62 protein-coding genes and 1 pseudogene (1 of these 63 cut by a window edge) are annotated in these 56,119 nt (G+C 46.3%); 44 read left to right on the top strand and 19 right to left on the bottom strand.

The window, feature by feature from the left end:
* From ACNQ0T_RS20625 to ACNQ0T_RS20515, 23 genes are all read left to right on the top strand, one after another.
* Window positions 1-286: the end of a hypothetical protein gene (locus ACNQ0T_RS20625; protein WP_000041927.1), read on the top strand. It extends 587 nt beyond the left edge of the window; only the last 286 of its 873 coding nucleotides appear in the window; its start codon lies off the left edge, out of view; its stop codon occupies window positions 284-286.
* A gap of 57 nt (window positions 287-343) precedes the next feature.
* Complete coding sequence (locus ACNQ0T_RS20620; protein ID WP_000120822.1) at window positions 344-721, top strand: hypothetical protein; 378 nt, start codon at window positions 344-346, stop codon at window positions 719-721.
* Window positions 722-781: 60 nt separating this feature from the next.
* Window positions 782-1,759 carry a hypothetical protein gene (locus ACNQ0T_RS20615; RefSeq protein WP_000810361.1) on the top strand — a complete coding sequence of 326 codons (978 nt, stop codon included), beginning with the start codon at window positions 782-784 and terminating at the stop codon, window positions 1,757-1,759.
* 57 nt (window positions 1,760-1,816) lie between these two features.
* Entirely contained in the window at window positions 1,817-2,875 is a 1,059-nt protein-coding gene (locus ACNQ0T_RS20610; protein ID WP_000063335.1) for an ATP-binding protein, read from the top strand.
* Between the two features lie 131 nt (window positions 2,876-3,006).
* Window positions 3,007-3,180, top strand: coding sequence for a hypothetical protein (locus ACNQ0T_RS20605; protein WP_001176645.1), 174 nt, complete (start codon window positions 3,007-3,009; stop codon window positions 3,178-3,180).
* A gap of 63 nt (window positions 3,181-3,243) precedes the next feature.
* The gene (locus ACNQ0T_RS20600) at window positions 3,244-4,371 is read left to right on the top strand and encodes a DUF3150 domain-containing protein (protein WP_256633809.1); all 1,128 of its coding nucleotides are present in this window, start codon (window positions 3,244-3,246) and stop codon (window positions 4,369-4,371) included.
* 76 nt (window positions 4,372-4,447) lie between these two features.
* Window positions 4,448-6,454, top strand: coding sequence for a VWA domain-containing protein (locus ACNQ0T_RS20595; RefSeq protein WP_000762700.1), 2,007 nt, complete (start codon window positions 4,448-4,450; stop codon window positions 6,452-6,454).
* A 72-nt stretch (window positions 6,455-6,526) separates the two neighbouring features.
* The gene (locus tag ACNQ0T_RS20590) at window positions 6,527-6,748 is read left to right on the top strand and encodes a hypothetical protein (RefSeq protein WP_000192120.1); all 222 of its coding nucleotides are present in this window, start codon (window positions 6,527-6,529) and stop codon (window positions 6,746-6,748) included.
* Between the two features lie 113 nt (window positions 6,749-6,861).
* Entirely contained in the window at window positions 6,862-8,094 is a 1,233-nt protein-coding gene (locus tag ACNQ0T_RS20585) for a DUF7146 domain-containing protein (protein WP_000220379.1), read from the top strand.
* A 269-nt stretch (window positions 8,095-8,363) separates the two neighbouring features.
* Window positions 8,364-8,885 (top strand): hypothetical protein, encoded by a 522-nt coding sequence (locus ACNQ0T_RS20580; RefSeq protein ID WP_001011130.1) that lies wholly within the window; start codon window positions 8,364-8,366, stop codon window positions 8,883-8,885.
* 78 nt (window positions 8,886-8,963) lie between these two features.
* On the top strand, window positions 8,964-9,842 hold the full coding sequence (locus tag ACNQ0T_RS20575; RefSeq protein ID WP_000762003.1) for a hypothetical protein: 879 nt from the start codon (window positions 8,964-8,966) through the stop codon (window positions 9,840-9,842).
* A 69-nt stretch (window positions 9,843-9,911) separates the two neighbouring features.
* Window positions 9,912-10,847 carry a hypothetical protein gene (locus ACNQ0T_RS20570; RefSeq protein ID WP_000691119.1) on the top strand — a complete coding sequence of 312 codons (936 nt, stop codon included), beginning with the start codon at window positions 9,912-9,914 and terminating at the stop codon, window positions 10,845-10,847.
* Between the two features lie 68 nt (window positions 10,848-10,915).
* Window positions 10,916-11,836: a hypothetical protein gene (locus ACNQ0T_RS20565; protein ID WP_000991697.1), complete on the top strand. Its 921-nt coding sequence runs from the start codon at window positions 10,916-10,918 to the stop codon at window positions 11,834-11,836.
* A 66-nt stretch (window positions 11,837-11,902) separates the two neighbouring features.
* Window positions 11,903-12,841 carry a hypothetical protein gene (locus ACNQ0T_RS20560; RefSeq protein ID WP_000472041.1) on the top strand — a complete coding sequence of 313 codons (939 nt, stop codon included), beginning with the start codon at window positions 11,903-11,905 and terminating at the stop codon, window positions 12,839-12,841.
* Between the two features lie 171 nt (window positions 12,842-13,012).
* Window positions 13,013-13,969 (top strand): hypothetical protein, encoded by a 957-nt coding sequence (locus tag ACNQ0T_RS20555; RefSeq protein ID WP_000149830.1) that lies wholly within the window; start codon window positions 13,013-13,015, stop codon window positions 13,967-13,969.
* A 263-nt stretch (window positions 13,970-14,232) separates the two neighbouring features.
* Window positions 14,233-14,508 (top strand): hypothetical protein, encoded by a 276-nt coding sequence (locus tag ACNQ0T_RS20550; RefSeq protein WP_001004200.1) that lies wholly within the window; start codon window positions 14,233-14,235, stop codon window positions 14,506-14,508.
* A gap of 44 nt (window positions 14,509-14,552) precedes the next feature.
* Entirely contained in the window at window positions 14,553-15,143 is a 591-nt protein-coding gene (locus ACNQ0T_RS20545) for a hypothetical protein (protein ID WP_000578891.1), read from the top strand.
* A gap of 7 nt (window positions 15,144-15,150) precedes the next feature.
* Window positions 15,151-15,408, top strand: coding sequence for a hypothetical protein (locus ACNQ0T_RS20540; protein WP_001371933.1), 258 nt, complete (start codon window positions 15,151-15,153; stop codon window positions 15,406-15,408).
* A 73-nt stretch (window positions 15,409-15,481) separates the two neighbouring features.
* Entirely contained in the window at window positions 15,482-16,018 is a 537-nt protein-coding gene (locus tag ACNQ0T_RS20535) for a hypothetical protein (RefSeq protein ID WP_000107167.1), read from the top strand.
* 16 nt (window positions 16,019-16,034) lie between these two features.
* Window positions 16,035-16,481 (top strand): hypothetical protein, encoded by a 447-nt coding sequence (locus tag ACNQ0T_RS20530; protein WP_000549069.1) that lies wholly within the window; start codon window positions 16,035-16,037, stop codon window positions 16,479-16,481.
* A 90-nt stretch (window positions 16,482-16,571) separates the two neighbouring features.
* Entirely contained in the window at window positions 16,572-17,534 is a 963-nt protein-coding gene (locus ACNQ0T_RS20525) for a DNA replication terminus site-binding protein (RefSeq protein WP_000119428.1), read from the top strand.
* A 9-nt stretch (window positions 17,535-17,543) separates the two neighbouring features.
* On the top strand, window positions 17,544-18,449 hold the full coding sequence (locus ACNQ0T_RS20520) for a hypothetical protein (protein ID WP_001198595.1): 906 nt from the start codon (window positions 17,544-17,546) through the stop codon (window positions 18,447-18,449).
* Entirely contained in the window at window positions 18,385-18,729 is a 345-nt protein-coding gene (locus ACNQ0T_RS20515; protein ID WP_001805195.1) for a hypothetical protein, read from the top strand. Before ACNQ0T_RS20520 ends, ACNQ0T_RS20515 begins: the two co-directional genes overlap by 65 nt.
* A gap of 21 nt (window positions 18,730-18,750) precedes the next feature.
* Here ACNQ0T_RS20515 and ACNQ0T_RS20510 read toward each other — a convergent pair whose 3' ends face one another.
* On the bottom strand, window positions 18,751-19,926 hold the full coding sequence (locus tag ACNQ0T_RS20510; RefSeq protein ID WP_000795949.1) for a tyrosine-type recombinase/integrase: 1,176 nt from the start codon (window positions 19,924-19,926) through the stop codon (window positions 18,751-18,753).
* Between the two features lie 169 nt (window positions 19,927-20,095).
* Here ACNQ0T_RS20510 and ACNQ0T_RS20505 point away from each other — a divergent pair, with 169 nt between their 5' ends.
* On the top strand, window positions 20,096-20,308 hold the full coding sequence (locus ACNQ0T_RS20505) for an Hha/YmoA family nucleoid-associated regulatory protein (RefSeq protein ID WP_001285422.1): 213 nt from the start codon (window positions 20,096-20,098) through the stop codon (window positions 20,306-20,308).
* A gap of 360 nt (window positions 20,309-20,668) precedes the next feature.
* Complete coding sequence (locus ACNQ0T_RS20500; protein ID WP_001232447.1) at window positions 20,669-21,751, top strand: hypothetical protein; 1,083 nt, start codon at window positions 20,669-20,671, stop codon at window positions 21,749-21,751.
* Between the two features lie 165 nt (window positions 21,752-21,916).
* Here ACNQ0T_RS20500 and ACNQ0T_RS20495 read toward each other — a convergent pair whose 3' ends face one another.
* From ACNQ0T_RS20495 to ACNQ0T_RS20435, 13 genes are all read right to left on the bottom strand, one after another.
* Window positions 21,917-23,416: a helix-hairpin-helix domain-containing protein gene (locus ACNQ0T_RS20495; RefSeq protein WP_001284318.1), complete on the bottom strand. Its 1,500-nt coding sequence runs from the start codon at window positions 23,414-23,416 to the stop codon at window positions 21,917-21,919.
* Window positions 23,417-23,441: 25 nt separating this feature from the next.
* A complete protein-coding gene (locus tag ACNQ0T_RS20490; RefSeq protein ID WP_000081060.1) occupies window positions 23,442-25,079 on the bottom strand; it encodes a PP2C family serine/threonine-protein phosphatase in 1,638 nt (545 codons plus the stop codon).
* Window positions 25,079-26,119: a TerY-C metal binding domain-containing protein gene (locus ACNQ0T_RS20485; protein WP_001253656.1), complete on the bottom strand. Its 1,041-nt coding sequence runs from the start codon at window positions 26,117-26,119 to the stop codon at window positions 25,079-25,081. The genes ACNQ0T_RS20490 and ACNQ0T_RS20485 overlap by 1 nt, the downstream gene beginning before the upstream one ends.
* A gap of 84 nt (window positions 26,120-26,203) precedes the next feature.
* Window positions 26,204-26,842 (bottom strand): vWA domain-containing protein, encoded by a 639-nt coding sequence (locus ACNQ0T_RS20480; protein WP_001253658.1) that lies wholly within the window; start codon window positions 26,840-26,842, stop codon window positions 26,204-26,206.
* Entirely contained in the window at window positions 26,842-27,483 is a 642-nt protein-coding gene (locus tag ACNQ0T_RS20475) for a TerD family protein (RefSeq protein ID WP_000116681.1), read from the bottom strand. Before ACNQ0T_RS20475 ends, ACNQ0T_RS20480 begins: the two co-directional genes overlap by 1 nt.
* Window positions 27,484-27,505: 22 nt before the next feature.
* Complete coding sequence (locus ACNQ0T_RS20470; RefSeq protein WP_001253657.1) at window positions 27,506-28,144, bottom strand: vWA domain-containing protein; 639 nt, start codon at window positions 28,142-28,144, stop codon at window positions 27,506-27,508.
* A 462-nt stretch (window positions 28,145-28,606) separates the two neighbouring features.
* On the bottom strand, window positions 28,607-29,074 hold the full coding sequence (terW, locus tag ACNQ0T_RS20465; RefSeq protein WP_001176767.1) for a tellurium resistance protein TerW: 468 nt from the start codon (window positions 29,072-29,074) through the stop codon (window positions 28,607-28,609).
* A gap of 17 nt (window positions 29,075-29,091) precedes the next feature.
* A complete protein-coding gene (locus ACNQ0T_RS20460) occupies window positions 29,092-30,300 on the bottom strand; it encodes a DUF4236 domain-containing protein (protein WP_011152964.1) in 1,209 nt (402 codons plus the stop codon).
* A gap of 10 nt (window positions 30,301-30,310) precedes the next feature.
* A complete protein-coding gene (locus ACNQ0T_RS20455) occupies window positions 30,311-31,267 on the bottom strand; it encodes an HpcH/HpaI aldolase/citrate lyase family protein (RefSeq protein WP_011152965.1) in 957 nt (318 codons plus the stop codon).
* The gene (locus ACNQ0T_RS20450) at window positions 31,267-32,346 is read right to left on the bottom strand and encodes a cysteine protease StiP family protein (RefSeq protein ID WP_001585166.1); all 1,080 of its coding nucleotides are present in this window, start codon (window positions 32,344-32,346) and stop codon (window positions 31,267-31,269) included. Before ACNQ0T_RS20450 ends, ACNQ0T_RS20455 begins: the two co-directional genes overlap by 1 nt.
* 1 nt (window position 32,347) lies before the next feature.
* The gene (locus tag ACNQ0T_RS20445) at window positions 32,348-33,121 is read right to left on the bottom strand and encodes a hypothetical protein (RefSeq protein ID WP_001040058.1); all 774 of its coding nucleotides are present in this window, start codon (window positions 33,119-33,121) and stop codon (window positions 32,348-32,350) included.
* Complete coding sequence (locus ACNQ0T_RS20440) at window positions 33,114-34,256, bottom strand: phosphoribosyltransferase domain-containing protein (protein ID WP_001280115.1); 1,143 nt, start codon at window positions 34,254-34,256, stop codon at window positions 33,114-33,116. The genes ACNQ0T_RS20445 and ACNQ0T_RS20440 overlap by 8 nt, the downstream gene beginning before the upstream one ends.
* A gap of 9 nt (window positions 34,257-34,265) precedes the next feature.
* Window positions 34,266-35,324 (bottom strand): ATP-grasp domain-containing protein, encoded by a 1,059-nt coding sequence (locus tag ACNQ0T_RS20435; protein ID WP_012695441.1) that lies wholly within the window; start codon window positions 35,322-35,324, stop codon window positions 34,266-34,268.
* Between the two features lie 320 nt (window positions 35,325-35,644).
* Here ACNQ0T_RS20435 and ACNQ0T_RS20430 point away from each other — a divergent pair, with 320 nt between their 5' ends.
* From ACNQ0T_RS20430 to ACNQ0T_RS20395, 8 genes are all read left to right on the top strand, one after another.
* Entirely contained in the window at window positions 35,645-36,226 is a 582-nt protein-coding gene (locus ACNQ0T_RS20430; protein WP_000254137.1) for a tellurium resistance-associated protein TerZ, read from the top strand.
* Window positions 36,226-37,383 carry a TerD family protein gene (locus ACNQ0T_RS20425; protein WP_001054786.1) on the top strand — a complete coding sequence of 386 codons (1,158 nt, stop codon included), beginning with the start codon at window positions 36,226-36,228 and terminating at the stop codon, window positions 37,381-37,383. Before ACNQ0T_RS20430 ends, ACNQ0T_RS20425 begins: the two co-directional genes overlap by 1 nt.
* Window positions 37,384-37,405: 22 nt before the next feature.
* Window positions 37,406-37,861: a tellurite resistance TerB family protein gene (locus ACNQ0T_RS20420; RefSeq protein WP_000007449.1), complete on the top strand. Its 456-nt coding sequence runs from the start codon at window positions 37,406-37,408 to the stop codon at window positions 37,859-37,861.
* Between the two features lie 22 nt (window positions 37,862-37,883).
* Window positions 37,884-38,924 (top strand): tellurium resistance membrane protein TerC, encoded by a 1,041-nt coding sequence (gene terC / locus ACNQ0T_RS20415; protein ID WP_000255079.1) that lies wholly within the window; start codon window positions 37,884-37,886, stop codon window positions 38,922-38,924.
* 48 nt (window positions 38,925-38,972) lie between these two features.
* On the top strand, window positions 38,973-39,551 hold the full coding sequence (terD, locus tag ACNQ0T_RS20410) for a tellurium resistance membrane protein TerD (RefSeq protein ID WP_000116680.1): 579 nt from the start codon (window positions 38,973-38,975) through the stop codon (window positions 39,549-39,551).
* A 68-nt stretch (window positions 39,552-39,619) separates the two neighbouring features.
* The gene (locus tag ACNQ0T_RS20405; protein ID WP_000301247.1) at window positions 39,620-40,195 is read left to right on the top strand and encodes a TerD family protein; all 576 of its coding nucleotides are present in this window, start codon (window positions 39,620-39,622) and stop codon (window positions 40,193-40,195) included.
* Window positions 40,196-40,623: 428 nt separating this feature from the next.
* Window positions 40,624-41,865 (top strand): vWA domain-containing protein, encoded by a 1,242-nt coding sequence (locus tag ACNQ0T_RS20400; protein ID WP_001053340.1) that lies wholly within the window; start codon window positions 40,624-40,626, stop codon window positions 41,863-41,865.
* Window positions 41,866-41,955: 90 nt separating this feature from the next.
* Window positions 41,956-42,411: a hypothetical protein gene (locus ACNQ0T_RS20395; RefSeq protein ID WP_000374058.1), complete on the top strand. Its 456-nt coding sequence runs from the start codon at window positions 41,956-41,958 to the stop codon at window positions 42,409-42,411.
* 240 nt (window positions 42,412-42,651) lie between these two features.
* Here the strand turns inward: ACNQ0T_RS20395 and ACNQ0T_RS20390 are convergent, their stop codons facing one another.
* A complete protein-coding gene (locus tag ACNQ0T_RS20390) occupies window positions 42,652-42,843 on the bottom strand; it encodes a DUF7706 family protein (protein ID WP_000398479.1) in 192 nt (63 codons plus the stop codon).
* A 91-nt stretch (window positions 42,844-42,934) separates the two neighbouring features.
* Complete coding sequence (locus ACNQ0T_RS20385; RefSeq protein ID WP_001151572.1) at window positions 42,935-43,276, bottom strand: hypothetical protein; 342 nt, start codon at window positions 43,274-43,276, stop codon at window positions 42,935-42,937.
* Window positions 43,277-43,901: 625 nt separating this feature from the next.
* Between ACNQ0T_RS20385 and ACNQ0T_RS20380 the strand changes: the two are divergent.
* Window positions 43,902-44,122, top strand: a pseudogene (locus ACNQ0T_RS20380) (type I restriction-modification system subunit M N-terminal domain-containing protein); the annotation flags it as partial.
* A 140-nt stretch (window positions 44,123-44,262) separates the two neighbouring features.
* On the top strand, window positions 44,263-44,517 hold the full coding sequence (locus ACNQ0T_RS20375) for a hypothetical protein (protein WP_000880375.1): 255 nt from the start codon (window positions 44,263-44,265) through the stop codon (window positions 44,515-44,517).
* Between the two features lie 2 nt (window positions 44,518-44,519).
* Here the strand turns inward: ACNQ0T_RS20375 and ACNQ0T_RS20370 are convergent, their stop codons facing one another.
* On the bottom strand, window positions 44,520-46,559 hold the full coding sequence (locus ACNQ0T_RS20370) for an ATP-dependent helicase (protein ID WP_000166877.1): 2,040 nt from the start codon (window positions 46,557-46,559) through the stop codon (window positions 44,520-44,522).
* Window positions 46,556-47,542: a hypothetical protein gene (locus ACNQ0T_RS20365; protein WP_000211823.1), complete on the bottom strand. Its 987-nt coding sequence runs from the start codon at window positions 47,540-47,542 to the stop codon at window positions 46,556-46,558. The genes ACNQ0T_RS20370 and ACNQ0T_RS20365 overlap by 4 nt, the downstream gene beginning before the upstream one ends.
* 920 nt (window positions 47,543-48,462) lie before the next feature.
* Between ACNQ0T_RS20365 and ACNQ0T_RS20360 the strand changes: the two genes are divergently transcribed.
* The 9 genes from ACNQ0T_RS20360 (at window position 48,463) to ACNQ0T_RS20320 (ending at window position 55,602) form a co-directional block, all read left to right on the top strand.
* A complete protein-coding gene (locus tag ACNQ0T_RS20360) occupies window positions 48,463-48,855 on the top strand; it encodes a hypothetical protein (RefSeq protein WP_000341066.1) in 393 nt (130 codons plus the stop codon).
* Window positions 48,856-49,513: 658 nt separating this feature from the next.
* Window positions 49,514-50,170: a trypsin-like serine protease gene (locus tag ACNQ0T_RS20355; RefSeq protein ID WP_000462754.1), complete on the top strand. Its 657-nt coding sequence runs from the start codon at window positions 49,514-49,516 to the stop codon at window positions 50,168-50,170.
* A gap of 202 nt (window positions 50,171-50,372) precedes the next feature.
* Entirely contained in the window at window positions 50,373-50,870 is a 498-nt protein-coding gene (locus ACNQ0T_RS20350; protein WP_000340139.1) for a membrane protein, read from the top strand.
* 4 nt (window positions 50,871-50,874) lie between these two features.
* Window positions 50,875-52,263, top strand: coding sequence for a hypothetical protein (locus tag ACNQ0T_RS20345; RefSeq protein ID WP_012695445.1), 1,389 nt, complete (start codon window positions 50,875-50,877; stop codon window positions 52,261-52,263).
* 400 nt (window positions 52,264-52,663) lie between these two features.
* On the top strand, window positions 52,664-52,957 hold the full coding sequence (locus ACNQ0T_RS20340; RefSeq protein WP_012477377.1) for a helix-turn-helix transcriptional regulator: 294 nt from the start codon (window positions 52,664-52,666) through the stop codon (window positions 52,955-52,957).
* A 4-nt stretch (window positions 52,958-52,961) separates the two neighbouring features.
* The gene (locus ACNQ0T_RS20335; RefSeq protein ID WP_000088044.1) at window positions 52,962-54,287 is read left to right on the top strand and encodes a type II toxin-antitoxin system HipA family toxin; all 1,326 of its coding nucleotides are present in this window, start codon (window positions 52,962-52,964) and stop codon (window positions 54,285-54,287) included.
* Window positions 54,288-54,347: 60 nt separating this feature from the next.
* Window positions 54,348-54,554: a hypothetical protein gene (locus ACNQ0T_RS20330; protein ID WP_000134171.1), complete on the top strand. Its 207-nt coding sequence runs from the start codon at window positions 54,348-54,350 to the stop codon at window positions 54,552-54,554.
* 100 nt (window positions 54,555-54,654) lie between these two features.
* Window positions 54,655-55,065 (top strand): hypothetical protein, encoded by a 411-nt coding sequence (locus ACNQ0T_RS20325; RefSeq protein WP_000985909.1) that lies wholly within the window; start codon window positions 54,655-54,657, stop codon window positions 55,063-55,065.
* A gap of 12 nt (window positions 55,066-55,077) precedes the next feature.
* The gene (locus ACNQ0T_RS20320) at window positions 55,078-55,602 is read left to right on the top strand and encodes a hypothetical protein (RefSeq protein WP_001805097.1); all 525 of its coding nucleotides are present in this window, start codon (window positions 55,078-55,080) and stop codon (window positions 55,600-55,602) included.
* 181 nt (window positions 55,603-55,783) lie between these two features.
* On the opposite strand, the gene ACNQ0T_RS20315 is transcribed toward ACNQ0T_RS20320, so the two are convergent.
* A partial coding sequence (locus ACNQ0T_RS20315; protein ID WP_000314580.1) for a transposase occupies window positions 55,784-56,119 on the bottom strand: 336 nt, incomplete at its 5' end.

The following is a 56,119-nucleotide window of genomic DNA, read 5'->3' as shown; positions in this document are numbered from 1 at the left end:
GGGTTTCCCAGAAGATCTCATGACGCACACCTTTAGTGAGTTAAGCGTTTTTGAAACTAAAGGATGGGACCATGCAATAAAATCGAAAATTGAGACTCTCGCTAAGCGTGAAACTCAATATTTAGATGATGCGGCTAAAGCAGAGAATCGACGTCTTGTAACAGAGAAGTTGGAGAACTCTTTAGCGATTGCACCAACTAAACCAACAAGAAATTGGTTACATATTGCCGGAATTGCCTGTTTGGTAGTCTGCACGTTCATGTATGTAACTAATAAATTTATTTAATCCTGTTAAGGGGGAACCCTAACGGGGCTTCTCTTTGAACAAATCGAGGAGCGGAAAATGTCATATCTTGAATATATCAATGAAGTAAAAGTGTCCGGGATAGTTATCAGTGCTGTGGAGAAAAAAATGACTGACCAGAGTATAGGTTTGTTAATAAAGCTCAAAAATAGGATGAAGACAGAAGTTGATGGTGAAATCACTGAGAGAGAATTTTCAGTTCAAATCAAGGTGTCGCCTGAAATGTATTCAACCTGTTTCACTGGTATAAATCAGGGTGATGAGTTGATGGTCTCCGGTTATATTGTTGTCGATACTATTATGATTGAAGGGAGAGAACATCCTCTTGACTACATGAGAGTGGTAGCAACAAGTAAGTTGGCTCACATACCTAAACCTCTAAAAGGTTTTGGACAAAGTAGCTTTAATCAGATCTGACATTAAACCCACCCTAAAGGGGAGAAATCCCTTCATGGGATTTCTCCTTTTGGAGTCCCCATGAAACAAAAATTTAGGGCTACTGCAATAAGTAGTAATCAACTTAGTTTTTTTTCTATATTCGATATAGATGAAGATGAAATAACGCAAATAGTTGATTCACCCAAAGAGCATTTAAATGATGCATACACGTCCGGATTAAACTTTAAATCAGATGAAAGTAACATTTCTGAGATAAATTATGATTCTGAAAGGCGTGAAAATCACCTTTATGAAAAATCCAAATTACTTAAAAATCAGATTTTGCATACAATTAATTTTGCAGCAGAAACAGATTATCTATATTCGGTTGAAGAATATAACCCAGATTTGGGTGGTCTGGTAATAGAATGGACCCCTGAGGATGTGTATGTTGTTTTTCTATCCGCTATGGAAGAGTCTTTGGAAATCATTAAAGAACTAGTGTTGAGGAGAAAGTTATTCTTCAAAGATGACAATGGTAATATCACAGTGAATCCACTTTTAGAAGCTGAAACACGGTGGTATATGTCAAAATCATTTGAATACACTTGTTTATCTCATGGACTTGATGCATGTGAATTTAGAGCGGAATTAAAATCATGGCTCTATTATCATTCGCATCGTTCGATTAGTGAAAACACGAAATTAGCTGAATGCAGGAATGATGATGAAATCATTTTGCATGATTGCAATGACGATATGGGCTGGGACATCTTCTTTGATCAGGATTATTTAATGTCAGAAAAAAAACTGGCTGTTAAATGGACTGACAGGGAAATTATGGATGTTTACATAAAAGCTTTTAAATCCACATTAGAGTTGTTTGACGAGCTTGTTTCATGTGATCTGTTAACTAAACGAAACGCTTTTGGCAAGTTAGAAATAAATCCAATATTCGAAAATCATTTTGAATGGATCATGTCTGAAGCTTTTGAAATAGTGGGAAATCATCTTGGTTATAATGTGCCTCAAATCAGGAAACTGATGGCAACTATTTGCCAAATGAATCTCAAATAAAATGCCACTGGCAAACATCTGCCAGAGGGCGGTGTTTGCATTTTACCGGAGTTAAAAATGTCTAATGCCGCTATGAAGTTAAATGAAACATCTTCTGATGCTTATGAAAAATTAGAAGCTCTTCTTTCCCCGGATGTTATAAAGTTAAAACATTATGTGGATAAAGGTGAGTATCTTTTAGTTCTAGCAAAGGACCTTTTTGGTATTCCAGAAATGGATCCAAAGATGGCTGTGCCTGTTTTCAAAACTAAAACCTCGTATCGAGCTCCGCTGAACAAAGACTACATACCAAATCCCCGAATACTTGAACAAGTGGTTAAACTGCTTATCAGTCCGGATATAGATTTAAGTGTGTGTCTTAAAGGTGAGTCCGGTTCTGGCAAGACTGAAATGGTAATGTACATTAGCCACATGATGAATTGGCCGCTGACAATTAAGCAGATCAACAGCAATATTCGAGTTGATGAGCTTGAAGGTGAGCGCAGTCTTAATGGTGGTAATACAGGTTTTGTACACAGCGATTTGGTAACGGGATTTCGTAATGGTCACCTCATTCTTCTGGATGAAGTGGACAAAATCGATCCTGATACGGCAGCAAAACTTCACATGCCCATTGAACGTAAGCCCTGGTCACTCAGTGCTAATGGTGGTGAGGTTATAACTGCTAATGGCTACACGCGATTTATTGGTACTGCAAACACAAACATGAGTGGAGGCGCTCGCCGGTTCGTTTCTTCTCAACGTCAAGATGCAGCTTTTATAAAGCGGTTCTTGATAGTTGAAATGGAGAAGCCCGACAAAGTTGCTTTAACCAATGTGCTTACTAAACGATATAGCTCTTTGCCTTTTCAGGTCATTGAGAAGTTCGTAAGAGTAGCGATTGCAGTAAATGACTCTGGTACAGAAGACAGTGTGATGGATATTCGTCAATTAGTAGCTTGGGTTGGCACGTCGATGACGTTAAAAACCTTTAGTCTTCTTGACACTTTCAAAATAGCTTTTGCTTCTGCTTTACCTTTACATGTGGTCGATCTTGTTCTTCAAGCTATAGATCTTTCTCTTGGCGAAGACAAGGATAAATCGCTGGAGTATTTCACAGCAAAAAAGTCGAGTTAGATGGGATTTGTTATGAAACCTCTGATATTTGTATCTCAGAGTTATCCCATCTTGAATTTAGTGCGTTTTTAAGTACGGATGGTGCTGCTACCATTGCTATAGCAAAAAACGGAACTAATTTTACTGGACTTATGCAACTGAATAACGACTATTCTTTATTGTTTTATCATGATGGTAAAATAAATATGGAAGGTCTAATTAAAGAAATGGAATTAAAAGGTTATATGTATCAGGGAGCAATGGGCAATGATGATGTTGCCGCTGAGTTTCCCGGTATTCTTTTAATTGCACCAGAGAAGCTTTAATATCAACCCTATCGGGAAATCTTTCCCGTTGGGGAGGGTTTCCCCTTTTTTTTGGAGAAACCCATGACTTTAAATACTTCAATGCTTAACAAAGTATCTGCAAAACAAATCTCTGAGAATTTTGCAAAATCATATCCAGATTTACTGGAAGGTGCAGTTATAACAAAAATTGAAATAAGTGGCTGTCAAGGATCGCGTCGAACCGATAAAATCGATTTGTCTTATGATGGAGATGATATTACGGATCAAAAAAGCGTATCTAAAAGCGAAGTACGTTGGATTGACATAAAAGCCCTTAGCTTCAAAAGTACGATTACCAGCAGAATATCAACCCTTTGCTCACGCTTGTGCATCCGCTATAGCAATATGTGGATTTTACCAGTTTCCAGTATGGAAGAGTTTCTGGAAGGGGCCCAAGAGATTGAACGAGAGTTTCAGGCAGGTATTCAAAACGTTGTAGACAATTATGAGATGCATATTGAGGCTGAAAAAAATAGAAGCCCAAGAATGTCTTCTTTGATTGATCAGTTGAAATTAACTAAAGATGATTTCATAAAATCCTTTAGATTTAATATTGCTCACTTTATTCCTTTTACGCCTATTAGCGTTGAAGGTGATGAAACCCAGGACTACTATCAGGAACAATTGATAACAGATCTGGCAGAAGAAGCAATGAGGGTTTATGAAAAAATTAGTAAAAATAATAATTTGCGCTCAAGTACTATTGACCGACTGAAGCAAATGCAAAATAAGATCATTAGCTTCATGTTTATACATAAAGAGGCGGCAGTACTTGCAGAAGCTATAAAACACATAATGAATAATTTACCTAAAGGTGCCATTTCTGAACCTCGCGACGTTGCGGTGTTACAGCAGTGGTTTTATTTCATGAGTGATGCTTCAATGTTAAAGCGTATTATTTCAGGAGAGCAAAAGGTTACTGACTGGTTGGAATCTATTACCAGATCATTTAATCAAAGCTCACAAACAGCACCGAACGCGCTACAGAACACAGGTATTGAAGCTATTTTAGATTCAACAAATGTGTTTCAGGTTGAACCTGTCGTAGAGAACGATATAAAAAACAGCACGTTTTCAAACACTGATTCTGTAGCTGAACCTGAGAAATCAGTTTCGCAACAGGAAGACAATGCTGAAAATGGTTTTGATATCGAGCTCAAAGGCTGGTAACTGTTTGCTTTATTAAAAACCCCAGATGGGTACTTCACCATCTGGGTGAGTACCCCTTTTTATAAAGAGGTATTCTATGAAATTAGATCTTAAATCATCGCCGCGCCATATTAAGCGTTTACAGAATATAGCAAAAGTCATTAGCGGCTTAGGCGATGTAAGAGTTGTAATAGACGACAATACCAAAGGACCGTATTTTGATCCTGTCAATAAAGTTTGTGTTTTACCAAACGGCGATTATAGCGATGATGACTTTGTCAGTCTGATTGAAGGTTTTACCTGTCATGAAGCTGGTCATGGTCGCTATACCGTCAGTGAGGTTTACAGTGACGCCTTTAATAGTGTTCTCATGTCATCTGAAGGGTTTACACGCTTCGATGACGGAATGAATGCAGAGTTTGAGAGCCTCGCTGAGAAACGTAAAGCTTATAGCAGGGCAAAACGTCTTACCGGGCTTATAAATCTGTTCGATGATGTACAGATGGAAGAGAAGGTTGGTAACGATTATCCGGATGCAAAGCGGCGGCTTGCAGCCACTTACGCACTGATGGTTAAAGCCGGAAGGATGACTCCTGATATATCTTCTCGTCCGGAAAATCCTGTCCTATTTATTGAGTGGTATCTGCTTAACTCATTGCGAGTAAAAGTCCTTCAGCAGGTAGGTCACAAAGAAACCCTCGATCCGTTTTTTGACTATGCCCAAAAGATACTTTCTCCAGTAATTTCTGATGTTGAGGAAATTTTTCATGATGCTCTTGGTTGTGAAAATACTCAGGGCTGTGAATCCCTTGCTCGTAAGACCCTGGCTCTTTTAGAGAGACTGCGGGATGAGGCAAAGGAACAACAGCAGCAGACAGAGCAGGAGGAGCAGGAGGCATATGATGAATCCGAGACCGATACCGATACCGAATCAGAAGATAAATCGCTTACGTCGACTGATAGTCGTGAGGATGATTCTGAGGACGATAGTGAAGGTCAGGCAGATACTTCCGATAACGCTGATCTTGCTCAAGAGGGATGTTCTGAGCCTTCAGAACTTGCTGAAGATAACGAGGGAAATAATGAACCCACCGGTGGCAATCCCACGGGTGATAACATTATTGAAGACGATACTGATGCGATTAACCCTTCCGAGAGTGAATCAGATGAAGCCAGTTCGACTAACGTTGAAGATGAAAGTAACTTTTCATCGGCTCAATGGGAGATACTGGCAGATTTGTTGGATGCCTTTCTTAGCAGTGATGAGGATAGCGAAGATTATCACGATGCTTTGGCTAAAGAGATTGAAGGTATTGCATCAAAAGTATCCGATGACGTGAAAGCCGAATTCGGTGCTTCTGAATGGGATATCCCTGATCTCCTTATCGATTTGAATGTTTACAATGAGGCTTTGTCTCTGAGTCATTCAATCGGTAGCGACTTGTCTGTTTTACAGCAGGTTAAAATGCGTGGCCGAAACAAAACTCATGAGCGTGGAATTACCTTCGATGGAAATCGATTAATTCTGTCACAAATGGGAGTTCGTGATGTCTTCAGAGCTCAAAGCGAATCTAAAAATAGAGGGCATGTTGGCCTCGTATTAGTTCGTGATATTTCAGCGTCAATGGCTAATGATGAAAGATATATTCATGCCATTAAGTCAGATCTTGCTTTATCGATGGCCGCTGAAAGTTTGTCAAAAATGCATGTCTCCAATATAGTTTTTCCCTTCAAGGAAAGTGAATTTGAGATTATCAAAACGTTTGATCAAAGCGTTGAGGAATCTCTATCGAAATTCACTCTTGGATGTAAGGGTTATTATACCCCTACGGGATCTGCTTTAATGGCAGCTGTTGATCTGTTACTTGACAGCCAATTCGATAGGAAAATAATTTTTCTTATAACTGATGGTTATCCGAATAAATCGGAATTTACTATCGTCGAAGTTATGGAAAAGGCTAAATGTAATGGAATAGAAATCGTTGGTGTTGGTATTAAGACTGATGAAATAATTGGTTTTGAAACGGACACTTTCGTAACAGTTGATGATACTTCTTTATTGTCTATTGAAGTCAGTAAGCTAGTTCATCAAATACTTTCTTAATAAACTCTACCCAATCGGGGCAAAAAGGCCCCGGTGGGTCTTTTTGCTCCATGAAGGAATAAGGAGCAAAATATGACTCAGATAAAAACTTACCGTGTAGAACATGAAAAAGTCGGTGCGATGCATAAAGTCCGTATTTTCGGACGTGTTGGTGAAGTTATAAGCAATGATAGCCCTCAGGAAAGAATCTTCCGCGAAGTCACTATAGCGGAGGGTAATAGCCAGCAGGCTGCGTTACTTGTAGATAACTACATACAGCGTCTTGAGAATAATGGCTTCACGACTGAAGCATAAATGTTGAGGGCCCCCGGGCCCTCTTTCTTAAATTCTGCGTTGTGGGTTTCTCCCTGTCTTCTGCACCGCAGAAGGCATTGAGAAACTCACAATGCCAGATAAGAGAGATCATCATGACTTATGCATCCCCGGCTCTTCGTCGTAAACCACAGGAAGTATCTGAACACTTTATTAAACTCGTTCATGCTCGAATTGCTGAAGTGTCTGGCTGGAAGTATATATTCGAAAGAATACCTGCTTTCAAAGACGCTTGTGCAAAAGCCCCGAGCCAGGTTCCTTGCCCGTTTACTGGCGCAGGGAAATCGAAGTTTCGTTTCCGACAAAAAGACCTTTATACCGGATGTGCGATCCATAATGACTTTCCGGTAAATGAGTTTTGCGACGGAATTGATGTTCTGGCGAAATATTATGAATTAAGTAAAACGCAGACTTGCAAAAAGATTCTCTCAGATTTTTTCGGGATGGATCTGCATGCTCCGTTAACTGACGCCGACATTGAAAATGAACGACGCTATAAATCAGCAGTTCGTGCCACAGAAACTCTTGACCGAGAGGAAGTGGCAAAGCGAATGCGAAAACTTGATGTGATGTATCACTATACCGGTGAAATAAAGCCTAATACTCCTGTTGCTTTGTACCTCCGTAATCGTGGGATCTCCCGCTTACTGAGTCACTTACCAAAGGATTTAGGCTTTAATAACCGGATCTACTATTGGGATAAAGATAAGCAGAAATCGATTATCTATCCGGGAATGATTGCAATCTATCGTGACACCCGAGGTCGGCCTCTGACTATCCATAGAACATACGTAGACAAAAACGGTGATAAGGCACCTGTAGAAAATCCAAAGCTGATGATGAAGCCTCCTGCCGATATGACAGGTGGCTCAATTCAGTTGTTTGACCCTCACTATGATTCAGGTAGTTCGACCTGGACACTGGGAGTGGCTGAAGGGATCGAGAATGCGCTTTCTGTTGTAGAAGCGACTTCAACACCATGCTGGGCAGCCAGCTCCGCATGGTGCCTTGAAAACGTTACTGTTCCTGATTTTTTACTGCCTCCGCCGGATGTAAAATATATAAACTTTTATATCTGGGCGGATAAGGATATTGCTAACTCACAAGGCACTCGTGCCGGTATCGAAGCTGCTCAGCGACTTCAAAGCCGCATGGTTGAGTTTTTGGCTAAACGATATCCCGCATCAAAGCTGACAATTGAAGTCTTCGAACCAGCACAAGATATTCCTGATGGGAAAAAGGGTATCGACTGGAACGATGTTCTCCAGTTAACAGGGCAGGATGGATTCCCGATTCACTGGGCTCCTGAATGTCTTAATCAGCTGTAACAACGATAACTCCCCCGCATTTTGCGGGGGGGGTTATCTTATCAATATTATTTTTTAAATTGTATTGATAAGATAACCGCTTTCCTTCGTGATAATTACCTGCCTTTAAGGTCTTTTCACGGCTGAGATGCTTGCTCAGTTAAATAAATGTGCGGTACTACTGGCTATGGTCGGTTGTATGACATGGTTATTCCATAAACTATTAAAACCCATAACGGGAGTATTACCGTTATGGTGATGCTCGTCGTTTTACATCGGAGAGCATTTTAATGAATTTTCAAACTAACGAAGTTTTTAATAAATTTGCTGCTGTTATAAAATCGCGCATCGTCAATGAACCATCGTCATGCTATTTGCTGCATGATAATGAGATAGATATAACGATTTTGAAACATGGCATATTAGAAAATGACAGAAACCTGTTGTACGTAGTTCGTCCTTCAGGAACGTGTTTGTTGCGTTGTGACAAATATTTCTATCCGAAATATTATCTTCGTTGCCGTGGAGATTATAAGTCATTCATATATGTCCATCTTGATCTACATAGTGGTGAAGCTAAAGAAATCACATGGGAGCAAGCAGACGATATGCTGTCTAGTCCAGGAAAACCCCCATTAAAAGGAAATCTTGGACGATTTGAGTATATAAAAGTTGTGGTTGAGGACCTTCGTATTCGAGGTTACGCTGATTATCTTCCTGCGTATAATCTTGATGACCTTCGCCGTTTTGCCTTACAGGACGACCGCCCATCCCTTGTCAGATACATTGACAATGTAATGGCAACGGTCTGATTGGTTGCTAATTGATTTACATATTTTCCCTGATGGCCAACCTGCATCAGGGAGGCCTCAATAACGACTGGAGGCTGTATGAAGTTAGCTACGGACCTGGTAAAAGCTATTTTGATTAGAAATGGTGTTGAACCAGTAAATATAAGCGAATCATCTAAATTATCTTTGAAACAACCACTGACAGAACTTAAATTCAGTTTATATTTGCGAACTGAGCATTTATCTCACTTCCTACCCGGTTATGTTTATTCTATAAAAGAATGTCCACTGTCATATGACATCGGGATCGAAATTCAGAAAATCTTCGAAAGTTTACATTTGTTAAACGAAGAATTTGAATCCCTCGGTTTTGTTTCTGTATGGATAGAAATGCATCAAAGCATTTTTGAACAAAGTCGGTTTAAGAAAAGTAACTTTACTTTTCGGGAGGAAGAGGTCGAGCTTGCTAAAGGGCTTGTTTGTTCTCACAATTCACAAATAAGTAATGCGGCTTATTTCTGGCTTCAGCACTTTGAGGAGTTTATGATTTATGTTCGTAATAAGCTTATCGACCTCTTTCGAGAGGCCTATGACCTGATCCTTGGAATGCAGCAAGTATTTTTCATTCGGGAAAAGGAAGAGCTGTTGAAAACTATAAGTTATGGGGATGACCTGTATGAGGTGAAATTAATGGCGGCTGAGCTTTACTCTATCGAACAGAACTTAAAGTGTTCTGAATCGATAAGTACAAAATCTCAAGCTTCGGCATATATTAACCGCATCCGTGAGTTTGTGCGTTCGGGGTGGAGGCAGGGCTATATAGTCTGCCATCATAAGCGAAGTAATCAAATCTCATCATTGTCATTACCGATGTACTTGAAAGATACGTCAGGCCGAAGTGCTCGAAAGCGAGTAAAACGTCTTATATCTTCTACAGTTTGTGGTAGAAATAAAGATTTAGGTCTTACAGATTTTTAATTAAATTATACCCATGTGGGGATCACACCCCATATGGGAGTGATCCCTTTTTTATTGAGAGAGGATCACATGAAAATTATCGAAAAAATCATTAATGCCTTTTTGGTTGTTCAACATAAAAAAATACAGGTTAAAAACATTACATTTTTAGACAATGGGCAGGGCATGTTCTCTGGTATGTCTTTTGATGCTGATGTTTCACTGGAGTTTATGTATGAATCAGCAAAAGCATATAGTTCTTGTTTCTGTGATATTCCCTTTCCAGGTTTTGAAGATGCAAATCTGGAGGAAATTACGAAATTTCAATTAGATGCTTTGAAGCAAAGAAAGAATCATTCTTTCATTGTTAACCATTTGAGGTTTCCTATAGTTTTAAGGGAAGGGTGCAAAATCGAAAGAGGAGAAGTCTATTCAATTTCGAATTGCACTTATAATAAAGAAAGATTGCAGTATCTTTTTTCTCAGGATATTTACGGTAAGTTGTATAATTCCTTAGAGAAAGAATTAAGCTCGTTTTTCTCATTTATCAATGTTGAGGTGCACGAGTTGTTAAAAGATGCTGTATGCTTTGCATTAAAAATCCTGAATAAGATATCTTTGGATACACCTGAAAGACTTATTAAAGCTTTTAATTATCGTGACTGGTATTGTAGTTACGATGTTGAGCTTTTTAGGAAAGGCTTACCTGGTCATATTCTGGAAGAGCTCATTGCTCCAGATATCTTACTTTCAGACCTTAACGGTTGTAGAAAAATACTTAGAAATGCAAAACGATTTCTAAATGGACATACAAAAACCAATTGTGTTTATATTAAATATGAATGGTGGTTGGGGCCTGTGGATACCTCACACTCAGCTAAGTTGATGTCTGACAAAGAAATTAACAACCGAAGTGACTTGAAGAATTTTTCAAAGGTCTTTTTCAAAGAGTGTTTAAGTTCTGGTAAGTCGGAATATGAAAACCATCTTAGTGAAAAAGAACATGCGCTTCGCTACAATTATTAATTAAAATTATTTTCTCCCATAGGGATTTCTCCCTTTGGGAGAAATCCCTCTATTAAGAGGGTATTTAAATGAATGCGATACAAAAGTTAGTTGAATCTATTCTTGTTAAAATGGGTTTTGTTGGCGCTGTAGTGGAAAATATATATTTGGATTCAAAACCATTTCGGCATATTCGATTTGTGGCTGATATTCCAGTAATATCTTTTCTACCTCATTTGGTGAAATATCTTAAGGGCGCAGACCATCTTTACTGTGGTAACGATGATTTGCATCCTCTTTTCATTTATTTTTCCGAAGCGGCTACATTAAAAGCAGGCCCTGTAAATCTCGCGAACTTTCGTTTTGAAGTTTCTATAGCTTCAACTCATTTACGACTGGTCTCAGAGCAGCCTGATTTGCTTATCAAAGGATTTAACCGGGATAATCTAGAATACGTTTATTACCGCTCAGATTTGGCCTCTAAGGATCTTATACTAGGCCTTGTTGAACACGGTTCTCCTTTCATAAAACATCTACATGGACTTATACAAAAGCGAATTTTAAACGAGTTCTCTCTGATTTTTTCTGTTCTTGAAAAGATTTTAGAAAGCGCGAAGCCACAAATTCTTGCTTGCTTCCATAGTGTTGATTATGAAATGAACGTAAAAATAATAGCCGAAGCTATACCTGAAACTGTATCTAATCAGATAGTCACATCTGATTATATAGTTAATTCTATATCAGATGCGGACAAGTTTATAAATCATGTTCGTCGCTATTTAGCAGGCAGGGTAATGAAGAGGCGGATATACGCTGAATTAGATGTTTGTGAAGAAACATCAAATATTTCACTAGTGAACTTAGGATGCTTTACGTCTCCTCTGCTCGTTACGGAATATCAAATGTTTAAGCCACACTCTTCAGGGTTATATCGAAAAGCTATAAACAACTCCTTAAAACAGTTCAAACCAGAAATGCATGTACCTTCTGAAGAACTCTTTTATAATTAATCTAACCCATCCGGGAACTTGCTTCCCGGTGGGAAGCACTTCCTTTTTAGTCATGAGGTAGTGTAAATGTTTAAAGAATCTGACCACGTGGAATTTGTTAGTGCCTTTCTTTATCAAAATTTAGGCCTTAATGTTCCCGCTGACGATATAACCGTTCAATTATCTGATACTTCGTTCGACAAAGTAACCTTTGATTACGATGTAGATATCGATAATTTAAATTGTATGTTGGATCTCTACATATCTGAACTAATAAAGCACAACGCATCTTACTCCGATTCTATTCTTTTGAAACAAAAAATAATTTATTTTCTTGGAGTATTTAAGAATTTCGGATTTTTTACGTTTGATATTCGCGGATATAGTAATACTTTAAGCCCAGTTAAAGTTATTGATATTGTTTCAATGATTATTAATGACTGTGAAGAGTTATCTAAAGCTAATTCTTCTACTGATGCTATAAGAAATCTTTATCTCGATAAAATGAAGGTGGATGGGAAAGTGTTAGTTGCGAAATTTGCACTTAAACAGTTTTTTCATTCCGACTTTGGTGACTTTATCTCATTTGTCGAGAAAAGAATTACAGATTGTCTTAATGAAACTTTAAGGATTATCAAAGCTGTTGAACATGGCTTTGTACGTGTTGGGCAGCATAAGATTAATCGCCGTATTAATGATGACTTAAAGTTATGCATTGATTTCAATACTGATGATTATCCGGCAAATATGCCAGATATATATATTAAGTTTAACGATACATTTGATGGGAACGGGGCGTTATATTGTGACAATGATGCCCTCATATCCCTCTATACCGATGTTGCTTCAATTATCAATGTGCCGGTGATGATGGAAGTAAGATTGATCAATAAAAGAGGGCGTGTTGTCTGTGATTCTTCGCATTCAACTTACGTATCTCTCGAAAGTAATGACCGATACAGAGTAACTGATCGCACATTACTAATAACTGAAGCTTTTGACGATTTTCGTAACGCGTCTCAATGATCCTTTTGCTTCAGTCCAAAAAAGTAACTTTGGTTGGCTGAAGACACTTGTCTATGACAATGTAAAATCTGTCGCTGGCATCTTCTTTTAGCTTAACCAAACTTTTATCTAACCCAGTGGGGAAGTCGCTTCCCTTCTGGGGCACTTCCTCTCAAATTTGAGGTAGTGTATATGACACATTCATCTGATGATAAAAACTATGTCCGAGCAGTTCTGAGCTATCTTGGCATAGATTTTGATGAGGCGGATATAGTATTAAGTGTTTGCCATTGTCAAAGTGACGAGCTTTCTTTTACCTGTAATATCAAAGCTATTGAACTCAAGAATGCTGTTGATTTATATGTCGATAGTATCTCTGAGAATGAAATAGAAGCTTTAAACAGAGAATCTTTAAAATCTCGACTCTGTTACTTTCTTGAGGTGTTTGACGCAGTCTCTGGTCAGTACCTTGAGATTTCAGGAAAACACTTTGCAACTAGCCGTTTTGAATATGATGATGTTTGTAGTGAAGTTCTTAGCATGTCTAATGATGTTTCTCAGTCGAAAGGTTATGACCGGGATGAATATAACAGACTGATGCAGGTTGATGGTCAGGTTATGATTGCCCGTTTTGCTTTGCAACAGTTCTGGGATACTCATTTTATTGGACTAATAACATTTGTATCTGAGTCTATAACATCGAGCCTCTATAAAGCTTATGAAACTTTTAGTGATATAAGTTTGGCTTGCTATAAACTGAGTGAATATTCTTATTCACGCTCTATCAACAGTGAATTGACCCTTAATATTTCACTTAAAGAAAATGACTTCTGTGAGGACCTATCTGATTGCTATATGGAAGATGAGGCTTTACCTTCTGGTAGGGTAATTTCTCGACGCAACAATGACTCCATAATAAGTATTTATGAGAGCTATGCTGCGGCTTCTTATATTCCGATGATTGCATCTTTGGAAGTCGTTGATGAATACGGCGAAGTGGTTACTGACCTCTGCCATACCGTTTATGTTTCAGAGTTAACCGGTGGGCGGATTAAAATCCACGACCGTAATGACTTAGTATCTGAAGTTTTCGATAACCTAAGAAATTTAAATCTTGCAGTTGGAGATTCAGTTTCACAAGCTGCTTGATTCTTTCCCTGATTTTGATTTTTTCTCACATACTCTTATGGCACGGTTTCCGTGCCTTTTTTTTGCCTCGCTTACAAGCGTCTACTCCTCTTCTACCTATCCCACCTTACATCACCACTTAAAATCTATCTTTCTAATTCCATTATCCTTTTCGTAGCCTCTAATGCTCTGGTATGAACATACTCTTTAAACTCAAAAAAGTGCTATTAACGAAAAAAAATCCCTAAAGAGATTTGTATACTGTTCTCAACCAAGGAGAGCTCATGAATGAACTAAAATCCAAAAACGAGAACAGTACCAAAAGCAACTTTCCCCCGGTTGATAATCAGTTTTGCTTTTACCATGTTGATTTCAGCATAGAACGACTACTTTCAACGGCCGAGGATCTCCAGTTTGAGTACATCTTCCAGAAACCTGGAAGTGAAGTAAGAAAGGATTTGGTTGAGCGATTCGAACGTGGAGAGCGCTTTGTTACAGCTTCACACTGTGACAATTTCTGTGAAATCCTTGGTTGTCAAGGCCATCAGGAAAATGCATAAACCCATAAACCTACATTTCCACTTTTAAGGATGTTCACTAAAGAATGATTGGAGAAAGTATTTTTGACTGGGTAATTTACGGAATATCCATTTTGATATTTGCCTCAGCACTAATTGAAGGAAAGACAACTCGCTACCCAGCACTTTTTTTCTATGGGAGTTTAATTTTAATGTTAATCCTGATAGTTGCTGGAGGCCTTAACTGGTGGTTCTACAGGTCAAAATATGGCGCAGTAATCGTTATCTTCACAGTGGTCTCTTTACTGATGACTCGATTCCGCCTGGTCATATATAAATTAAGATTAAGAAAGTTAGTTTCAGAAATCAGATTTCGTATAAAAACGGGTTTTCGTATAATTCTTGTTTTGTCGGATAATGAGGATGAGCGTAATGTTCTGCTGTCTATGCTTAGCAACGTATTGCCAGAGCAAACGCTTATTCACACGCGTGATGCTCTCGGACCTCATTCAGAGCCTATCCTAAAAGCTCTTGAGCTACATCATCAACAGGGAACAGGTTACATACTCGTCTGTGAACAACAAATCTCAGCGCGTACGTGGTTGAGTATCGTAGAAAATGGGAAACCTGATACATCTATAGCTGTTAATTTTCATTCGATCCCAGAAATGGAGTGATTTTTCAATGAGTAGAACCGTTTCACAAAGTGTCACAGAAGATTGTCTTTTTGATACCCGCACACAAGTCAGATTACAACTAAGTCGAAGCGTTCATAAAACGCTGGCATCTGCTAAAGAAATTTTACAGGGAAGGGGGGTTGATTCGGTCTCTATTGAAGATCTTGTGCGAGCCTGTCTTGAAGAGAACCAGCCAATTGATCTAGCCTCACTTTACCTTGAAAATCTCTTAAAACAGAAAGGTACCAGCATTTGCGATTTTTAGTGTTTTCAAACCTATTAGATAAAATGCCGGTTGTGTTTATATAACATCAATAATTTCATGCAACAGGTAAAACATGAGTACTCAAAAGCAACTTTCCAGAACTACCGGCACTGAACGTATGTTTAAGGAAGAGCTGGCGTTATCCTTAATTTGTTGGGTTTTCACCAGTCCTTTTACCAACTGGACCGATAAAGTCTTCAGTGGTATTGAAGTTCCGTCTGAAGGACCGTCATCATTACGGGGTGAGACAGAAAAATTCTTTCGTTTTGTCGTTAATGAAGAAGGCTACGACGCAGGAAGGGCTGCTATTGGTCTTGACCTATGTTGTTTTTCACTTCCGTTGTGTTTGTTCCCGGACGCTGCCCTGTCTGAGGAAGAGGTTATGAGTAAGTTAACCGGAGAAGTTATCCATGGAATTCTTCTTTCCTTACCTGAGTTTATTGATATGCCAGAAGTGCTCGCTTACCAGGTCAGGGATGAAATTCTTGCTTTTAACACTCGCTGTGGAGACGGGATCTTTCATGGTTGGAACACGGCTTCAGAATTGTGGAAGTTTGAAATCTTTCCCCGCACCACCATCATGATGCAGCATACTTCGGCAATACATTAAAATTAGGCGGGGCAGAATGCATAAAAAACTTTTTCTTCTCGAATGGAAACCCTGTCAGAGCCGCGTATGGGCCGGTTGGATGGCCCTGTGGTTGACTATCAGTTTTCTGATGTTATCTGCCTTGCTTATGACAGATCATCTCCTGAACAAAGTCATCCTGCCGCCAACATGGTTGTTGATCTGGTTTTCGCCAATGCTGGGGTTTTTGATAAAAGTTCGCGTCGTCGAAACTCAACATTTCCTGGAGCATGACCTCTGTGTTGCAGGTTTCTCTTTTTACCGCTGGAAGAGGTTAGTTTCTCCCGGGCTTTGGTCAGTTGACTGTATAAATGGTCGTTTTCGCCTCAATCGGATCACCCAGGTGGGTAAGACTATCCACTATCCATGGCGTCTCCATTATCATCCTTTGTTCATGAGCCCTATCGAACATAAATCGCATGCTGTGAAAGCTGTTTCAAAATGACTTCTTTAGAGGTTTACATGACATTTATGTTCTGCAAGGTCAGCCTGGGCAGCAAAATTGATTGGAAATAACATGAGCCTGGAGAAACGTATGAGTTATGACGATTTGCCCTATTTTCGTGACCAGATTCTGGAACGCATCGACTCGCTCAAGTGTTTTCTTTCGAACACCCCCCCGATGATGGCAAACCTGATGACTGTCTCCACCGTATCTAGAACAGAAGAGCGCTTGAAGCAGGTTAAACCCATCAGGGTTAGTATTAAAGACGATGCTTCGGTTGAGGAAATTATTCAGGCACTTACTGACATCTGTGTGGATGACATAGAGTCATTAAGTCATGATTCCACCAAAGTAACCACTAAATACCCGGGTCTAATCATTGTCCCCGAAAGAGCAGATCTTCTCGAAAGCTTGATCACTTCTATAAACGAAGCAAAAAATGATTTTGCTGCGGCAATGAGGCGTATCGATAATAAAAAGAATGTCCGTTTTGATAAAGTGCACAAGAAGCTCCCGGGCCTTGTCGCTATGCACTCAACAAGAAATATCCTTTTCATCAAGTCCCAGCTTAAAAAAGTTACTTTTTCATGGCGGCTAAACCGAAACCAGGAAGTTAAAACAGCAGAGCAACTTGTGAGTTTGTTGGAGCGCAGGAGAGCCTCAGAAGTAAAAAATGTAGCAACTACCAATTTGAATGTCGTGTCTAATATCGATAAGGCTTTACACCGTCTTGAATTTCACCCACTGAAGCAGGGCGAATCTTATCGCCTTTGTCGAACTAACTCTTTCCCTGTTCCGATTGCTCACATTTTTGCATTTAGGCCTGAAGGGCAGGAACGAAACGGGAATAAATATGCTGAGACTGATTATTCAGTAGTAAAAGCATCCTTGCCCATTTTCGCAGCAGGCAACATACCTCAATTAAAAACGCTCTCTGACTGGGCTCCTGAAAACAGCCAGGGTCCGTCCAACCAACGGAAGCTGAGCCTGAAATATACAGAACTCGTGCCGGGGGCTGAGCTGGGCATTTTCATTGTCAGCCCCGAAAATTAAGGAACAACAATGCAATGGATTTCCACAGCCAGCCAGAAAATCGATGAGCGTCTCTATCGTGTCTGCGTCTGGGTAAAAAAATATCACGCTGATGCGATTAACCGCGTTGTGCTAACCGTTGATCTAAGTAAAGCCCGACATGACCCTGACGAGGACCAGGTAAGAGCAGAGCTGCTGTGCGGCCATTATTTTTTGCTTCGTAAGGAAAACGCTTCGAACTCTGCGCCTGACGATCAAAAGTTTGCTTTCCTGCCTGACGGGCGCAATCTGTGTTGGCAGACCGCAACCCCGGTGCTTCAGCATCTCCTACTCAATAAAAACGTTCCTGAGTCGCTGAGGTTGCTTACGGACTACATACATATGCGTCTGGCCAGGCTGACAATGGTACCTATGTCCGGAACCATCATGAACGAGGCTCTGCTGGACAGCATCAGCTGGGTTAAGGTGGATTTGACCTACTTCTGGCAGTACGAACAGCTCAGCTCTCATCTGGGACCCATCCAGATAACCCACAAGGCACTTGTACGCTTCGGGCACCTGGCAAAGAATGATGAAAACTCCAGTGCCATAAGAATTCTGCGTCAGCGTCTGTCTTCAGAATTCTTACAAGAATTTCAGATGGCTGAGGATGAGCTAAAGCGCAAACAGTCGTTGATGGGCACCATGGACGTGAAAATGCTGTTTCATGCTCATTACCCCAGCCAGAAGATGCTGGTGGCTCGATATAAAAATGGTTGGGTAATGGTGGATTGTTTTCTGTTTCACCATACCAAACCTAAGAAAAAAGCAAAAAACAAAACTACTGTGGCTAAGCCTCAACTTAAACAGACTAAAAGAGAAGGGAGTGAAAATGGAACTGGGCATTATGGTGTGCATCGTGTTGTTACTCTCAGTGGCGGCGGCGTGGATCAGTAATAAGACAGTTGATTTGCTCGAAAGATTCTATTTCAAGCGTCCGCTGAGCATGGAGTACGCGGCATGGCTACGTGTAATGTGTGCAGGCTTGTTATTAGTTTTTATTCAGGTTGCTCCCCAATTTACACTCCTGTATACCCTTAAACTTGTCACGCTTATTAATCTTGGAATCCAGACAATGAAATTAAATGGCGTGTACAAATATAAAAGGACGGGAATTTTGCCTCCGGGAGGGGCACTCTCTAATCTCACCAGACTTAACCCGTTCAAGAAAAAATAAAGTTATGCGCCCGTGAGGGCGCTATTCATCAAAGGCATTTCGCATAAGCTTGATCATGGCTTTTTTACCAGCTTCAATATTGCGAATGTAGCGCATAACCATTTCTTCATTCGACCAGTTCCCCATTTCCATAATCTGTGGTAGCGAGTAACCTTCAATATCCAGCTGTATCGCACCGCCTACACGAACGCTGTGCCCTGTCCAGTAACGGGTTTTAGTCTCATTTGGATAAAGCTCATTCCACATTTCTTTAAATGCCCGTAAAAGGGAATTTTTGCTGAGCATACCGGCATCGTCCACAGTGTCTTCCTCATCTTCATCGTTCAGAAGACTTTGTTTAGCACGGTAGGGCAGGTTATGCCGTTTAAGAAGCTCAGATAGCTCATTCCCTTTACTCCGAAGCTTCCAGCCGGGTGGCATATAGCCTGTATCATGGAAATTTACGGCCTGGAAAAGGTATTCATCCGGATGACTGTGCTGATCCATTTTCACAAGGTTCATCAATCTCAAGAGGCAGTTAGTTAACTGACGTGTCAGCCGGTAGGTAAGAAGTGTACTGATGTTCGTTTTTGTACGGTATACCGTCAGGTTAAATTCACCGGTCATACTATCCAGAGACAGATCTTTCAGACGTATACGGCGAATTTCGGATGAACGGAGCAGTGTTTCAAAGCCTGTCCAGATCAGGCACAGGTCACGAAGCTTACGAACTGAGTTTGTAGTACTGCGTAACTTTATCAGAGCCTTGAGATCGCCAATAAGAAAGGGAGTTGCCTGTTTAGTCGTCTTTCGCTTCCGGGCTTCCGATTGTTTTAAGGCTTCCAGCATGTACCATGCTTCAGACGTAATAATCCCGGGCAGGTTAAGCCCTTTTTTATGGATACTGTTTAAGGCCTGAAGACAGCTGTTTATGCTGCTTCGTGACAATTTGCCTTCAAGATGCCCCATAAACGCCAGCAGAGCTTCCTCAGACACGGGGAGCGAACTTACTGGCCAGTCTGTATGCAACCGGGCATTCGCCTGATACCATTCGTTCCATACTCGTAGCCAGTGCAGATAGGTTTTAGCTGTGTTGTATCTCAGATGGGAAAAGTAACGGATCAAGCGTGAAAGCTGTTTATCATGGTTGCCGAACGTTTCCAGCTGCTGATGCAATTCGCTTTCCGAAAACTGTCTGATCACTGATTGATTCTTCATCCTGCTCACCGGGATACACTGGTTTTATTTACAGTCATTTTAGCACTCATGTACCTGGTTATGAACAGGGTGGAAACAACGAAAAAGGTTGTGAAATCGTTAGGCTTAAGTGAAAAATGATATTAAGATTATCCCTGGCCAGTTGAGGCCTGTCTAAAGAAGGTTGATTATGTCTGACACAAAGCAGTCTTATTTAATGAAATTCCGTAAGTGTAGTTCGTTCGAAACGCTCGAAAAAGTATTTGAAAGGTTATGTGAAAAAAACTCGGGTGTCGCCTCTCTTGAAATTTCTGGTGCTTATGATCATCGTAAAGCTGAACTGACAATGAAAAAGTTATATGACAAAGTTCCTGCGAGTGTGTGGACCTTTGTTCGCGAGTAATTATTGATATTGGCACAACAAAAAGACTGTGTCTGGATTTGAAAATAGTTTATGCCCCTTTCGGGGCTAAAGGCACTGTAATAGCCTGTCTTTTTAACTTTCTTATTAAGTTCGGAGAAAGACTTTAATCATAAGCCAAGCCCACTGCTAAATACATCCGATATTCTCCTTAATTTTAGAAGTTGTGATAAAAGTTACTTTACCTAAACTTCTCTCTCCATATTTGTAAGGCTCTCATTTGATTCTTGTCAAACATTAATCTGGAAAACTAAAAAATCATTTCTTTTAATTCGTTTTACAGAAATCCTCCTCCGTTATTTCGGATATAGTTTGAATAATTATCAAAAACGGGGTGCAGCCATGCGTAAGAGTTACACATTTGGTATTCCATTTGGACTCCAGAGAGAATCAGGACTCTTTTTAGATATTACAGAGGTCAGCCGGGGTATCGACTGTAACTGCATCTGCCCCGCTTGCAAAACTGATCTGTTAGCAAAGCAGGGGGAGGTCAAGCTTTGGCATTTCTCACACAGTACTGCTGTAGCCGGTGACTGTGATGGTCTGATGGAAGCCATCCGGGGAAAAATTATTGAAGTCATCAACGAGCACCAGGTTCTTGGTTTCCCAAATCTTCTCGCTGGCGACGATGGTGGGCCGGTTTCACTGAATGAGGTTATTGGAAGCGGCAGTATGTTCGGAGGCACAGCTGATCTGTTCGTAAAGGTTAATGATTTATGTGTGGCCGTCTTTCTGGACAGGGATCGTAGCATTTCTGCGAAGTTAACCTTTGACCACCTTCATCCTTCCGAAAGAGTTGCCGCATTGCGTATCGATCTTCCAGATATTGAATATGAAATCAGTCAGGTGCAGCTCGGGCGACGTAAAACAACATACAGTGAGTGCATTGAAAGCCTGATCATTGATGAGACCAGTTCCCGGGAATGGCTATATCATCCATTAATGCATGAACTTGAATCTGAACCTCTTCAGGAGTATCGGGGACGGGAGCCTTCAGAGGAAGGGCCTCTTCTTCAGCGCCTTGCTGACTGTAAGATGAAATTGCCTGATATCCTTCCGGGCAGTCATAACGCGTTAGTCAGGTTACAGCAGGATACGATTGTATGTCTGTGTAGGTTAACGGTTCGGGCTTATGACATCGCTCAGACCGATGAATTTCCTTTGTTCCTTCGCTATTTCAGGTTGCACTGCCTGGAAAACAGCGAACATGTCAGTTACGAAAGACTGATCTGCTGGCAGGAAATGATTTCAAAAACCCAGGAAGGCCAGTCCTTGACACAAAACGAACTTGAATATCTTCATGAGATTGTCCGCATCGCCTTATACAATCACCGGCTTAACAATGTCAGTATTTCAGATGTTAAAAACCATGACACAGGAAAGGAGAGCGGCAGGGTAGAGCCACAAAACTATTCACTCTTATAAATAAATTGGGCTTTGCGCATTAAACCCTTGCCGCAGGAGGTGTACCGCATATCCGGCACAGACAGTCAGTTTTTCTGGCAGCTTAAATTTGACACAGCTTAATATAGTGATTCATTAAACAGGTTCAGTATGCTGCCAGAACGTTTTAGTCGTTATGGGCGTCCGTTAGTTTTCTACTAACTGAACGACGACCAGCCTGCCGCCTTCCTCCTTTGACAGAACAAACTGAGCGTTATTCGTCAGTTCAATTTTTTCCCCAATGGCAATCTGTCGTTTATCCGGTAATGACATAAGCCCATTTATGCCTTCATTTACTAACCACCACTGATCGTTATGGAAAACAAAATACCCAACTCGTTTCCTTTGCAAATCGGTTGTACGCTCATTTGGCGCAATGAGGCGATTCACATGCCACGCATAGATTGACTGCCCGCTCCACACCATCAACCGGTGGTCGTCAGGACGATAACTGCCTTCCTTTCGGGAAGAATATAAATTTAGAACCGGTAATTTACCCTTGTATGGCGTACCGCAGTAGGGACAAACCGGCTTTGTCTTACCCGAGAAAACGTACCATTTCTGTTCACACGCCTTGTTCTGGCAGGGCTGTATCAGATCGACTGTTTTAACCAGGGCGCTTTCCCACTCATCGGCGGTCGGGCGTTTAGTGGCATCGTGTAAGCCATCTATAAAGGCGCGCTCAAACAAAGGTGTCAGATAAGGGCCCATGATGGTGTAAGGAATTTTCTCCGGGTCAGCCCAGGGCAGTGAAAAGGACGATAGCTGACTGACTTTGACTGCATTGCTTTTGTCTGTCGGATGTTCAATGAAGAGTGCCTTCTCACCCATAGATAAGGTCTCATCACGTACTTCATCCGACATGTCATGTATTTTTCCGCCACGTAGCGGATGACGGAAGAACAGATACATGTAGATAAGCACCGACAGCGCATGACGGTCAGTAGTAATGCTTGGCAATACGCGGTTCGGATCCTCTTTGGAAAGATGACTGGTTTTCACCACTTCCGGAGCGATAAAATCCGGGGTGCCCACCACGTCGGGAGGATACTTTCCAGGGACAACCAGGCCGTCTACGTCAATGATGCAGGCATGTCCCATTTCTGGATCGATAAGCACGTTTTTATAGCTTAGATCGCTGTGACAGAGACCTGCCGCATGCATCCTTCTGACGGCTCTTGTCAGCAGCAGACAGACCTTGAGATAGGTAAGCGTATTGCCTCGTTCACGTGGGTCGAGAAATTTGTTCTGGTTGCTGGCGCTGGCAAACCATTTGCCTTCCTTTTCACGACCTTTTATGCCAAGAAAATCATCGTTTTTAGAGCCGTATTTAAAGAAAAAGTAGCTTTTGTAGGTTGGAACCACGATGCCGATTTTATGCCCATGCTCAACAACATGGGTCGGCCAGCAAAACAGGTCCTTCCAGTATTCACCTCCGGACTGGCCAAAAATGTTTTGCCTGTAGCGTCCGGTGATCATATCAATCCGATCCCGGGCCTGCTCGTTCTGCGGTTTATGATAAAAAGCGACGACGTATGATTTATCAGGCGAAAAGTAAACATCCTTCATCGAGCCCGAACCAATTACCTCGTCAACATACTGGACTGTTTCGCCGTCCTTTGTTTTGCACGTAACGATATTTGCCATATTGATCACCGAAAAAGCGTATCCCTTACCACAACACCGCAATAGTGCGGTCATCATGGTTCCCTGTGGAGAAAAAGTTAAGCCAGTCGCCTAACCTCTCAGGCGCAATACTGGCGTCTGTAAGGACAGGGTTGAGCTCATCAACGAGACGGGTCCATTTTTCGTCACTGCGAAGCCCATTATCCGTCTCAAACAGAGGGTCTGAGACGCCGTCTGTCATGAGGATCAAGTGAGATACATCATTCCATTTACCCACGCTGATGCGGCCGCTAAACGAGGGGTCTGCGATAATGCTCTGGTCAAGGAAACGGGTTTGTCCTGCGTATTCTCCGCTATCGGGATTTCCCAGTATCCTGACTTTACCGGAAGGGCTGTATGCACCTATCGCACCATCACCAAGCCAGAATGCAGTCGCAAACAGCTCGTTATCAGTTCGTAGCGCTACAGTTGCCAGAAGGGTTGTTGAATAGGATTTCACAGGTTGTTCTGCACAAATGGCTTCGTTCTGGATACTGTTGACCGCGAGCGTAGCTGCCTGTTTAAAATGATGAAGCATGGCGTTTATTGTTGCCTGCTGATCGCTCCCTTCCCACGCCGTGATGTGCTGCTTTAAATGGACGCCTTTCACACCACTGAGCTGATTTAAAAGGTAATCGCCAGCCGTTTTGACTGCAATCCGGGAGCCTTCCCGGGAATTTACCGCACTACCGGCTCCGTCTGCGACCAGCATGACAGACCATCCTGTTTCCTGGCAGTGGTTGATGTAGAAGTCGTCATCTCTGAAGCTTCCGGCATGCTCATGAGAGCGTCCCCGGCGACTGGCGGCAGCAATACGTATATCACCCCTGACCAGGCCAGCAGCGTCCAGATGGGACTTAGGGTAGGGAGCGTCTGCTGGTGGCTCTACCACCTTCCACAGGCTTCTCGGATCGGGATTGATTATAAATAGCTGTTTTGTTTCACATTCGTCGTGCGACGTGCATGACCAGATTACTGAAAGCTCTATATCGCCGCTTTCGGTGGGAGTACCTGTCAGCAACTCCTGTTCTTTGTCAAAAGACAGGCCAATGTTCCGGGGAAAGACAACGTCCCTGACAGTAGCCTGCTGGCCCTCACCCAGAACGATAGCAACCGGCGAAGAGAAACGTTCGCCTGCGCGGGCGTTGGGGATCGTTATTTTAGCTCTCGGGGGAACGGCAGGTGGCACAGCTAAGCTGGCCCGCTGCTGGCCTGTCGGTATCTGCCCGGGTTTTAATACCAGGGAAGACAGGTTTTCGTCTTCCCTCTGTGCTGGTTTATCAAATTCGTAATAAGGCATCAGCTTCCAGAACGGAGGATGAGGCTCATTTTCTGGCAGGGGTTGCAGTGCTGATGTATCGGTAGCGTCAATGCCCGGGTTATCAGCAACACTTACGACCGTTTGTTGCTGATCGGAAAGACTGGATGCTGACGAGGCGGCAATCTCTGCGTCGTTATCACCTTCGCTAACCCGCGCAGATAAACCCTGTGCAAGGCTCTCAATCCGCTCTTTAAGCCGCATAATTTCTTCGGTAAGGGATGGGTCCTGCGATAGAAGTAAAAGCCGCTCACCTTCAACAGGGTGGCCCAGCTCAGACAGAACTAAGCGGATAATCTTCTCTTCAAGTAAAGCATTTTGCGACATCAACCTCTCCCTCTGTTTACGTCGAAGTTAGTGTTTCCGCCATCATTGCTGAATGACAGGCCTGTTTCACACCACGGGCAGATCACGTCATCCGGGCCGTCAATACACAGCAACTTTCCGCATGAGCACAGGGCAAACGCACTGGCATTACCGCAGTGGGGGCAACCCGGTACGCCATGCAGTTCGCTGGTATTTACCTGCAAACCGGTAGCGGTGGCATCTGACCACGCAAAATAGTCCTCATCGATGGGATAGCATCCGGCAATATTAAAGCTGTTCAGGTTCAGACTGAAATCGAGCCCGGAAACCCTTGCTGGTGGCCGTTCATACTTCATCAGGTACGGACGACGGGTCTTGCTGCAACGGCCGGTAAGCGTAACGCAGTTTTCGTCGTACGCTTTTACTGGCTCGTCCTTGGCCAGCCGGACTATGTATTCAGTCTGGCTGAGCTCAGGTTGTTTGTCGTCCCCGACGCTGCGGCTGTGCGCCGTAACCGAGGCCGTGATCCATTTGATGAAGCGGGTAAAGTCCCCTTCCTGAGATTCGGTGAACAGCATGACATTCTCTGTCAGTTGCCGCAGGATATTCAGGTCCGCTGACGGCCCCAGGCCAACGGCAATGAGATTCACTTTACTCGCGTAGTGATCCTTCCAGCGCTTCACTTCTGCGGTTGTGTCGTCAGTCGGACGTCCGTCGGTAAGGAGATACACGACGGGTTTCCAGTCGCCTTTAGCCTCATGAGTGGTTTTTCTGACCTGGGTATCAATTTGCACGGTCAGCTCACGCAATGCAGCTCCAAGGCTCGTACCGCCGCCAACGGGAAGGCGGGGAGGGTAGAACGAGGCAATTTCGTGAAGAGGTACAATCGTACGGGCTACACCGGCAAATGCGATTACCGAGACCCAGGCTGTTTCAAGTGCGTGTGGATCCTTTCTTAAATCTCCGACGATCATTTGCAGACCATCAGTCATTTTTTTCAGGTTTTCACCAATCATGGACTCTGAACAGTCCAGGACAAAAAACACGGGAAGGCGTCTCATAATTTTCCTCGTACGGCTGGTACGGCCAGCAGAAAACGTTGCTGTACAGAAAGGTGCTGCCCGGAAACAGCACCTTTCTGTCTGTCAGAGCACCAGCTGGATTTCTGGTGGAGGAGGGGGAAGGGTATCAGTTCCGTTATTAATCCCCGCGCTTGTGCTGCCGGAAGACACGCTGGCCGATACCCATTTAAAGAAACCTGCAAACGCGGTTGAATCTAGCGTCTCCAGAGACACAACCTTATCGGTGAGCTGTTTTAAGTGCTCATGGCCTGCTTTAGGACCAACGGCGCAGGCAATGATGGATCCGAATCCCCGGCCGCGAATCGCTTTTACCGCTTCACCGTACGCCAGGGCATCAGAAGGGGTTCCATCAGTCATCAGGAATACCAGAGGACGCCAGTCTCCTTTGGTATCACCATCTGAGCGACGTACATCCCGTTCAACACACTGCATCAGACATTCAAGGGCAGCACCGGTGAACGTCCCGCCTGCGCTTGGCACAACGATGTCAGAAAACTGGAAGTCTTCCAGCGGCGTGAGAGGAATGAACTCACGCGCCTCATTGTCATAGGTGATAATGGAGATATGAACGCTTTCGAGGGCGTAGGGATCCTGGCGAAGAGCGCTAAGCATCGCCTGAATTCCAACGTTAACGGAATGGATTGACTCACCGCGCATCGAGCCGGATGTGTCGATAACAAGGTAAACAGGCAGGCGGCGCATCACATGTAATTCCTCAGGTGCGAGACAAACGAATCTGATTCTGAAGGCTCACCAATTGCCCTGAGTTTCCAGCCTGTAGCCTCGCGTATCAGCTCGGCAAAGACCATGGAGCGCTGGCTGGCGAAGGCGGGTCCGCCAGAAAGATCGAATCGTGCCATTTCAATATTACGGGCATCTACTGCCCGGATGAAGGCATTCTGAACTTTACCAAAGTGCTGCTGGAGCTTTTCACCATTGTAGATCTGAACGATGAACACAATTTTCTCGTACTGAGCGTCAAGGGAATTCAGGCGCACAATAATTTGCTCATCGTCACCGTCACCGGCTCCGGTTCGGTTATCGCCCGTCAGCCAGATATTGCCTGACTTATGGCGAAGGCTGTTGAAAAAGATGATATCGCCATTCACAAGCGTTGGTTTACCATTTTCCACATTGCCGAGATCGGTCACCTTTCCGGCTGAATTACACAGGAAAGCGATCACATCAAGGTCGTATTCTTCTTCTTTTTTACCAAAGATCCCGCCGAGAAAACCTTTCTTTTCCTCATTAATATCCCAACCGAGGCCGATAGTAACGGACGAGAGATCGTATTCATTTTTTTTCAGGCTTACGCCCTGGCCTTTGCTCAGACTGACAGACATGATATCCCCTTAATCAATAAAATTATAAGACCACATTTACTTCTGGCGGCGGCGGTGGCAGGTCTTCAAGACCGATCACTTCTTTTTTGCTGGACTCCACTTTCTGACTGCCTACCGAAATGCTCGCACTGACCCATTTAAAGAAAGCTTTAATCGTCGAACTGTCAGCTGTATCGAGCTGAACCACGATTTCAGTGATTTCTTTGAGGACGCTGGTATCGGCATCATGCCCGGCTGCACATGCCACAACAACGCCGGTTCTGGCCGCTTTAAAGTCATTCAGGCCTTTACGCCAGTCATCATTCGGACTTCCATCCGTCATCAGGAATACAAGGGGACGCCAGTCACCTTTAGTGTCAGCCGTCGTTTTCTGTACTTCTTTGGCAATGGAGCTGGCCGTGAGGGAAAGCGCTTCGCCAAGAGACGTGGTGCCGCTGGCTGTTAGTGCTGGCATCTGGAAACTCAGGAGGTCTGTCAGGGGGACTGCCTGTCGGGCTGAAGAATCAAAGGTGATCACTGACACGTGAGCCGTTTCGAGTGCATACGGATCCTGTTTCAGCGTGGTAAGCAGCGTCTGAACGCCATTTTTAACCGCTTCGATAGGCTCTCCGTGCATAGAGCCGGACGTGTCGAGTAGCAGATATACGGGTAAGCGTCTCAAATGTAATTCCTTCTTAAGAGATCGGAAGAGGAGAGTAGTTTCAGGAAGAGGCCAGGGTTTGTTGATTTGATAAAACGGCACGACATCTGTCGGGTGGAGATTAAATACTCAGAAGCGGCATTAAAGAAATAAGTTAACCACCATAGAATTACCGACATGTGAATGGCCTCTTATCAACAGAAAAATAATTCAGACCGGACTGGAATATAAGATTTCTGAAAAAACTCGGACAAATAAACTGTCTTATGTATGAAATTCATCATACATCACAGATCTGCATGAATGGAGTGTAAAACGCCCAAAGATTGATGTGTAGCACAAGAGGATGTCAAGACACCAGGTTTTGTAGTCAGTAAGGCGCTGCTGGCATTGCGGGAGGAGAATAGATCAAAACTACGTCACGCCAATACAGAGGTAAAATATGACAAAACCGGGGTTTTCACCCCGGTCTGAGATTTAGCGTCAGGACTTTTTAGCGCTGTATTCTTTTATCAGTTCGTCAACGGAGTGCAGAGCCAGCTTCTCTACCGCTTCACTTCGGGTCGAGCCACTCAGCGCAGCCAGACGGTCAATTTTTCTTAAGATCCGCATGCGTAGCGATAAGGACACGGCTGTTTTTTTATCCTTATCGAGTACGACCTTCCCTGTAGACTCACCGGTTTTCAGTTCAGCATTCTGTGCGAGCGCTTCATTCATCCGGCGAAGGGTCTTTTTATCCAGCTGGCCCGGATTAACGAGATGGTAGGAATGACCTGCCTTGCTGTATTTGATCTCCGCAGAATATGACTCGCGTAGCTCTTTGAGGGCCCGGGTTAATGTCGGCTCTGAGCATTCCAGACTGGTTATAATGTCGGCAGCGGAAACGGGCTTGCCGGTGCCCAGTAAGTTGGCAAGCTTAAAAATCCGGGCCTGTCTGGTATTTAATTGCATCGTAAGATTTAGCCTGCTTAAAGGGTTAGTGGTTCAATAGGCTGAAAAATGAAGGTACTGCTCATCTTTCGAATAACCGGGTGATCGCCTAACGCTTCAACCGGATCAATGTGTTCTATGCCTGCAAAATTTACTGACGACATCTGGCTGCGAGTGCATTTGCAGGACAGGATATACTCATCCTCCAGATAGCCGGTCCGCTTACTGACCCGTTGCGTAAAGCCTGACACAATCACGTTGTCGAAAGGTAGCGTATGTAAAACGATACCGACCAGGCGGAACAAGCAGCCATGGACGTGGCGGGCATAGTTTTCGCGTACGGCTTTTTGCGTCATGGCTTTTTCCGTCAGCTCCGTGCCCCGGGCATTAACGCCGTAAATCTTATCAGGGAAATCTTCAATCTCAGCTAAATCAACGTCCAGCAGGACTGCTGATAGCTCCGGCTTTACTTCAAATGCAACAATCGTTTCACGCGGCCATTCAGTTTCTGCCAGCACACCCGCCAGGTATGATTCGAAAAACGCGGCGTCTGTCCGGAACTGCTGCCGGGCATCTGCCTGAGCCGTGGCGAGCCGTTTTTCATGTTCTTCTGCTTCAAACTTCCAGTTTGCATACTGTTCGGCCCAGGCCGTCCGTTGTTGCTGGTACCGGTGCTGTCGAAGGGTATTCTCACGCTCCACATCAATCAGCTCCTGCTGCCACCGGCGAAGATTTTCGGCGTGGCGCTCAGCTTTAGCTGATTCCGATTCAAACCATTTACCCAGAAAACTAATGCCTTCGCTCTCGGCAGGCTTTTCCGGCAATGCAAGGTAGTCTGGCTTTTCTGGACGCACCGGTGCCGGAACCTGAAAAGGCGACGTTCTGTTATGCAGGTATACTGCTTCCAGCTCTGCCCAGCTGATGCCTGTTTTTGGATCCGGCGTCAGCTCGTGAATATTACGGATTGCGGTTACCGCTGACATGAGTTCAGCGGCTTCCTGCTCAAGCGCCTGTCTGAGCCCCGGGTCGGTTGCCGTCCGGTTTCCACCTCCGGAACGCGCGGCCCGGTCAAGCCGGGTACGGTAACTCAGCCCGGTACCGGGCAAGCCCAGATTGGCATAGGTCCCCCGGCTACCAAAAGAAACGGAAGCACCTCTCGGCCCGACACTCAGGCTCGGTGCACCGTTACTCAGGTTGAGGCGAACGCCAGGAATAATGTTGATCGACTTTCTGAACCTGAACCCCATTATGATTTCCTTAATGATGCTGGGTCACGGTAAGTAATCTGATTCCATCAGCGCTTTGCTCGTTCTGTAACCCATAAAAACGAGCTCTGTCCAGAATGCCAGCCGCCCAGCGGCGATGTGTGGCGGGTTCACACATTGCTCCCTGCGACTTAAACACGGCCTGGGTAGAGTTCAGGATCCGCAGAGCGTCAGAATACTCACCCTGAGTGACCATCAGCGCGTTTTGAATGACCTCTATCTGACCCGGGTGAATGGCCGTTTTCCCAACAAGCCCATGTGCCATATCAAGAGCCAGCTCTCTGGCCATAACGGCATGATCGTCAATATGCTCACATACGGGCGCGGTCAGGGCAAAATCACGCGGGCCGAAGACTGAAACGAGCATTTTGATGACGTAGCCCATCGGGCTGTCATACAGCGTCAGGTCCCGGGGGCGGCGAAGCGACACAACGTTCATAAGATCGTTGCCGCCGATTCGAAGCGCAATAATGCGGTCGTGGCAGGGATGTTCCACCAGGCGAGTGGCCAGCTCGCGCATCTGAACCACGTCAAAGACGTCTTCTGTTTCCAGCGTTGGCATCATGCACAGGTGAGTCCCGCCCATGATATCCCACCATTCAGCTAACGAACTGAGGGTAAATTTCGGCAACACAAACCCATCGACAGCGGAAAGATCATAATGCGCTTTTAACCATCTGCCCATTTCGGCATGCCGAGGGCGAATGAACACCAGAGGCCAGTCATTTTTACCCAGGCTACGCATGCTGTTACTGAGCTCGTGCAGCAGGTGCTCCAGATTTTTGAGGGCGATGGGGATGTCTGCTTCACTGACAGCATCCTCCAGGCAAATCACCAGAGAGCGCAAACCCGGGATTTTCCCGTGCAGGACGGCATCAGCAATATCTTCCCGTGTTGCAGGCATGTATAGCGTGGCTCCCAGATTCCAGGGAGAAAGACGATTTTTCATCAGAGTACCTTCTTGATAATGGTTACAGCCCGATACTGGCCGAGGGTTCCCCCCATTTCTGTAACAACTATTCCCTTTTCACGAGCAAGCCCTACAAGCAAGGCAACGTCCGGGTCGTCAATAGAACGCACAAATACATGGTCCGGTACCCGACGTAATACAGCCCGGGTTGCTTCAGCAATACCGGGTTTAATACGATTGACGCTGTCCACTTTAAATTCATCGGCCAGGAACGCGATAACGTCGCGACTTGTCTGCCATAAGACCCGGGCTGACTCCATATTCCAGCTCAGGGTAGCGAGGGATGACGGGGTTAACTTCTTACGGAAATGGGCGACGGTATCGACAAGCATCCGGCTGCATTCGAATTCACTGAGATGCTCGCAAACCATGCACCCATGTAATCCTTCAGAGGACCATACTGACCGGGAGATCAGGCCTGATACCGGCGCACCCATGATGCCAAAAGGAATGAGCCAGTCATCATCACTGGCTGCAAGCCAGGAGCAGCCACAGGGATCGGCCAGGACAACCAGTCGCGGCTGCTCAGGATAGCCCGGGCGATCTTTCAGTGCGCGTACAAGCTCTCCGGTAATTGCGCCTTTACCTGTCCATCCGTCAACAAAGACAATACCGCTGGTACCATGGCGCTCTTCAATGACGTCGAGGGCTGCACCGTCAATTCCACGATCCCGGATAATGCTGATACCGTAATGCCATGAGGTTTTCCCCATGTCACGCAGGGCCTGGTGCAGCATAACGCCGAGCGGCACGCCAGCTCTGACGAGACTGGCCAGTACAATGGGCTCATCACCGAAGCGTTCGGCCAGAGCAATAGCGAGCTGTGTGACTTCTTTTGCAAGTCTCTCTGCGCCCCGATCCAGCGCCCGGTGAAACAAATCAAGATGCCATTGTGTTGGCGCTGGCTCCTGACTGAGCATGTCCGAATAATGTTTCTTCCCTGACTGAATCAGCTCTTCTTTTTGCTCAACCGGCGTCATCTCAATGACTACCGGCTTTAGCAGAAATTCCACGTCACCGGGCTGGTATGAGCCGGTAAATGTGTCATGTGGCTGCATTTTAATTTTCTCCAAAAATTCGCTGTGAAATGGCATCTGCAAACTGACTCTGACGCGGGATGCCAAACCAGCTGCACAGTTTCATAAAACGATGATCGCTCAGGCTGTCGCCCAGACCAATTACGGGGAAGACTCCGCGTTCAGCCCGAAGTTTTTCAAGAAGCCATCTGACTGCCAGCCCTTTCTCAACCGCGGTGGGAAGCCAGGCCACGTTATTACTGTTGCGGTGGATGTAGAAGCCCTCGGTCGGAAACACCGTTTCTATCTCATCTGCAATGGCATTGAGCTCGTCAAGGCGGGTGCTGTCGCGGTGCTTCATCACCATATAAACCGCCGTTTCACCGTATTCGAAGTTCAGCCTTGCCCAGGCATTGATCCCTTTTGCGTCCATCATTTCAGTGATCAGACGCTGCATCGATGTCAGCTTTTCCTGATAGGGAGCCAGCTGGCCGAGCATATGGGCCTTCCACTCCTCGTCGGGTTTGCCTTCTGGCGTGAGAATGACGGCCCCGTGAGTGGTGATTGCCCAGGAGTGGAAAGGGATCCGTACGCGGCTGATTTCTTCAGTTCCCCGTGCGGTAACGGGTATGAGTTCAGCCTGCTCCAGGAGCCAGTCCACCAACATGGACTGTTCTTCCGTCATAAAGCTTCGTGGATTCAGGGTGCGATCAACGGCACCGGTACGGAATGGCTCCAGGGCCAGCTCGTCCACCATTTTACGACGGGTCTGAAAGAGCGTGTCGTCAAGGTCGCTCAGAACAACGGGTTTATTCATAGGTAACAATCTCCACGACGGCCGCAACCTCAGCCAGCGCTTTAAGAAGCTGCGTGTCAATACTTTCTGCGGGTGTCTCAGTACACACAAGAATGCGGTCAAACTGCTGGTGGGCGACGTTATAGACAAAATTGGGGATGCCCAGCCCGTAGTTATCCGTAAAGGAAATGGCGGACTCAATGGCATAACCAACGGCGATAGGGGAGCGGGTGGTCGATCCATAAAATGCCTGTGCTCCGGCAGCTTCGAGCCGTTCAGCAAGCAGGAACGGCTCCCAGACGAATTCCCCGGTCCCGAGAACCAGAATACGTTCCCCCTTGTGGACGGAGACCTCATGGCCGAGATCGGCCGCAGGTGCGAGCATCCCCAGTCGGCCCCAGGACTGTTTTCCCTGGATGTCCCATTCTCCTCGTGAAGTTACGTTGACTTTCGGCATGTCCGGGACAGGTGCATCAGGTAATGGGGTCCATCCCCACTTACCGCTTACAAGAGAAACCGAAGTGACTGGTAAGGTGCTGCGCTCGGACAAGGCTTTGCCACTCCAGTCGGTAAGCGTAACGGCTATAACCTGTTCAATATGTTGAAGCTTGCCGGTATTACGCAGGGCTGAAAGCAGGTTAATAAAGGTATTACCGGTGGTTGCCTCGTCATCAATCAAAACCAGCGTTCGTGCGTTGGTAACACGACGTCTTTTCTCTTCATCATCTGGCAGATAGATCAGATGATCGGTGGCGTGGCTGTGTTCTTCCTTGAACTCGCAAAGCAACGTGCCATCAACCGGGTGACGGGTAGAGGTCAGATAGACAGATTCAGGATGCTGGTGGCGCACTTCATCAAATACACCGGCCCCAAGCCCAACGGCGGTTTCAGCCATACCGATAAACAGTACGGGTCCTGTCAGTGTCGAGGGGAACTGGCTGGCAAGCTGTCTGTAGGCCTGCCGCATGACTGAGGGTGGCACGGGAATGTGCCTGCCGAGTACTTTGCTGACAAACAGAAAGGCGCGTTTCGGGTTACGTCTTTCAGCGATGTCAAACAGGTCATCGAGCGAAACTTCACCCTGGTCGCGGGTTACCTGAATCGTACCGCATGAGAGGGTACGGCGATAAATCATATCTTCGAGGATATCAGACATAAATACGCCTTAATTCAGAAGGTTAGAGAGTGATTCCGGGTATGCAATTACATCCGTAATGGATCTCACCGCAACCGGAGAAAAGGTGTTTTTAGCGCTCTGGCGCACCATATCTTCAGACATCAGACCGAGCTTAAAGGCAGCAAATAACCCAGGAAGGTTCACCCCGCTGTGAAGGGTATAACCCACCCCCCCTGACGGACGCATGTTGGTTTCAAGCAGCACCGGGTTGCCATTCACATCGTTTCGCGTCTGAACATTCACCAGCCCGTCGGCCTTCATAACCCTGGCGCAGTCACACGCCAGTTCCCAGGCGCTTCCTTCGTTTACCAGATACTGGATAACCCCTTCCTTACGGCGTCCCACGGCTGCGAGTATTTCGCCCTTATCCGCGAGGATATCGACGGAAAATTCCGGGCCTGGCAGGTACGGCATCAAAACAAGGGGTTTAAACGACTCAGCAGCTGATGCTGCTGCAATATACTGTTGCGGACTGACCAGACGATGTTCGGGATGATTAAAGACGGCCATAGGCGAAGCACTGTCATCAAAGCGCCAGAATCCCATGCCATAGATACCCGTCACCGGCTTCACGCATACCGGGCTGTCAGTGAACGGCGGGGCCGCGAGGTGTGTTTTTAATTCTGCCAGCGTATTCACCCGCCAGGATGGTACGACCGGGAGACCCTTTTGCTCCATAAACTGAGCAAAAGTAACTTTTTCGTCAGCCAGAGTTAACCAGTCGACGCCCGTTGCACCGGTAGTAAGGGTGGCACCGGTCGATTCAATGGCTGAACGGTGTTCTTCAAACCACTGGCTGTTACGGCCAGTATGAATATGGTGGATGCCGTAGGACTGAATGGTTTCCTGGATAAACTGAAGACGTTTTTGAGGATCTTCAGGTTCAGTCAAAGAATAGTCGGCAACGGAAAGGATTTCATTTCTTTCGTTACGGTGGGAGGCAAAAACGGTAATGGCAAAATTATTTTTTTTTGCAAATGATTTTACCCCCTGAATAATATCTCGCTGGGAGGATAAACCTTCCATAAACCAAATTTTCTTGTTCATTTTTTTTAATTATCCGGAACGCCATGCAAATTTATGATTGAGAAGTGAGTCTATGAGTGTCTAAGCTACATGTCAATCATAATATGATTAATAACTCCTGTGGTTATGGAGTGCGTCAGGTTTTTTGGATTCCTGATAACACATTGATATTTAAATTAAACTTAGAAAATTAACACCCTGAAAAGGATTTCTTTTTGTGTTTTTACAGAAAACTACCAAAATTTCCCTTGTCAGAGAACTTCATCATGATATGATTTTCTTCGTCAGTTACTAAATATACCTTTGATTGTCTCGGTCATTACCATTTTAAGGAATAAAACATGGTTTCATTAGTTAAGAACCAGACGGTATCACTCAGCAAAGAATCATCTGCATTAAGCCAGCTTCATTTCGGTCTCGGTTGGGATCCGGTTAAGAAAAAAGGTCTTCTTGGAGGATTGTTTGGAGGCAACGACTCAATCGATCTCGATGCTGGCTGCGTATTAATGGACAGCACCGGTAAAACAATTGACACCATCTGGTTCCGCAAACTGGAATCCACCTGCGGCGCTGTTGTGCACAGTGGCGATAACCTGACCGGTGAAGGTGACGGTGACGATGAGGTGATTAATGTCAACCTCTCCCGACTGCCTGCAAACGTTGAATACCTGGCGTTTACGGTAAACAGCTTCCGTGGTCAGTCGTTCAATGACGTCGAAAACGCGTTCTGCCGCGTTGTCGATCAAACCGGCAAAGAGCTGGCTCGCTACAAGCTGACTGAGCAGGGCTCACATACCGGGATCGTTATTTCTTCGCTGCGCCGTAATAACGGCAACTGGGACTTTACCGCCCTTGGCCATGCCTGTCGCGGCCGCACAATTGACGATATGCACTCCGATATCGTTTCAGCGGTTATTCGCTAATGAACCTGACGCCGGGGGGCAATGCCCCCGTTCCAGCCCAGGAGTTGCGGGTCCGGATCACCTCGGGCGGCCAGGTGGATGCTTCGGCGTTTCGCCTGTATGCCGACGGGAAGGTGCAGGGTGATGCGGACATGGTGTTTTATGGTCAGCCACGTAACGATGATGGTACCGTCAGCCTGGTCAGTGAAGGCCAGTACTCAACCTTTACTGTCGCGCTCAACCGGCTGAAACCTGATGTCCAGAAAATTGCGTTCACCGTGACCTGTGACGGTGGGCAGACGGTGTCCGGTCTTCGTAATCTTTCCATCGACGTGGAGCAAGGGGCTACCGGCCTGGTTAGCGGCAGTGTCGAACTGAGCGGCCGTCAGGAAGCAGCCTTAATTCTGGGTGAATTTTACCGTCGTAATAATGACTGGAAATTCCGCTTCGTTGCGCAGGGGTTCAACGGTGGACTTAAACCGCTGGCAGAGCATTTCGGCGTAAATATTGCCGACGAACCGGCTCCCGCAGCCCCGACTCCTCCGGTTGTAACCCCTCCGCCAGTTGAGACAAAAATCAGCCTGAGCAAGGTATCGCTGACAAAAGAGAAGCCTGCAATCAGCCTGACCAAACGGGATAACTTCGGTGAAATCCGGATCAACCTGAACTGGCACCGGGGCAGCGGCAAATCAGGCTTTGCAGGCATGTTCGGCTCCAAAGGAATCGACCTGGATCTGGGGGCCTTTGTTGAGCTTCAGGACGGGTATAAATCGGTCATTCAGGCGCTCGGTAATGCATTCGGTGATTATCGCGATGAACCGTATGTTCAGCTCAAGGGCGATGACCGGACGGGTGATGTATCAGACGGCGAGTGGCTGCATATCAATGGACGTGAATGGAAGCATATCCGCGAAGTGCTGATTTACGCCTTTATTTATGAAGGTGTTCCCAGCTGGGACAAGACTGATGGTGTGGTCACCATTCATGTGCCGGATCAACCGCCCATTGAGACCCGCCTGACCGAAGGTGAAAACCGTCGCACATTGTGCGCCATTGCCAGACTCGTAAACGAAAACGGCGCAATTAAAGTCGAGCGAATTAACCAGTACTTCAAAGGCCAGGACGAAATGGACCGGGCATTTGGCTGGGGATTTCGCTGGAGCGCCGGTTCTAAATAACACAGCAACAAAGGAAACAGGTATGAGCTTTTTCGACAAAGTTAAAGGTGCCATTAACTCAGGCCGTGACGAACTGACCCGCCAGGTTGGCCGTTTCAAAAACAAAAAATTCATGCAGGGCACCGTTGCTGTATGTGCCCGTATTGCCGTATCGAGTGACGGCGTAAGTTCGGAAGAAAAGCAGAAAATGATGGGCTTTCTGCGCTCTTCAGAAGAGCTGAAGGTCTTCGATACCAATGAGGTGATTGAGTTCTTCAATAAACTGGTTTCAAGCTTCGATTTCGATGTTGAAATCGGCAAGGGCGAAACCATGAAATACATCCTGGCGCTGAAAGATCAGCCTGAGGCCGCTCAGCTGGCCTTACGTGTTGGTATTGCCGTTGCGAAAAGTGACGGTAACTTCGATCAGGACGAGAAACTGGCCTCCCGCGAGATCGCTATCGCGTTGGGCTTCGACCCGGCTGAATTTGGCCTCTGATCCACATCCCTAAGGGTAAAATATGGTTTCCACACACATCGGCTTCCCGACTGAAACGGTCATTGTTTTTATTGCGCTTTCAGTCGGTGCCATCTTTATTGACCTGTTTATGCACCGTGATGACAAGCCTATTTCGCTGAAGAGTGCGGCGCTCTGGTCCGTATTCTGGGTTGTGGTTGCGATGGCATTTGCCGGTTTCCTCTATATCCACCACGGTGCTGAGGTTGCCAGTCTGTTTGTCACGGGTTATGCGCTGGAGAAAGTGCTGTCGGTCGATAACCTGTTCGTCATGATGGCCATCTTCTCCTGGTTCGCCGTTCCGGATCGTTATCGCCACCGTGTTCTCTACTGGGGGATCATTGGTGCCATTGTCTTCAGGGGCATCTTTGTCGCCATCGGTACGAGCCTGCTGAGTCTGGGGCCGTATGTTGAAGTTGTCTTCGCTATTATCGTTGCCTGGACAGCGGTCATGATGCTTAAAAGCGGTGATGACGATGATGAAATTGAGGATTACTCCCAGCATCTGGCTTACCGCATGGTTAAACGCTTCTTCCCTATCTGGCCGAAGCTCAGAGGGCATGCCTTCCTGCTTAACCAGAAGGAAGTGGATGCTGAACTGGCGAAACCAGAAAACAGCGATGTCACCATTGGCCGTGGTAAAAAAGCGGCGCTGTATGCGACCCCGCTGTTCCTGTGTGTGGCTGTGGTTGAACTCTCGGACGTAATGTTCGCGTTTGACTCGGTACCGGCAATCATTGCCGTCAGTCGTGAACCGCTTATCGTCTATAGTGCCATGATGTTTGCTATCCTGGGCCTGCGTACTCTGTACTTTGTCCTTGAGGCACTGAAACAGTACCTGGTTCATCTGGAGAAGGCCGTTATCGTGCTGCTGTTCTTCATCGCGGCAAAACTCGGCCTGAATGCGACCGATCACATCTGGCATCATGGTTACAGCATCGCGGCAACAACCAGCCTGTATGTTGTACTGGGTGTACTGGCGCTGGGCATTCTCGCAAGCGTCATGTTCCCGGGCAAACCTGAATCTGAGGAAAAGGGGAGTTAATCCCCTTAAGTGTTAACCTGAACAATTACTAATCGAAGAGGTTATTTTATGAGTGTTTCTCTTTCCAAAGGCGGGAACGTCTCCCTAAGTAAAGCAGCTCCGTCAATGAAAAACGTCCTGGTGGGCCTTGGCTGGGATGCGCGTTCAACAGACGGTCAGGACTTTGACCTGGATGCTTCAGCATTCCTGCTGGCCTCAAACGGCAAAGTGCGCGGCGATTCAGATTTCATCTTCTATAACAACCTGACGTCATCCGACGGTTCCGTAACGCACACCGGCGATAACCGCACCGGTGAGGGCGATGGTGATGATGAATCGCTGAAAATTAAACTGGACGCCGTCCCGTCTGAAGTTGACAAGATCATCTTCGTTGTGACCATCCACGATGCTCAGGCTCGTCGCCAGAGCTTTGGTCAGGTATCCGGTGCGTTTATTCGTCTGGTTAATGACGATAACCAGACTGAAGTTGCTCGCTACGATCTGACCGAAGATGCGTCCACTGAGACTGCCATGCTGTTCGGCGAGCTGTATCGCCACAATGGTGAGTGGAAATTCCGCGCAGTAGGTCAGGGTTATGCTGGTGGTCTGGCATCTGTATGTGCTCAGTACGGCATTAACGCGTCCTGATCAAAAAGTAACTTTTCTACCCGGGGCTGTTAATGCAGCCCTCATTCAACTGTTTGCAGGAGCTAAAAATGGCAGTTTCTCTCGTAAAAGGCGGCAATGTATCTCTGACCAAAGAAGCACCAACCATGAATGTTGCTATGGTTGGCCTAGGCTGGGATGCCCGTGTAACCGATGGTCAGGGTTTTGACCTGGACGCTTCCGTGTTCGCAGTAGGCGAAGACGGTAAAGTGTTGTCAGATGCGCATTTCATTTTCTTCAATAACAAAACCAGCCCTGATGGCGCGGTAGAGCACCAGGGCGACAACCGTACCGGTGAAGGCGACGGCGACGATGAGCAGGTCAAAATCGATCTGACCAAAGTCTCAGCAGATATCAAAAAACTGGTGTTTGCCGTTACCATCTATGATGCAGAAGCGCGTAAACAAAACTTCGGCATGGTGAGCAACAGCTTCATGCGCGTTTACAACAACGACAACGGCACGGAAATTGCCCGTTTCGATCTGTCTGAAGATGCCTCAACCGAAACCGCTATGGTCTTCGGTGAACTGTATCGTCATGGCGCTGAGTGGAAGTTTAAAGCTGTCGGTCAGGGCTTTGCCGGTGGCCTGGCGGCTCTTGCCTCCCAGCACGGCGTTAACATCTAAAATAACGCTGAATCATACCCCGGCAATGCCGGGGTTTTTTTTGGTTGCGATCCGCTATCAGGAGGGGGGGGGCAGAAAGGGTTCGGGAATCTCAGAAAGCAGAGAGATGTTAATTCTGACGTGAGCCTTTTAAAGGCAGGAAACGGATTTTTCTCTGGTTGCTGGTTAAAGCCTGTATTCCGTGCCTTATATCAACAGCATGCCCCTCTGATATATGTTACGTTTGCGACTTATGAAGGCACGGGTTCTGGAAGATAAAATACCCGACCAATGGAAATTCCAATTCAACAGGTATAGAAACTTCAACGTGATGAAATATGGTGTCACACCATATATACGCCTCACCAGAAATCCAGCGTCCTGAACTAAGCCAGGGGAACCTATATAAACGCTGCGCTTTAAAATAATCAAAAATCAGGAGAGTTAATGTGAATCTACAATCCGGACAAAACATACCACTTCAGCAATCTGCGATCAGGCTGAATCTTCAGTACCCTACCAAATCCGGCTTTAAAGGCGAACCCGATACCTGCCTGTTCCTGCTTAATGCTCAGGGAAAGGTCAGCGGCGATTCTGACTTTATCTTTTACAATAATCTGTCTTCTCCTGAAGGGGCAGTAAAGCTCGTTACCGGTTCTCAGCAGTCCAGCATTGAGATAGCACTGGATCGTGTTCCTGCGAACATCAGTAAAATTGCAATCACAGTTGTCATTGATGGTGAAGATACCATCAGTGGGCTCAGTTCGTTGAGCATGCAGGCTCAAGGAATCGCTGAGTTCCAGGCTGAGACTCAGGGCCGCAGTGAGAAAGCAATTATCCTGGGTGAAGTATATCGGCACAATGGCGCCTGGAAGCTTCGTGCGCTCGGGCAGGGTTTCAACGGTGGTCTTGAGCCTCTGGCCATTAGCTATGGCGTTGATGTCGCACAGCCAGCTCCGCAGCCAGCAAAGCCTGCTCGTATCAGTCTGGAAAAGAAACTGGAAACCAGATCTCCGCGCCTTGTAAGCCTCGCTAAAAAAGCCTCGGTCAGTCTTACTAAAAATAAACTGGACACCCTTGAGGCAGCGGTTGCATTTGTACTTGACGCATCCGGCTCAATGAGTGGCCAGTTCAGTAAGGGTAACGTTCAGTCTGTGCTGGACCGCATCGCCGTTCTTGCCGCCCAGTTCGACGACGACGGTGAAATGGATGTCTGGGGATTTGGAGAGAAGCATAAGAAGTATCCAAACGTCACACTGGACAACCTGGACACATATATTCAGTCCATTCGCGGGGCTGGAAAGCGTTCAGCCTGGGAGAACCTGCCGGGCCTCGGAGGGACAAACAACGAGCCTCCTGTGATGGAAGAAATAGTCGACTACTTTAAGGACTCGAAAATCCCGGTGTATGTTGTATTTATTACCGATGGCGGGATCAGCAAGACCCGGGCGATTAAAGATGCAATCCGGCGTTCTGCCAACTACCCCATCTTCTGGAAGTTTGTCGGCCTGGGTGGTTCAAGCTACGGTATCCTCAAAAATCTGGATGACTTTACTGACCGCCGGGTTGATAACACCCACTTCTTTGCCATGGATGATTTCGGTTCGATTAGCGATGAAAAGTTATATGATAATCTACTGGAAGAATTCAGACCGTGGATCGATGAAACAAAAAGGTTAGGCATCCTTTAATACGCACAGTTTGAGCTTGGTTGAATGAGCTCTACAGCAGCTTAATACTGTAGAGCCTTTGTTCATTGGAAATCGTACAGGGAGGCGCATATGGACCGCATCAAGTACCTGAAATGGATAGCTGAAGAATCACCAAGTACGGCTCAGCAGCTGGTGGCCTGGTTAAACAGAGCAAGGCACTATACGCCCGACATGAAAGAGCATCAGGCAGGTGTACAGATTCAAGAAAAGGGGATTGTTGTAGGGCTTAGACAAAGTACTAATCGTTATCATGGAGATTGTCTGACCATACATGTGGTACGGCTTCCGGAAGAAATACAAAACAAGGGATGGTTTAAGTCTTTTCTGAAGCTTTGCTGTGAATCGAATCCCTGGTGCGATGTTGTAATAGAAGACGTGAAAAACCCATATTTATTAAGCTTTTGTAAGAAACTAAACTTTACTGTATTAGATGAATTTTACCCGAATACTTACATAGTAAACACAGATGCCATTATGAGTTTACCTATCCCACCCTTAGGGAGATACGAAACCTATCTTTATTAAACCTGCGAACCTTTACCGGTTGCGTGGGGAGCGGATGGACTTCGGCTAAAGAAAAATCACATCGTCTATTTTGACCAGAAAAAGCTAATCTGCTTGATGTAATGCAGAAACGCATTACATTAATATCTTCTCCCAACAATCACCTGAACAATTCCCTGATTGCTTTTCACCTCATACCAGTGCTGGCTCATAGTTAGTCCTTAAGCAAATTTGTTATCGGAATAAAGAACGAAGCCAGCCTCATCGAGGCGCATAACCTTCTTCCCTTAACGCCTGTTGTAATTTTTCAATTGCGCTTTTCATTACCCAGGCTTCTTCGTCACTCACAGCACAGCCACGAAGATCGCTCCAGCTCAGACGTTTAACTAATTGAGCAAGGGCCATAGTTTCATTCTCATCAAGCTGCAAACTCAGTGTCTCAATACCTTCCACTATCTAACCTCCCTTATACTGAAAAATGGCGCTTTATTTCTGACCAGATGCCGAAGCCTTGAATGCGGCCGGAACTGCCGTTGTTTCTACTTTACAGAAATGGAATTAAAAAGTGGTGGTGCTGGGCACGTTTCTTTTCCAGTCGGGGTTTAAGCCAGAGCCGAAACTCATTCAACTTCTCAGCAGCCAAAACCGCTTCAACGGGGAAAACTTTATATTTACCCTGCTGCTGAGGTTCACCCAACCATCGCCTGATGGCTCCGTCAGTCCATAAACGAGTCTCTTTGAGCCTGGTTACAGTGACCCATTTCCTGGACCATTCATCAAATTGTCGCTGGCGATCCCGATAACGTTGTTCTTCCTGCTGACGAAGCCAGTCACGATCAACAGCGAATTTTCGGTATCCAACAAAGAGCCCTTGTACTTTGGCCATGACAACATTCCGGTTTGCTTAGAACTGTTCAGACAGACATGTCAGGGATAAAGCTGAAGAAAAAGGTACAACGAAGAATAACCAAGACATAGGCCTGCCGGGTAAGTGGTGCGGTGCACAGGACTGTCGGAAAGTACGCTCAGAGAGGGTCGTTTAAGCATGATGCACCACCGCCAGCCAGCCTTAATAATGGTAATGTACCACTGGGTTACCAGACAGACCAGTAACGCATCAAACATAAAACTGTTTTTTAAAAAACGTCAGGAACGTAGCCTGACCTTTTAACCAGTGGTGTAAAAAACATACAGATTGCTCTGAGGTATGAGGTTCAGCAACTAGCCTTGTCGACGCAGAAACATTAAGTAATCAATAGCAGCTATCGCAAACAATGGTGAAAACCACCACGTGCTTTTCAACAAGCCAAGCGGCAGAAAGAGTACAGTTGCCATCGAATAAACAAAAACACGAACCATACCATCTGTAATAAACATAGGCTATTTGCAATCTGAGGTTGGATTGTAGATTTTAGTTAGAAATGGATCAAAGTCCGTTTTGTGCAAAACTTGGTTGACAACCCTCTTTTGGAAGATGTGCCGTTTCGTGCAAAAGTTGGTTGGAGGCCAAGATGGCAGAGTTCGTAGGTTCGGCTGCTTCGCAAGCTGATTTCATTTGGAAGAACGCGGAAGACCTGTGGGGGGGGATTTCAAGCATACCGACTTCGGCAAGATCATTTTGCCGTTTACTCTGCTGCGTCGATTGGAGTGCGCACTGGAGTCTACACGGGAAGCATCGCTCGATAGCCAACCAGCCACGATTGAGTTCTTAGAAGCAGAGTTCAGTGTTGATTTCGATGCGCTGCTATCTTGACCGCCAATCAGACCCGCATGGTTCAGGTTTGTGTATGAGAGTCCCCAAATGGCTGTAGTTCTAACCAAAGCCTTGATTGAAGCCGGCCGCGCCGGAAATAGTGGGTACAGAAAAGGCAGTTGCTTGCGCTGGGCGTAAGTTACCCGCCGAAAAGCGGCTGGATCGAACGACTGATCGGCACTGAGGTATCTGACGAGCAGTACGAACGCTTTCTGGGGCACAGCACGAGCAAGCAGGCTGAACAGATCCTACGCGGAGAGCAGCCAGCCAAGGGGCTTCAGTATGCAAAGCGAGCGAAGAAGCTCGCTTCTGAAAGAAAAGCCACAATTGATCTGGATAACGAGCACCTGTCTGAAATCGAAAAGTATCGGTAGCCCTAGACTTTTAGCCGCTGAAGATCTCTTAGATACCATTGGTGAAACTTGCTGAAGTCAGCCTTCTGTTTCTCTACCGTGCTGTTATAGATCGCATCACTGGTAACCGCACAAGCAGTCCAGCCAGCCTCATAGACGAAGCGAGTAGCTATCGGTGACTTCTTCGGGGTGCTATCCCAGCGGTTTTTGAGCCACCGCGCAAGCCCTTCATCAAGAGGGACCACCAGATTTAGCTGCTGTTTTGTGCGAGTGATACCGACATAAAACAGCCGACGTTCCTCCTCGATTTCCTCTTCGGCCGGAGGGGTGTTCATCGATGTGCGAACGCTGTAAACATCATCGGGTTTGCCGCCAGGAAATTCCTGCTCATTCAGCCCGATCAGTATTACGTTATCCCACTCCAGCCCCTTGGAACCATGCAGTGTGGAAAGGATGAAGGGATCGCAGTCAGTAGCAGCCTCGCCTGGATTCAAGATAAGGTTTAAAAACGTGCGGGAATCGATCTTACTGGAGTCAAGTAGCTCCCCGATCCTCACGACCCCTCGTTGCTGGTCGTTCGATCCAGTGCGAGTTACACCCTCAGAGCCAACACTATCAATGAAACCCTCCATACTCAGGCGTCGTAACACATCGATAGCAGGCGTTTCCTCTCCGTCTTTCTGGCAGATAGTGGCGAGCCTGCCCAGCCGATCTTTTTGGTATTGTGCGCCCTCGAATAACTGACCTAGAGCAGACCATAGGTCGGCGTGCGGAGCCATCAATCCACTGAGCGCCGCTTTGAATTGCCCTTTCTGCCATCTAAAACCAGCCTCCTTCAGAAAGCCGTAAACAATCGCTTGTTTGTTGGGATGGTTTTCCAGTAGCCGCAGATCGCCGTACACAGACAGCAAGACGCCAACTACCAGTATCCCGATTTCGGTGCGGGTGTGTAATGCGCTTGAACCATTGAGGTAGCGATAAGGTAGCCCACACAGGCGTAAAGCAATTTCCGCCTCAGCAAGGTTCGCCTTAGTGCGGGACAATATGGCTTGTGTTCCACTGCTCACCGAGAGGTTTGATAGCACCTTGGATAGGCAGTTATCAAAGTGCAATCTGACCTCTGTTTTGGGGGTGCTAGGATGACTGACACAAAGCTTGGTCAGCTTTGTAGAGTTGCGCCGAATTACCGAGTTAGCCATCAAGGAAAGCTCATGGCCAAATCTGAACGTGCATGACAGTTGAAACACCTTCGTATTCGGGTAGTGCCTTTCAAACAGTCCGCCGATAAAGTCTGGTCGAGCACCACGCCACTCATAAATACACTGGTTAACATCACCAACAGCCATAACCGACGTATCCGACTTAGATAGCAAGCGGGTCATGTCATGCTGTATCAGGTTAACGTCCTGATATTCATCAACAATGATGTGCTTGAAGTGGGCACCAAGGCTGCTGTCATTACGCAACAGTGCGACAGCCTCAATCAAACAGTCATCAAAGGTTCGCAGACTGTTTTCCTCCAGCAGCTCACAATAGCGGCCATAGGCGTGAATAAACTCCCGTTTGATGTTGCTGAACGTTGGATCATTGGCAGCATCAACAGGAGTTACGGCCGCCGCCCGGCAGCGAGCAATAAACAGCTCGAAGTTTTCAATTTCATTGGGGTCAATATAATTCGCCTCATGGTCAAAGCCATAGCGGTAGGCTTGCTTTACCAGTTGCTCATAGCGGTAGTCGCTTGGAGTAATGAGGTCTTTCTTCTTGATTATCTGTTGGCGTTCTCCGTAACCAACAATCTTTAAGGCCAAGCTGTGGAACGTGCGGATTTCTGGAATCACGCTCGACATCAGTGCCGTCTTCAAGTTCTCCGTGAAGCTCACCTGCGCCGACTTGTTGTACATCAGGATCAGAATGGAGCGAGGATCAGTTCCCGTCTTGACCAGCCGCTCAACGCGCTTTACAAGTGTGGTTGTTTTCCCGCTACCAGGTACGGCTTTTACCAACGCATGTCCGGTGTCATGGCTGACAATACTTTTCTGCTCCCAAGTCAGTCTTTTGGTCATGCCTTAACCTTGTAATTGGCGCACTGACGGGCCTCGGTGTAGGGAACGATCTTTGCCTTACTGTGACATTGCAGATAGCCATCCTCCCATCGGCCTGCTTGCTCGCACATAATGCAGTTGGGAAATAGTGAATGAGGATCGGCGTGACGGATAAAAGCTCGTAAGTTATCAGCCAGCTCAGCGGCCCCTAACGATCTAGGCCATGTGTTCACGTCAGAATTGATTGTTAAATCCACTTCAGCGAGCGGCATCGTTTGTTCGTTGAGTCGGCCGGAACCACTTAAACTCCAGACAGACATATCCACGTTACCTACTGAGCAGACGCCGCTACAGGTGTCCACAGATTGAAACGGGGGAAGCCAGTTGAATACTCTCAGGATCTTCTCCTTGATCGAGTAGGCCCCGGTAAGCAACATCTGAATATCAGAGGCAGATTGGACCTTAAACTCAAGAATCGGGATACCGGCTTCGATCTTGTCTTGAGAGCAGGGGTGTGTGACACAAATCTCTACGTAGCAACGCCTTTCGCCAGTCGTATCATACAACATCACGTCTGGTCGCAGCCCTGTGACCTTATCGTGTTTTTCCAGCTCTGCCTGATCGAAAAATTGAGTCAAGTTGTAGCGTGCAGGCACGGATTTTACGCACTGACGTGCTTCGTCTCTAACCAAGGCTAAACGAGAACCATTACAGGCAACCCGGCGCTCCAGCTCAAGGCTAATAGGCATTTCACGGCTGAGAGCTTGTTGGTAGCGATAGAAGAATGCTTCTTTGCCGCACTTGTGAAGATAGGTTTCAAGGGCACAGCATTCTTCCGAATGGCGAAAGTGCTTAGCGTTGAACTCGCCCATTACCGGGGTCAGGGGGCTCTTACAACCTGGGCAGGTGTAAGTATGTGAGCGCAGGGCAGCGCCAATGTGCGTGAGGGTGCCCTCGCCGTCTAGCGCGTAAGCGTATTGTATTGAGCTGGATTGAGTTGTCATGACTGCGTATCCTCCCAAAAAAATCCAGCTAAGAACAGACCTTACGGCAGGCAAATGGTAAGTAGTGCTTCTTGAAGCAGTCGAGTGTACAGCGGCTCAGTGAAAAAGCTAATCGCCCGCTCAACAACCTAGTGATACTGGTGCAGATTCGACAATGAGTTAATGCCCGGAGAGCATCTGCAAGACTTCTAGCTGGAAGGCATTCCAACCAGCCCTCGCTTCTGAAAAGCCGTCAGGAAACGGTAAAATCCAACCAAGTGAGCAACTTCACTTGATCAAAGATCTAAGGCTAGAATGATGGAATTCCAACCTTAGTTTGCAAATAGCCTAAACATATAACTTCCTCTGAGGATTTAAAAGAATTCTCAGATGTCTTGAAAGCTACTTTTTAAACTTTCTCATTCTGAGAAGCATATTTAATTTTGCTGCGTCTGCTCGTGCTGCTGCTACAGAAAGGGCTTTATGCAGTGAAACTACCACGACAAACAAACAGAACATCGACCAGAATCCATCCATTTCGTTTACCTAATCGTTGAGGTTTTTATTCGGGATATCTGGCTAAATAGGACTACACAGATACCCAGTTAAACCCCCCGCTTACATAACACTCCGGTTCCTCACCAGACGTTTTATTCTATCGCGGTCTGTGGTTATCAGAAGCTGCATAAACCGGTTATTTAGTCCGTTACGCGAAAATTATTGAGGATCCGGGCTGTTAAACTGTTCTTCCTCTTTCGCTTCCGGAGAAAAGGGGAGGTGTCACCCTGCGGCCGGGTAGTGAAAGGGATTTGACGTAATTCAGGCGAAGGGCGAACAAGACCGCAAAGGACGCCCGGGCGACCGGATACCTGCCGGGTTGTGCGAAGTAAAAACCGGAAGCAGTGATAACACAAACAGGCCCCTACAGCGTAAGGATTGTGATGGACGATAAAGAGCAATTTACGAATCTTGTGGCAAAGCATGCCTCCGGACTCACCGAAGAGCAGCTGGCCGGTTACGATGCCTGTTCCCTGGATGGTGAATGCGTCACGCCTTCATACGAGGTTTTCCGGGGGTATCGTACCCGCCATACCCTGGATGAATTTCTGGAGATGGCCATATCGCTGAATGCCATCCACCCGGATGAATATTTAACGGATATGCTGCTTAAGCCTCATGAGGTGATCGGCGCTCTGGCCGATGAAGGCGACCAGCTGAACAACGCCACCCCGGTTTATTTCTTCCCGGATACCGGCGTCTATGCAGCGGCCGTCAGTGAAACCCGGGTGCTCGATGCCTGGCTTTGCTGGCCATGCTACCCGGCGAACTGGTAACGCGGCCGTTGGAATTGCACCGGCAGGATACGAATTTAACCGACCCCGTGGCGGGAAGGTTATCACAATTGCATGTCCTCATCCCTCAAGCCCCCTGCCAGGCCCTAACGTGCTGTCAGGCTTCGCCTGATTCCCGATCTGCGCCGGTACTTCAGCCGATAACTTTTTGTTTTCTTTTTATTTTCTCCCCATTTCCTCAAAGTTCGCGGGCGGCGTGGACAGGGCACCATTGCCGCATGTGGGGTCTTAATAAGGGCAGGGTGGTCAGGTTTGCTCGATGCCGGGGGTAGGCCCTACCCTTTATGGGATGAGGACATGCAATTCACTAAATTAATCGACAGCACCGGTGGTGACTTATCTGTAACGGGTCAGTTTTGATACGGGGAATGTTTCAGGGTTAAGATCTGGAATCATAAAAATATACGCTCCCGTTCAGGACATACGACTTGAAATGGATAATGCCATTAAAGGAATTCCAGCCTTTCGTCGATAACAGTTTCTGACCATCGCCATAACCATGTCATGGAGGAGACTAACCGTGTTTCAGAGGTGAGCTGGTGCCTGGCAAAACATACAAACTCAAATATCAGGAAGCGAGTTTAGTTGTTTATAACATGCAGCCGTGTAACTGATTAGGTACCGGCAAAAGGAGGAAATAATGTTTGAAAACTACGTTTGTAAAATCTATGTAAGCAATGATCCTCATTTTAGTAGCCATCTCGAAGCAACTGCGTTTGGTTTCGATAATGGTCAGCAGCAAAAGATTCTCACCGCAGCCCATGTTGTTACCAATGCTCTTGGAAAAATTTATCCCGTCAGCAATACACTTAAACTTTACGTCAAATTTCTTAACCATCAAGGACTGGTGAACGAAGAGCCTGTTCTAGTCGATTTCATTCTCAATGAGGCTAATGACAGGGCAGACTTTAAAGACGGCATTCCGTTTGTTGACAGTGCAGAAATCGTATTACCAGCTGGAATACAACAGCCTGTAAGTAGTTACTTTAAGGTCCTGGCTCCCGCAGCTGGCATGGGTACATTGGGTGTCGGATATCCAATGAATGAGACAACAATTTCGACATTCCCTGGTGAAGTTTCAGGCATTTGGCCTTTAAATTGCTCAAATCATTCTCCCCAACATCTCACAACTCGCTTTGTAATAGCACATTTCAACACCGATGGTTGCTCTGGTGGACCCTATGTCGTCTCCGAGAATGACGAGCATTTTGTCATTGGAAGTCTGGTTGGAATAATGTCTGGAACCTGCCCAGATTCAAATCCACACATGTCTGTTCAGTCCGCTACTGATTTTTAGCAAAGTCAGTTCCAAAATGACGCTGGCACGATAGTTATTTTGGGTCTGCCCGATATGGCGTCTGCCCTTACTAACAGCAACAGCATTGAAACTGACAAACATGAACTCGAAAGTGCCACAATAGTAAGTCATGATTTCTTCATCACTTTTATGGTGCTCTTTTTCACCTATCACACAGCAAGTTATGAATACGAGGCCTGTAATGGACGCTACCGAAACTGAAGAGCTCGAAAAAATTCGCAAGAAGGCAATGGATGAAGTTACAAGTGCTCTTCAGGCGCTTGAAAATAAGTTCCCGGGTATTACTGAGGGCGCAGCAGCTTTGGCGGGGTCAGGCGTAGGCGCAGCGGCTTCCTTCGGTGCTCTCTATACGCTTGGTACAACGGGAGTGTCAGCAGCAGGCATAACCTCCGGGCTCGCTACAGCAGGGTCTATCGTCGGTGGCGGTATGGTTGCAGGCATTGCGGTATTGGCCGCACCTGTAGCTGTGTTAGGGATTGGCGGGTACGCGATAGTGAAACACAAAAAAAATGCGAAACTGACAGCCGCCCTTAGTCAGGCCATCCAAAAGCTCTACGAAGTTCAGGAAAGGTTGATGTCGAATGCGGAATATTTTAAGGCAGAAATTGCTGGCATCAAGGCAACAATCGACATGCTTACTAAGAAAGCTCCAAAAGGTAGCCTGGTCGCGGTGAGGTAAACACATGAGTCAGTCTCCTTATGATGATGAGTTCAGGGCCATCCGTTATATTCAGCTCCGTGGTCAGGATATCGCGAACGCTCACGAGACAATTAACAGTGATATAGAGAGCCTTAAGGCACAGTTGACCGGGCTAATCAGCGGCACTGAACTTGATGAAGCGGAGCATCTGGCGCTTAAAGAACATCATCTGCGAGAAATGACCCCTTCAGATACTGCCATGCATTCTACTGGTCTCAAGACTATATATAGCGAGGCTAACCAGCGTGTATGCGGTGATATTGGACTGGCCACAATACTCTCCACGGATGACTTGGCTGTTGTAGATGCCCGGATCCAGAATCATATTAAAGAATTTAATGATCGCTACGCACTCGACGCCTGGGATTATGCTATTGCCTGCGGATGCGGGCTCATAGCATCCATGCTGGATTTACTTTGCGTCAGAGCCCCGCCAAAACCTACGGTGAGCTTTACGGCAGAAGTGGATGGTATTTTCAATAAACAGGTGCAGAAAGCCTTCAATGCCATTTTGCCGGAGGACCTGAGTACAAAACTCTCAGATTTGTTCCCTATAGGGGCACCAGACAGTTCGATCAGCAGCGATTTAGTGGGTGCGGCCGGTGGCGTTTTGTCTCCCACAAATCACCGCTTAAGAGCTTTGTCACACGATCCCGTACTGGGCATTATTTTCGGTATAAAGGATATGCTGAACGGGACCTGTACGGTGGTTCAGAATGGACAGATCGTGGTTTATCCTTCCAGTAAAGGCGTTACAGACGAAACCAATATTTTCAGGCTCATCGCCAGAATGTTTGGACACCTGGCATCGGATGTTAATGCCCCCTCAGCAAAAGGAAACCGTGGCATGGGGTTACCGGCTCCTTTTATGGGGCTACTTCGTATGCTTGAGGGGATCCCTGTGGGGAGTTCTAACTTCGGCAAACAAATAGAGTACATGTATGTCAACGGGTATGACTTTCGTCAGTTTATCGTGACAAGTATTCCGATGAGCATAATGGAAGTTTTGATGCGGGTTTTCTATGTGGCGAAACAGGTATCGCTGGGAAAAGGAGCTTTTGGGGAGACCTTACTGGATACCATGCCGTTGCGGCTAAATCCACGCTTCCGGATGATGCTTGCCCTGGGTTATGGAACTTCCAGTGCTGTTAACGCAGGTAAAATGTATATCACCGGCAATATTCTCAATGCGAATTACGCCTCCTGGATGGGGTTGGCCTGGAATGGTTTTCACTCACTCAAGTGGTCCCTTTATCAGCGACACTTAAAGCTTTGGGCCGGTATTGAAAAGGCAGAACTGGAACGGCTTCAGAACAATATAGACAGCATCGAGGCATTGACCATCATAGCAGGAAACTTGCCAGTCAAGTAACATTCACCGGAGCACCTCCGGAACCCCATAGCCCACCAGCTGCTAAAAATGTCTGCCTTTGCTTTTAATACTCTCTCTGCCTCCTCCCCGAGGCAGAGAGTAGCTCGTAGTTATTTATACAGCTCACAACAGGGCCATAAGATACTCCGCTTCTCGTTTACCGATGATCCTGATCTGTCAGCTCTCTTACCGGATGCTGTACGAGCGTAACGGCTTATTATTGATAGTTCTCTCATATCAAACCTCATAAAGATTTATGCTGCCACTTAGTAACAGCCTAAAGGTTGTACTCTCTATTTAACAGCTTTTAGGCTGTTAATTTGATATTACAGCTTTTAGGGTGTATGTTTAGAAAACAGCGTACAAGGTGTATCAGAGGAACTACTGAGGCCAGCTTATGATCAATAATGATTACCCGTTAAACACGCTCAACCAGTTGCGTCCCTTGCTCATTGGTTTTCGCAAGGCGAATGGCCTGACGCAAAAAGACCTGTCCGAAAGGTTAGGGGTCACTCAACAGACATACTCACGTCTGGAAGCCAACCCTGCCAGTGCGAGCATTGAACGGCTATTCAAGGTGTTTTCTATCCTGGGCGTAAAAATCAGCTTCTCCTCGACAACCGCCTCTTCAGAGGGGAAGCAGACGGAAGAAATGCTTAAATCAAACTCACCTGCACGACAGGAGAAATGGTAACGATATGAGCCGGAAACAGCAGCGTCTGGCAATCTGGATGAACGGAATCAAAGTCGGATACTGGGAAAAAAGTAAAGGGGTAGACAGCTTACAATACCTTCCTGACTGGAGTGCAGACGAACAGGGAAGGCCGCTGTCATTGTCCCTTCCTTTTACTCCCGGGAACCAGGTCTGGCGTGGAAATGTGGTACGTGACTATTTTGATAATTTACTCCCGGACAGCGAAGGCATACGCAGACGTCTGGCAATGCGTTACAAGGCCGATAGCCTGGAGCCTTTTGATCTTCTGACGGAGCTGGGAAAAGACTGCGTGGGCGCGATACAGCTGCTTCATGACGGAGATGAACCCACAGATTTATATTCCGTGAAGTATCACCCGCTTACTGAATCAGAAATTGCGGCAACTTTGCGTAATACCACGGAGACATTGCTACCGGGCAGGCCAGAAGATAACGACGACTTACGTTTATCTATTGCCGGTGCTCAGGAGAAAACAGCCCTACTGTGGCATGAAGATCGGTGGTGTATGCCGGAGGGTAATACACCAACGACGCATATATTCAAGCTACCGCTCGGACTTGTGGGGAACATGAAAGCCGACATGCGCTCGTCGGTTGAAAATGAATGGCTCTGCTCGGTACTTCTCGAACAGTACGGGCTCCCCGTGGCAAGAACGCAGATTGCTCACTTTGAAGATCAGAAAGCGCTGGTGGTAGAACGTTTTGACCGAAAATGGTCAGGAAACGGACAATGGATCATTCGTTTACCCCAGGAGGATATGTGTCAGGCCCTGGGCATTTCGCCATTACGAAAATATCAGGCGGACGGCGGGCCAGGTATATCGGAAATTATGGAAGTTCTGAGTAATTCAGACCGTGCTGAGCGTGACAAAGCGCAGTTTTTTATGACGCAGATAGTTTTCTGGATGATGGCCGCAACAGATGGCCACGCTAAAAATTTCAGTATTTCTATTGGGCCACAGGGACGTTATCACCTTACACCACTCTATGATGTGTTGTCGGCATGGCCGGTGATCGGTCATGGGAACAATCAGATATCCTGGCAGAAGTGCAAACTGGCGATGGCCGTACGTGGCAGTAGCAACTATTACCAGATATATCGAATACAACGACGCCACTGGATCAGGCATGGTGAGATAACCGGCCTGAGTAAACAGCAGACAGAGGCGATGATAGAGGAAATCATCGCCAGAACCCCGGGTGTCATTGAACGTGTTAGCGGGCTTCTTCCGGACCAGTTCCCCCAGCAGCTTGCGGAAAGTATTTTTGATGGAATGAGGCAGCAATGCAGGCGCCTGGCTGAGAAATGACAGCCGCAATTTATAGTGTGCATGTTTTCAGAATAGCTGATGTAAGCGTGAGGATTCAGTATGACTGAAGAACAAAAAAGAATAGAGCGGGCTATTGAGTTGGCTTGTCGTTACGGCGGAACCGATGAAATGCATCATCTGCAATGGGTCGTGGATCAGATGGTAAGAGAACTTGCTGGAGAACGTTATGCACAGATTGTAGCAGATGCCACCAGCGGAGAAGATGGGCCTGATACTTACAAATGGAGTGTTGGGATCGCGCCTTAGCATCTGTCAGTCTGGGGATGAAAACGTACTTAACATCCAGCGAATTCCCAGACTTCACATTAAGACTAGAGTAACGGCCGCAATCACGTGAGAGAAAAAAATGGCAATTTTAGCAATCATTGCAGTTATCGCCCTGGGTGGGTACGCCTGCGGGTTTATTAAAGCCCGTGAGCTGAGCGCTTTGCGTAAAGAAATGAAACTATACGTGGATCGCATGGAAGCGGCGGAGCTGGACTTACACGCAATCAGAAGTGTAGCGGAGCACCGGTTGCACGGTGCAGGTAAACAGTTTGCCGACCTTTACAGCCGTATCGACGGTGCAACTGTGACGCTGACACCCGAAGATCAGCTGTTACTGGCAACGATGCCATTTAATATTCAGGATGTAGAAGACATCGTAAACGAGCGCGGTCCAAAGACAATTAGCGGCCGTCCATTCTGGGAAGTTGAGCCAGGCCCGCATGACTATGAATATGGCCCGCAATATCCGTATTTCCCAGACCAGCGCTAGGAAGAGATCAAGATGAGAGAGCCAAGACCCCGCCATACCTTGCAGGTCATTCGAGTGCCTTCTCTGGAGGTTCAGGATCTGGGGCTGACCAGCTTTGATAGCTGGCTTGACGAGAACGGTTATGACAAAACGAATGCCAGAAATAACCGTACCATCTGGGCGAGAGAAGGCGGATGGCATCTGAAACGTTGCAGAAATCTGGAAACTGGCACGGACGATTTCTGGTTTATCGCTTTCGATGGTAAAGGCGGAAAGATATACCCGCTGAAAACCCAAAGAGACTACCGGGCTGCATATCGTAAGCTGGAAGCAGAAGGTTATGCACCTGCGGTCATCGAGCAAATGACCACAGGCGCAGCATATAACCTGGCCTATCCACGTTCCACCCTAAAACAAGCTGAGACGGCCACCAGCGAACCAAAGCGGAAACCTGACGTAGATGGGGTCGTCTCAGAAAACGGAATCTATGGTCACTCCCGTTTTTGCAACACCGATTTTGACGACAAGTTGGCTTGCTTGAATCTATCCGGCGTCTGAATGGGATTTTATTCCCGCGCCTTGATGAGTTCCGCGCCTGATGAACCTCCAGAAAATATACGGCTTCAATGAGCCTTTCCGTTTTACAGGTTCCTCAACAGGCCGGTGGGCCGTTAGTATCATCAATATCAGTATTCGCAAAACCAGATCAGTAATTCTTTAAACCGGTGTATTTCTGCCGTTATGCTACATAAGTTTGCTGTCGTGCCGTTAGGGCCCAGGCTATTCTGGCCAGCTTGTTTGCCAGAGCACAAGTGACGACAAAGTTGCTTTTCCGGCACAGTAAATCCCTGACCCAATCGGCCAATTTGCCAGACTGGTGTTCCAGTTTTTGTATGAATACCCTGGCACATTGAACCAACAAAGTTCGGATCTTTTTATTACCTCGCTTACTAATTCCCAGCAATGTCGTCCTACCTCCCGTGCTGTACTGCCGAGGTACAAGCCCTGTTGCCGCCGCAAAGTCACGGCTGCTGGCGTACTGCTTCCCGTCGCCAATCTCAGTTGAAATAGTACT

The organism is Enterobacter cloacae complex sp.6700776, from assembly GCF_048284255.1.
In the GTDB taxonomy this organism is placed as follows: Bacteria; Pseudomonadota; Gammaproteobacteria; order Enterobacterales; family Enterobacteriaceae; genus Enterobacter; species Enterobacter intestinihominis.
The sequence above is the reverse complement of the archived record's forward strand: the minus strand, read 5'-3'. Positions and strand labels throughout refer to the sequence as shown.

Excerpts from the sequence above, each read along its gene's own strand:
- ACNQ0T_RS20385 (WP_001151572.1), bottom strand. The coding sequence starts at position 43,276 with ATGGCCAAAGTACAAGGGCTCTTTGTTGGATACCGAAAATTCGCTGTT.
- ACNQ0T_RS20590 (WP_000192120.1), top strand. The coding sequence starts at position 6,527 with ATGACTCAGATAAAAACTTACCGTGTAGAACATGAAAAAGTCGGTGCG.
- ACNQ0T_RS20560 (WP_000472041.1), top strand. The coding sequence starts at position 11,903 with ATGTTTAAAGAATCTGACCACGTGGAATTTGTTAGTGCCTTTCTTTAT.
- ACNQ0T_RS20540 (WP_001371933.1), top strand. The coding sequence starts at position 15,151 with ATGAGTAGAACCGTTTCACAAAGTGTCACAGAAGATTGTCTTTTTGAT.
- ACNQ0T_RS20365 (WP_000211823.1), bottom strand. The coding sequence starts at position 47,542 with ATGACAACTCAATCCAGCTCAATACAATACGCTTACGCGCTAGACGGC.
- ACNQ0T_RS20480 (WP_001253658.1), bottom strand. The coding sequence starts at position 26,842 with ATGCGCCGCCTGCCTGTTTACCTTGTTATCGACACATCCGGCTCGATG.
- ACNQ0T_RS20545 (WP_000578891.1), top strand. The coding sequence starts at position 14,553 with ATGATTGGAGAAAGTATTTTTGACTGGGTAATTTACGGAATATCCATT.
- ACNQ0T_RS20445 (WP_001040058.1), bottom strand. The coding sequence starts at position 33,121 with ATGAATAAACCCGTTGTTCTGAGCGACCTTGACGACACGCTCTTTCAG.
- ACNQ0T_RS20350 (WP_000340139.1), top strand. The coding sequence starts at position 50,373 with ATGGACGCTACCGAAACTGAAGAGCTCGAAAAAATTCGCAAGAAGGCA.
- ACNQ0T_RS20505 (WP_001285422.1), top strand. The coding sequence starts at position 20,096 with ATGTCTGACACAAAGCAGTCTTATTTAATGAAATTCCGTAAGTGTAGT.
- ACNQ0T_RS20535 (WP_000107167.1), top strand. The coding sequence starts at position 15,482 with ATGAGTACTCAAAAGCAACTTTCCAGAACTACCGGCACTGAACGTATG.
- ACNQ0T_RS20420 (WP_000007449.1), top strand. The coding sequence starts at position 37,406 with ATGAGCTTTTTCGACAAAGTTAAAGGTGCCATTAACTCAGGCCGTGAC.
- ACNQ0T_RS20330 (WP_000134171.1), top strand. The coding sequence starts at position 54,348 with ATGACTGAAGAACAAAAAAGAATAGAGCGGGCTATTGAGTTGGCTTGT.
- ACNQ0T_RS20565 (WP_000991697.1), top strand. The coding sequence starts at position 10,916 with ATGAATGCGATACAAAAGTTAGTTGAATCTATTCTTGTTAAAATGGGT.
- ACNQ0T_RS20360 (WP_000341066.1), top strand. The coding sequence starts at position 48,463 with ATGGACGATAAAGAGCAATTTACGAATCTTGTGGCAAAGCATGCCTCC.
- ACNQ0T_RS20485 (WP_001253656.1), bottom strand. The coding sequence starts at position 26,119 with ATGAGACGCCTTCCCGTGTTTTTTGTCCTGGACTGTTCAGAGTCCATG.
- ACNQ0T_RS20575 (WP_000762003.1), top strand. The coding sequence starts at position 8,964 with ATGAAGTTAGCTACGGACCTGGTAAAAGCTATTTTGATTAGAAATGGT.
- ACNQ0T_RS20405 (WP_000301247.1), top strand. The coding sequence starts at position 39,620 with ATGGCAGTTTCTCTCGTAAAAGGCGGCAATGTATCTCTGACCAAAGAA.
- ACNQ0T_RS20325 (WP_000985909.1), top strand. The coding sequence starts at position 54,655 with ATGGCAATTTTAGCAATCATTGCAGTTATCGCCCTGGGTGGGTACGCC.
- ACNQ0T_RS20355 (WP_000462754.1), top strand. The coding sequence starts at position 49,514 with ATGTTTGAAAACTACGTTTGTAAAATCTATGTAAGCAATGATCCTCAT.
- ACNQ0T_RS20580 (WP_001011130.1), top strand. The coding sequence starts at position 8,364 with ATGAATTTTCAAACTAACGAAGTTTTTAATAAATTTGCTGCTGTTATA.
- ACNQ0T_RS20370 (WP_000166877.1), bottom strand. The coding sequence starts at position 46,559 with ATGACCAAAAGACTGACTTGGGAGCAGAAAAGTATTGTCAGCCATGAC.
- ACNQ0T_RS20455 (WP_011152965.1), bottom strand. The coding sequence starts at position 31,267 with ATGAAAAATCGTCTTTCTCCCTGGAATCTGGGAGCCACGCTATACATG.
- ACNQ0T_RS20450 (WP_001585166.1), bottom strand. The coding sequence starts at position 32,346 with ATGCAGCCACATGACACATTTACCGGCTCATACCAGCCCGGTGACGTG.
- ACNQ0T_RS20500 (WP_001232447.1), top strand. The coding sequence starts at position 20,669 with ATGCGTAAGAGTTACACATTTGGTATTCCATTTGGACTCCAGAGAGAA.
- ACNQ0T_RS20395 (WP_000374058.1), top strand. The coding sequence starts at position 41,956 with ATGGACCGCATCAAGTACCTGAAATGGATAGCTGAAGAATCACCAAGT.
- ACNQ0T_RS20530 (WP_000549069.1), top strand. The coding sequence starts at position 16,035 with ATGCATAAAAAACTTTTTCTTCTCGAATGGAAACCCTGTCAGAGCCGC.
- ACNQ0T_RS20525 (WP_000119428.1), top strand. The coding sequence starts at position 16,572 with ATGAGTTATGACGATTTGCCCTATTTTCGTGACCAGATTCTGGAACGC.
- ACNQ0T_RS20610 (WP_000063335.1), top strand. The coding sequence starts at position 1,817 with ATGTCTAATGCCGCTATGAAGTTAAATGAAACATCTTCTGATGCTTAT.
- ACNQ0T_RS20475 (WP_000116681.1), bottom strand. The coding sequence starts at position 27,483 with ATGTCTGTCAGTCTGAGCAAAGGCCAGGGCGTAAGCCTGAAAAAAAAT.
- ACNQ0T_RS20550 (WP_001004200.1), top strand. The coding sequence starts at position 14,233 with ATGAATGAACTAAAATCCAAAAACGAGAACAGTACCAAAAGCAACTTT.
- terC (WP_000255079.1), top strand. The coding sequence starts at position 37,884 with ATGGTTTCCACACACATCGGCTTCCCGACTGAAACGGTCATTGTTTTT.
- ACNQ0T_RS20515 (WP_001805195.1), top strand. The coding sequence starts at position 18,385 with ATGGAACTGGGCATTATGGTGTGCATCGTGTTGTTACTCTCAGTGGCG.
- ACNQ0T_RS20430 (WP_000254137.1), top strand. The coding sequence starts at position 35,645 with ATGGTTTCATTAGTTAAGAACCAGACGGTATCACTCAGCAAAGAATCA.
- ACNQ0T_RS20520 (WP_001198595.1), top strand. The coding sequence starts at position 17,544 with ATGCAATGGATTTCCACAGCCAGCCAGAAAATCGATGAGCGTCTCTAT.
- ACNQ0T_RS20495 (WP_001284318.1), bottom strand. The coding sequence starts at position 23,416 with ATGGCAAATATCGTTACGTGCAAAACAAAGGACGGCGAAACAGTCCAG.
- ACNQ0T_RS20615 (WP_000810361.1), top strand. The coding sequence starts at position 782 with ATGAAACAAAAATTTAGGGCTACTGCAATAAGTAGTAATCAACTTAGT.
- terW (WP_001176767.1), bottom strand. The coding sequence starts at position 29,074 with ATGCAATTAAATACCAGACAGGCCCGGATTTTTAAGCTTGCCAACTTA.
- ACNQ0T_RS20490 (WP_000081060.1), bottom strand. The coding sequence starts at position 25,079 with ATGTCGCAAAATGCTTTACTTGAAGAGAAGATTATCCGCTTAGTTCTG.
- ACNQ0T_RS20335 (WP_000088044.1), top strand. The coding sequence starts at position 52,962 with ATGAGCCGGAAACAGCAGCGTCTGGCAATCTGGATGAACGGAATCAAA.
- ACNQ0T_RS20440 (WP_001280115.1), bottom strand. The coding sequence starts at position 34,256 with ATGTCTGATATCCTCGAAGATATGATTTATCGCCGTACCCTCTCATGC.
- ACNQ0T_RS20620 (WP_000120822.1), top strand. The coding sequence starts at position 344 with ATGTCATATCTTGAATATATCAATGAAGTAAAAGTGTCCGGGATAGTT.
- ACNQ0T_RS20345 (WP_012695445.1), top strand. The coding sequence starts at position 50,875 with ATGAGTCAGTCTCCTTATGATGATGAGTTCAGGGCCATCCGTTATATT.
- ACNQ0T_RS20435 (WP_012695441.1), bottom strand. The coding sequence starts at position 35,324 with ATGAACAAGAAAATTTGGTTTATGGAAGGTTTATCCTCCCAGCGAGAT.
- terD (WP_000116680.1), top strand. The coding sequence starts at position 38,973 with ATGAGTGTTTCTCTTTCCAAAGGCGGGAACGTCTCCCTAAGTAAAGCA.
- ACNQ0T_RS20555 (WP_000149830.1), top strand. The coding sequence starts at position 13,013 with ATGACACATTCATCTGATGATAAAAACTATGTCCGAGCAGTTCTGAGC.
- ACNQ0T_RS20600 (WP_256633809.1), top strand. The coding sequence starts at position 3,244 with ATGACTTTAAATACTTCAATGCTTAACAAAGTATCTGCAAAACAAATC.
- ACNQ0T_RS20585 (WP_000220379.1), top strand. The coding sequence starts at position 6,862 with ATGACTTATGCATCCCCGGCTCTTCGTCGTAAACCACAGGAAGTATCT.
- ACNQ0T_RS20510 (WP_000795949.1), bottom strand. The coding sequence starts at position 19,926 with ATGAAGAATCAATCAGTGATCAGACAGTTTTCGGAAAGCGAATTGCAT.
- ACNQ0T_RS20570 (WP_000691119.1), top strand. The coding sequence starts at position 9,912 with ATGAAAATTATCGAAAAAATCATTAATGCCTTTTTGGTTGTTCAACAT.
- ACNQ0T_RS20595 (WP_000762700.1), top strand. The coding sequence starts at position 4,448 with ATGAAATTAGATCTTAAATCATCGCCGCGCCATATTAAGCGTTTACAG.
- ACNQ0T_RS20425 (WP_001054786.1), top strand. The coding sequence starts at position 36,226 with ATGAACCTGACGCCGGGGGGCAATGCCCCCGTTCCAGCCCAGGAGTTG.
- ACNQ0T_RS20605 (WP_001176645.1), top strand. The coding sequence starts at position 3,007 with ATGCAACTGAATAACGACTATTCTTTATTGTTTTATCATGATGGTAAA.
- ACNQ0T_RS20460 (WP_011152964.1), bottom strand. The coding sequence starts at position 30,300 with ATGGGGTTCAGGTTCAGAAAGTCGATCAACATTATTCCTGGCGTTCGC.
- ACNQ0T_RS20320 (WP_001805097.1), top strand. The coding sequence starts at position 55,078 with ATGAGAGAGCCAAGACCCCGCCATACCTTGCAGGTCATTCGAGTGCCT.